At 66.5% G+C, this 57082-nt stretch carries 58 protein-coding genes, 1 tRNA gene and 1 other RNA gene (2 of these 60 running past the window's edge); 27 read left to right on the plus strand and 33 right to left on the minus strand.

What is annotated here, in order from left to right:
- From ACFWVD_RS03455 to ACFWVD_RS03510, 12 genes are all read right to left on the minus strand, one after another.
- On the minus strand, positions 1–989 hold the 5' portion of the coding sequence (locus tag ACFWVD_RS03455; RefSeq protein ID WP_379240317.1) for a diguanylate cyclase. The gene continues 514 nt to the left of window position 1, outside the view; 989 of the gene's 1503 nt are visible here — the first part of the coding sequence; its start codon is at positions 987–989; the stop codon falls past the left edge of the window.
- Between the two features lie 252 nt (positions 990–1241).
- Positions 1242–2810: an alkaline phosphatase D family protein gene (locus ACFWVD_RS03460; protein ID WP_379240318.1), complete on the minus strand. Its 1569-nt coding sequence runs from the start codon at positions 2808–2810 to the stop codon at positions 1242–1244.
- 98 nt (positions 2811–2908) lie between these two features.
- Complete coding sequence (locus ACFWVD_RS03465) at positions 2909–4336, minus strand: PepSY-associated TM helix domain-containing protein (RefSeq protein ID WP_379240319.1); 1428 nt, start codon at positions 4334–4336, stop codon at positions 2909–2911.
- Between the two features lie 162 nt (positions 4337–4498).
- On the minus strand, positions 4499–5059 hold the full coding sequence (locus tag ACFWVD_RS03470) for a hypothetical protein (protein WP_379240320.1): 561 nt from the start codon (positions 5057–5059) through the stop codon (positions 4499–4501).
- A 54-nt stretch (positions 5060–5113) separates the two neighbouring features.
- Positions 5114–6778: an acyl-CoA synthetase gene (locus ACFWVD_RS03475; RefSeq protein ID WP_379240321.1), complete on the minus strand. Its 1665-nt coding sequence runs from the start codon at positions 6776–6778 to the stop codon at positions 5114–5116.
- A 129-nt stretch (positions 6779–6907) separates the two neighbouring features.
- Positions 6908–8533: an acyl-CoA synthetase gene (locus ACFWVD_RS03480; RefSeq protein WP_379240323.1), complete on the minus strand. Its 1626-nt coding sequence runs from the start codon at positions 8531–8533 to the stop codon at positions 6908–6910.
- Positions 8534–8630: 97 nt separating this feature from the next.
- Positions 8631–9122, minus strand: a complete 492-nt coding sequence (locus tag ACFWVD_RS03485; protein ID WP_379240324.1) for an ArsR/SmtB family transcription factor — start codon at positions 9120–9122, stop codon at positions 8631–8633.
- A gap of 78 nt (positions 9123–9200) precedes the next feature.
- On the minus strand, positions 9201–10133 hold the full coding sequence (gene sph / locus ACFWVD_RS03490; protein WP_379240325.1) for a sphingomyelin phosphodiesterase: 933 nt from the start codon (positions 10131–10133) through the stop codon (positions 9201–9203).
- Positions 10134–10313: 180 nt separating this feature from the next.
- Positions 10314–10946 (minus strand): hypothetical protein, encoded by a 633-nt coding sequence (locus ACFWVD_RS03495; RefSeq protein WP_379240326.1) that lies wholly within the window; start codon positions 10944–10946, stop codon positions 10314–10316.
- A gap of 122 nt (positions 10947–11068) precedes the next feature.
- Positions 11069–11446, minus strand: coding sequence for a hypothetical protein (locus ACFWVD_RS03500; RefSeq protein ID WP_379240327.1), 378 nt, complete (start codon positions 11444–11446; stop codon positions 11069–11071).
- On the minus strand, positions 11443–11745 hold the full coding sequence (locus tag ACFWVD_RS03505; protein WP_379240328.1) for a type II toxin-antitoxin system Phd/YefM family antitoxin: 303 nt from the start codon (positions 11743–11745) through the stop codon (positions 11443–11445). The genes ACFWVD_RS03500 and ACFWVD_RS03505 overlap by 4 nt, the downstream gene beginning before the upstream one ends.
- Positions 11746–11785: 40 nt before the next feature.
- Positions 11786–12769 (minus strand): diiron oxygenase, encoded by a 984-nt coding sequence (locus ACFWVD_RS03510; RefSeq protein WP_379240329.1) that lies wholly within the window; start codon positions 12767–12769, stop codon positions 11786–11788.
- A gap of 125 nt (positions 12770–12894) precedes the next feature.
- Here ACFWVD_RS03510 and ACFWVD_RS03515 point away from each other — a divergent pair, with 125 nt between their 5' ends.
- Complete coding sequence (locus tag ACFWVD_RS03515) at positions 12895–13863, plus strand: DUF5996 family protein (RefSeq protein ID WP_379240330.1); 969 nt, start codon at positions 12895–12897, stop codon at positions 13861–13863.
- Positions 13864–14097: 234 nt separating this feature from the next.
- On the opposite strand, the gene ACFWVD_RS03520 is transcribed toward ACFWVD_RS03515, so the two are convergent.
- The 3 genes from ACFWVD_RS03520 to ACFWVD_RS03530 form a co-directional block, all read right to left on the minus strand.
- Positions 14098–14403: a hypothetical protein gene (locus ACFWVD_RS03520; RefSeq protein ID WP_379240331.1), complete on the minus strand. Its 306-nt coding sequence runs from the start codon at positions 14401–14403 to the stop codon at positions 14098–14100.
- A 318-nt stretch (positions 14404–14721) separates the two neighbouring features.
- A complete protein-coding gene (locus tag ACFWVD_RS03525; protein WP_379240332.1) occupies positions 14722–15936 on the minus strand; it encodes an acyl-CoA dehydrogenase family protein in 1215 nt (404 codons plus the stop codon).
- Between the two features lie 30 nt (positions 15937–15966).
- Positions 15967–17361: an acyl-CoA dehydrogenase family protein gene (locus tag ACFWVD_RS03530; RefSeq protein WP_379240333.1), complete on the minus strand. Its 1395-nt coding sequence runs from the start codon at positions 17359–17361 to the stop codon at positions 15967–15969.
- 131 nt (positions 17362–17492) lie between these two features.
- Here ACFWVD_RS03530 and ACFWVD_RS03535 point away from each other — a divergent pair, with 131 nt between their 5' ends.
- The gene (locus tag ACFWVD_RS03535; protein WP_379240334.1) at positions 17493–18905 is read left to right on the plus strand and encodes a glycosyltransferase family 39 protein; all 1413 of its coding nucleotides are present in this window, start codon (positions 17493–17495) and stop codon (positions 18903–18905) included.
- A gap of 1 nt (position 18906) precedes the next feature.
- Here ACFWVD_RS03535 and ftsX read toward each other — a convergent pair whose 3' ends face one another.
- From ftsX to prfB, 5 genes are all read right to left on the minus strand, one after another.
- Positions 18907–19809, minus strand: coding sequence for a permease-like cell division protein FtsX (gene ftsX / locus ACFWVD_RS03540; protein ID WP_379240335.1), 903 nt, complete (start codon positions 19807–19809; stop codon positions 18907–18909).
- Positions 19809–20489, minus strand: a complete 681-nt coding sequence (gene ftsE / locus ACFWVD_RS03545; RefSeq protein ID WP_379240965.1) for a cell division ATP-binding protein FtsE — start codon at positions 20487–20489, stop codon at positions 19809–19811. Before ftsE ends, ftsX begins: the two co-directional genes overlap by 1 nt.
- Before the next feature lie 63 nt (positions 20490–20552).
- A complete protein-coding gene (locus ACFWVD_RS03550; RefSeq protein WP_379240336.1) occupies positions 20553–20708 on the minus strand; it encodes a hypothetical protein in 156 nt (51 codons plus the stop codon).
- Positions 20695–21552 carry a mechanosensitive ion channel family protein gene (locus tag ACFWVD_RS03555; protein WP_379240337.1) on the minus strand — a complete coding sequence of 286 codons (858 nt, stop codon included), beginning with the start codon at positions 21550–21552 and terminating at the stop codon, positions 20695–20697. Before ACFWVD_RS03555 ends, ACFWVD_RS03550 begins: the two co-directional genes overlap by 14 nt.
- A 129-nt stretch (positions 21553–21681) precedes the next feature.
- The gene (prfB, locus tag ACFWVD_RS03560) at positions 21682–22800 is read right to left on the minus strand and encodes a peptide chain release factor 2 (RefSeq protein WP_379240338.1); all 1119 of its coding nucleotides are present in this window, start codon (positions 22798–22800) and stop codon (positions 21682–21684) included.
- Positions 22801–22873: 73 nt separating this feature from the next.
- Between prfB and hisN the strand changes: the two genes are divergently transcribed.
- From hisN to ACFWVD_RS03595, 7 genes are all read left to right on the plus strand, one after another.
- Positions 22874–23659, plus strand: a complete 786-nt coding sequence (hisN, locus tag ACFWVD_RS03565; RefSeq protein ID WP_379240339.1) for a histidinol-phosphatase — start codon at positions 22874–22876, stop codon at positions 23657–23659.
- 94 nt (positions 23660–23753) lie between these two features.
- Entirely contained in the window at positions 23754–25754 is a 2001-nt protein-coding gene (gene recQ / locus ACFWVD_RS03570) for a DNA helicase RecQ (RefSeq protein ID WP_379240340.1), read from the plus strand.
- A gap of 113 nt (positions 25755–25867) precedes the next feature.
- Complete coding sequence (locus ACFWVD_RS03575) at positions 25868–26101, plus strand: hypothetical protein (RefSeq protein ID WP_379240341.1); 234 nt, start codon at positions 25868–25870, stop codon at positions 26099–26101.
- A gap of 288 nt (positions 26102–26389) precedes the next feature.
- On the plus strand, positions 26390–27004 hold the full coding sequence (locus ACFWVD_RS03580; RefSeq protein WP_379240342.1) for a YdcF family protein: 615 nt from the start codon (positions 26390–26392) through the stop codon (positions 27002–27004).
- A 107-nt stretch (positions 27005–27111) separates the two neighbouring features.
- The gene (locus ACFWVD_RS03585) at positions 27112–28053 is read left to right on the plus strand and encodes an acyl-ACP desaturase (protein WP_379240344.1); all 942 of its coding nucleotides are present in this window, start codon (positions 27112–27114) and stop codon (positions 28051–28053) included.
- Between the two features lie 49 nt (positions 28054–28102).
- On the plus strand, positions 28103–28576 hold the full coding sequence (gene smpB / locus ACFWVD_RS03590) for an SsrA-binding protein SmpB (protein ID WP_379240345.1): 474 nt from the start codon (positions 28103–28105) through the stop codon (positions 28574–28576).
- Positions 28573–29436: an EamA family transporter gene (locus tag ACFWVD_RS03595; protein WP_379240346.1), complete on the plus strand. Its 864-nt coding sequence runs from the start codon at positions 28573–28575 to the stop codon at positions 29434–29436. The genes smpB and ACFWVD_RS03595 overlap by 4 nt, the downstream gene beginning before the upstream one ends.
- 3 nt (positions 29437–29439) lie before the next feature.
- Here ACFWVD_RS03595 and ACFWVD_RS03600 read toward each other — a convergent pair whose 3' ends face one another.
- Positions 29440–30738 (minus strand): ABC transporter substrate-binding protein, encoded by a 1299-nt coding sequence (locus tag ACFWVD_RS03600; RefSeq protein WP_379240348.1) that lies wholly within the window; start codon positions 30736–30738, stop codon positions 29440–29442.
- A 224-nt stretch (positions 30739–30962) separates the two neighbouring features.
- Between ACFWVD_RS03600 and ssrA the strand changes: the two genes are divergently transcribed.
- From ssrA to ACFWVD_RS03615, 3 genes are all read left to right on the plus strand, one after another.
- Positions 30963–31335: a transfer-messenger RNA gene (ssrA, locus tag ACFWVD_RS03605) on the plus strand.
- Positions 31336–31499: 164 nt separating this feature from the next.
- Positions 31500–32867 (plus strand): PQQ-binding-like beta-propeller repeat protein, encoded by a 1368-nt coding sequence (locus tag ACFWVD_RS03610; protein ID WP_379240349.1) that lies wholly within the window; start codon positions 31500–31502, stop codon positions 32865–32867.
- A gap of 61 nt (positions 32868–32928) precedes the next feature.
- Positions 32929–33975 (plus strand): hypothetical protein, encoded by a 1047-nt coding sequence (locus ACFWVD_RS03615; RefSeq protein ID WP_379240351.1) that lies wholly within the window; start codon positions 32929–32931, stop codon positions 33973–33975.
- A 1-nt stretch (position 33976) separates the two neighbouring features.
- Here the strand turns inward: ACFWVD_RS03615 and ACFWVD_RS03620 are convergent, their stop codons facing one another.
- Positions 33977–34174, minus strand: a complete 198-nt coding sequence (locus tag ACFWVD_RS03620; protein ID WP_379240352.1) for a DUF5302 domain-containing protein — start codon at positions 34172–34174, stop codon at positions 33977–33979.
- Between the two features lie 109 nt (positions 34175–34283).
- On the opposite strand from ACFWVD_RS03620, the gene ACFWVD_RS03625 reads away from it, so the two are divergent.
- Entirely contained in the window at positions 34284–35150 is an 867-nt protein-coding gene (locus ACFWVD_RS03625; RefSeq protein WP_379240354.1) for a hypothetical protein, read from the plus strand.
- Here the strand turns inward: ACFWVD_RS03625 and ACFWVD_RS03630 are convergent.
- Complete coding sequence (locus ACFWVD_RS03630; protein WP_379240356.1) at positions 35128–35991, minus strand: DUF1266 domain-containing protein; 864 nt, start codon at positions 35989–35991, stop codon at positions 35128–35130. The genes ACFWVD_RS03625 and ACFWVD_RS03630 overlap by 23 nt on opposite strands.
- 86 nt (positions 35992–36077) lie before the next feature.
- Here ACFWVD_RS03630 and ACFWVD_RS03635 point away from each other — a divergent pair, with 86 nt between their 5' ends.
- Both ACFWVD_RS03635 and ACFWVD_RS03640 read left to right on the plus strand, forming a co-directional pair.
- Entirely contained in the window at positions 36078–36797 is a 720-nt protein-coding gene (locus ACFWVD_RS03635) for a DUF6597 domain-containing transcriptional factor (RefSeq protein WP_379240357.1), read from the plus strand.
- Between the two features lie 124 nt (positions 36798–36921).
- The gene (locus ACFWVD_RS03640; protein ID WP_379240359.1) at positions 36922–37410 is read left to right on the plus strand and encodes an NUDIX hydrolase; all 489 of its coding nucleotides are present in this window, start codon (positions 36922–36924) and stop codon (positions 37408–37410) included.
- Here ACFWVD_RS03640 and ACFWVD_RS03645 read toward each other — a convergent pair.
- The 3 genes from ACFWVD_RS03645 to ACFWVD_RS03655 are packed head-to-tail and all read right to left on the minus strand — an operon-like array spanning position 37386 to position 39868.
- A complete protein-coding gene (locus tag ACFWVD_RS03645) occupies positions 37386–37781 on the minus strand; it encodes a VOC family protein (protein WP_379240360.1) in 396 nt (131 codons plus the stop codon). The two genes, ACFWVD_RS03640 and ACFWVD_RS03645, sit on opposite strands and share 25 nt — an antisense overlap.
- Positions 37782–37831: 50 nt before the next feature.
- Entirely contained in the window at positions 37832–39133 is a 1302-nt protein-coding gene (locus ACFWVD_RS03650) for a D-arabinono-1,4-lactone oxidase (RefSeq protein ID WP_379240362.1), read from the minus strand.
- Between the two features lie 57 nt (positions 39134–39190).
- Positions 39191–39868: a TetR/AcrR family transcriptional regulator gene (locus ACFWVD_RS03655; protein WP_379240364.1), complete on the minus strand. Its 678-nt coding sequence runs from the start codon at positions 39866–39868 to the stop codon at positions 39191–39193.
- A gap of 130 nt (positions 39869–39998) precedes the next feature.
- Here ACFWVD_RS03655 and ACFWVD_RS03660 point away from each other — a divergent pair, with 130 nt between their 5' ends.
- The 8 genes from ACFWVD_RS03660 (at position 39999) to ACFWVD_RS03695 (ending at position 47539) form a co-directional block, all read left to right on the plus strand.
- Positions 39999–41492 (plus strand): MFS transporter, encoded by a 1494-nt coding sequence (locus tag ACFWVD_RS03660; protein ID WP_379240366.1) that lies wholly within the window; start codon positions 39999–40001, stop codon positions 41490–41492.
- A 169-nt stretch (positions 41493–41661) separates the two neighbouring features.
- Positions 41662–42081, plus strand: coding sequence for a fluoride efflux transporter CrcB (gene crcB, locus ACFWVD_RS03665; protein WP_379240367.1), 420 nt, complete (start codon positions 41662–41664; stop codon positions 42079–42081).
- Between the two features lie 40 nt (positions 42082–42121).
- Positions 42122–42484 (plus strand): fluoride efflux transporter CrcB, encoded by a 363-nt coding sequence (crcB, locus tag ACFWVD_RS03670; protein WP_379240368.1) that lies wholly within the window; start codon positions 42122–42124, stop codon positions 42482–42484.
- A 47-nt stretch (positions 42485–42531) separates the two neighbouring features.
- Positions 42532–44169: a phosphoglucomutase (alpha-D-glucose-1,6-bisphosphate-dependent) gene (pgm, locus tag ACFWVD_RS03675; RefSeq protein WP_379240370.1), complete on the plus strand. Its 1638-nt coding sequence runs from the start codon at positions 42532–42534 to the stop codon at positions 44167–44169.
- Entirely contained in the window at positions 44166–45497 is a 1332-nt protein-coding gene (locus ACFWVD_RS03680) for an MFS transporter (RefSeq protein WP_379240372.1), read from the plus strand. Before pgm ends, ACFWVD_RS03680 begins: the two co-directional genes overlap by 4 nt.
- Positions 45498–45570: 73 nt before the next feature.
- Positions 45571–46311 carry a DsbA family protein gene (locus ACFWVD_RS03685; protein WP_379240374.1) on the plus strand — a complete coding sequence of 247 codons (741 nt, stop codon included), beginning with the start codon at positions 45571–45573 and terminating at the stop codon, positions 46309–46311.
- A gap of 169 nt (positions 46312–46480) precedes the next feature.
- Positions 46481–46553, plus strand: a tRNA-Ala gene (locus tag ACFWVD_RS03690).
- A gap of 65 nt (positions 46554–46618) precedes the next feature.
- Positions 46619–47539 (plus strand): hypothetical protein, encoded by a 921-nt coding sequence (locus ACFWVD_RS03695; protein WP_379240375.1) that lies wholly within the window; start codon positions 46619–46621, stop codon positions 47537–47539.
- Between the two features lie 82 nt (positions 47540–47621).
- Here the strand turns inward: ACFWVD_RS03695 and ACFWVD_RS03700 are convergent, their stop codons facing one another.
- The 4 genes from ACFWVD_RS03700 to ACFWVD_RS03715 all read right to left on the minus strand — a co-directional run bounded on the left by ACFWVD_RS03700 (position 47622) and on the right by ACFWVD_RS03715 (position 50318).
- Positions 47622–48038, minus strand: coding sequence for a hypothetical protein (locus tag ACFWVD_RS03700; protein ID WP_379240377.1), 417 nt, complete (start codon positions 48036–48038; stop codon positions 47622–47624).
- Between the two features lie 311 nt (positions 48039–48349).
- On the minus strand, positions 48350–48733 hold the full coding sequence (locus tag ACFWVD_RS03705; protein WP_379240378.1) for a hypothetical protein: 384 nt from the start codon (positions 48731–48733) through the stop codon (positions 48350–48352).
- A 143-nt stretch (positions 48734–48876) separates the two neighbouring features.
- Positions 48877–49491: a hypothetical protein gene (locus ACFWVD_RS03710; protein WP_379240380.1), complete on the minus strand. Its 615-nt coding sequence runs from the start codon at positions 49489–49491 to the stop codon at positions 48877–48879.
- Positions 49492–49610: 119 nt separating this feature from the next.
- Positions 49611–50318 carry a DUF4352 domain-containing protein gene (locus ACFWVD_RS03715; RefSeq protein WP_379240381.1) on the minus strand — a complete coding sequence of 236 codons (708 nt, stop codon included), beginning with the start codon at positions 50316–50318 and terminating at the stop codon, positions 49611–49613.
- Between the two features lie 485 nt (positions 50319–50803).
- Between ACFWVD_RS03715 and ACFWVD_RS03720 the strand changes: the two genes are divergently transcribed.
- Complete coding sequence (locus ACFWVD_RS03720) at positions 50804–51226, plus strand: hypothetical protein (RefSeq protein ID WP_379240382.1); 423 nt, start codon at positions 50804–50806, stop codon at positions 51224–51226.
- A gap of 39 nt (positions 51227–51265) precedes the next feature.
- Here the strand turns inward: ACFWVD_RS03720 and ACFWVD_RS03725 are convergent, their stop codons facing one another.
- Entirely contained in the window at positions 51266–53038 is a 1773-nt protein-coding gene (locus tag ACFWVD_RS03725; RefSeq protein ID WP_379240384.1) for a lipase family protein, read from the minus strand.
- 158 nt (positions 53039–53196) lie between these two features.
- Between ACFWVD_RS03725 and ACFWVD_RS03730 the strand changes: the two genes are divergently transcribed.
- Entirely contained in the window at positions 53197–53691 is a 495-nt protein-coding gene (locus tag ACFWVD_RS03730; protein WP_379240385.1) for a hypothetical protein, read from the plus strand.
- 122 nt (positions 53692–53813) lie between these two features.
- Complete coding sequence (locus ACFWVD_RS03735) at positions 53814–54830, plus strand: fatty acid desaturase family protein (protein WP_379240387.1); 1017 nt, start codon at positions 53814–53816, stop codon at positions 54828–54830.
- On the opposite strand, the gene ACFWVD_RS03740 is transcribed toward ACFWVD_RS03735, so the two are convergent.
- On the minus strand, positions 54799–55335 hold the full coding sequence (locus ACFWVD_RS03740; RefSeq protein WP_379240388.1) for a winged helix-turn-helix transcriptional regulator: 537 nt from the start codon (positions 55333–55335) through the stop codon (positions 54799–54801). The genes ACFWVD_RS03735 and ACFWVD_RS03740 overlap by 32 nt on opposite strands.
- Before the next feature lie 60 nt (positions 55336–55395).
- Between ACFWVD_RS03740 and ACFWVD_RS03745 the strand changes: the two genes are divergently transcribed.
- Entirely contained in the window at positions 55396–56040 is a 645-nt protein-coding gene (locus tag ACFWVD_RS03745; RefSeq protein ID WP_379240389.1) for a dihydrofolate reductase family protein, read from the plus strand.
- 22 nt (positions 56041–56062) lie between these two features.
- Here the strand turns inward: ACFWVD_RS03745 and ACFWVD_RS03750 are convergent, their stop codons facing one another.
- Positions 56063–57082: the 3' portion of a polynucleotide kinase-phosphatase gene (locus ACFWVD_RS03750; RefSeq protein ID WP_379240390.1), read on the minus strand. The gene runs 1497 nt beyond the window's last position; only the last 1020 of its 2517 coding nucleotides appear in the window; the start codon falls outside the window, past its right edge; the stop codon is at positions 56063–56065.

Here is a 57082-nt window from a genome sequence, read left to right on the forward strand (position 1 = left end):
CGGTTGAACAGTCCGGTGAGCAGGTCGTGGTCGGCCTGATATTGCGCGCGACGTTCGCTGCGCATACTGCGGGCGATGGCGCGTTCGCTGCGCACCAGCACGCCCACCAGCAGCAGGGTGAGCAGCGAACAGATCACCACGCGGTCGACCACGCCCAGGTCGGCACCCACGACACTGATCAGCGAAGCCGCCACCAGCGCGACCGCGATCATCCCGGCCCGCTGCCGCGACCGATGCGGATGGAGCTCGTCGGCATCGTGGAGCACGCCCATCGTCGGATGTATTGCGGCCAGCCCCGCCAGCAGGTACGCCCACTGCTGCGGCACCAAAGCGAATTCGGGGTCGACCGCAATAGTGTCTGCGGCAGTGAGGCTTTCGATCAGGCCGCCCACCAACACCGCGATCAGCGCCGCCTGCAACAACCGCAGCGAAGTCTCCGACCGCACGACGGTGGTCAGCGAATGCGCGAGCACGGTGACCAGCAGGGCGTGGATCACCGGGTAGCTCGCGGCGAGCACGGTGTCGAACCCGTTGTCGTGCCGCAGGATCGGCGAGATCAGGAAGGTCCACGATGCCAGCAGTGCGCTGAGGCCGATCAGTGTCGAGTCCAGCCACAGGTCACGGGCGTTGGTGACGCGGCGCGGCTGCAACCAGCCGACCGCGGCCAGGCCCAGACACAGGTAGGCGGCCAGGGTGCACAGGTCGTCGGCCGGGTGCCAGGTCGGGTGCAGGCCCAGCGCGCGGATCGCGGCGCCGGTGGCGAACAACGGGACCGAGGCGGCCAGCAGGTACCAGGGCAGTCGGTGGGCGGGACGATGCCTGTACAGGCCGAACCCGATCATCGCCAACGACCCGGCCACAATCACGATGAGCAACAGAAACGGTAGCGCGCGCCCACCGACCAGCGGCGCGATCGACACGGCCCCCGCGAACCCGGCCAGCAGCGCGCACCAGCGCAGAGTCCCGTGGCGAATCACGCTGATGCTCATCAGGCCCCCTCGATCTTGCTGCGCACGCGACGGCGCCGATCGAATGAGGCCGGTGAATCACTCGAAGTATCGGCCGAGAGCACCGAGTGTTGCTGTCCGAGCACTATCCCCAGCCGGCACCGCCGACGCTCAAAACCTTTACAACTCAGTCGATCATGACACGTCCACGGGCTCGCTGTCGATGCGTTGCGCGCATTGCCGGATACCGATTTCGCACCCGTGTCGCGGGTTTGCTGGTTGCGGTGTTCTCGCTCAGGCTTGCACGGCACCGGGAGTGCCGTCTTCGACGACGAAACTCGCGCGCGTGCTGATCGGTGCGCCCGGACGGCTGACGTACGGGACGACGCGGAAGTCGTTGCGCCACTGGCGATGATCCAGGTCTACGCGCACGTAGCCGCGCTGCCGGTTGTAGAACTTCATGTCCGGATTGGCGGCCAACAGGCTGCGGCCCGCGTCGGTGATGTCGGCGCCGTCGCTGCCGGTACTGATCGAGGTACCGGTGAATTCGGTTGCCACCACCGGTGATTCAGGGTGGGCGTAGTCGCGGCGTAGGTCGGCGACGTAGTTCTCGTGGCGGTCGCCGGTGATCACCACCAGGTTGTCCACCGCGTGATCGGTGGCGGCGCCGAGCACGGTGTTGCGGTCGGCGATGTAGCCGTCCCACGCGTCGGTGCCCAGCAGCAGGCCGGGGCCGGGGTCGTAGTCGGATTGCGCCATGGCGACCTGGTTGCCCAGGATCTGCCAGCGGGCCTGCGAGGTGGCGAAGCCGTTCACCAGCCAATCGCGTTGGGCCGCACCGAGAATGGTGCGGTCGGTGGCGAAGCGGTCGGTGCAGCCGATGACCGCGGAGCCGTCGCCGCAGGCCTGGGGTGTGCGGTACTGCCTGGTGTCGATCATGGTGAATTCGGCCAGGTCGCCGAAACTGTACCGGCGGTGCAGGTGCATCGAGGGGCCCGCGGGGAGTTGGGCCAGGCGCATCGGTTGGTGCTCGTACATGGCTTGGAAGGCGGCGGCTTTGCGGCGGCGGTACAGGGGTGGCAGGCGGTAGACGTCCACCCCCAAGCCGGGGCGTTCACCGGCCCAGTTGTTGTCGAGTTCGTGGTCGTCGAGGGTGACCAGCCAGGGGAACGCGGCGTGCGCATTCTGCAGTGGCACTTCGGCTTTGGCTTGGGCGTAGCGCAACCGGTAACCGGTCAGGTCCACGGCTTCGTCGGCGAGTTGTGGTGGCATGTGCGCGCCGCGCCGGGCCAGGACCCACGAGGATTCGTAGATGTAGTCGCCCAGATGCACGACCAGGTCGAGGTCTTCGGCGCTGAGGTGTTCATAGGCGGTGTAGTAGCCCGAACTCCACGATTGGCACGACGCGAACGCGAATCGCAGCCGCTGCGTCGGGCTGTTCGGCAGCGGCGCGGTACGGGTGCGGCCGACCGGTGAGATCGCCGAGCCAGCGCGAAATCGGTAGTAGTACCAGCGATCTGGTGCCAGACCGAAGACCTCGGGATGCACACTGTGCCCGAGCGCACGAGTGGCCACCGCCGACCCACGTGCCACGACCTTCGTGAACAGTTCGTCATCGGCGACCTCGTAATCCACGGTCACCGGTTCGACAGTCATGCCGCCGTACCCATCGGGCGCGAGCGGATCGGGAGCCAGGCGCGTCCACAACACGACCCCGTCGGACGTCGGTTCACCGGACGCGACCCCGAGGGAGAACGGTTCACCGAGCCGTCGCGGCGCAGCGAACCGCGCGCTGCTCGCCGCGCCCACCCCCACCAGCGCCGCGACCGAACCGGTACGCAGAAGTTGGCGACGCGACAGCATCGTCAGATCCTATTCGCCACGAAAGGGAACCGCGCAGATGCGACGATTCCCTTTCGCGAACTCGGAGTCGGCGAACCGCCCGCACTGTCAGCCCAGCTTTACGCCTGCTCGGTGCGCGCGGCGAGTCCCGACGCGACGTCGATGAGCAGAAACGCCAGCAGACTCAACCCGATCAGGGGGATGAACCAGCCGATCGCGACGGCTGCGGCGACCAACGGGACGGTGATCCACCGGGACGTGCGCCGTAGGGCACCGCGCCGTGGTGGGACGGGGAGCGCGGTTCTGCGGGTGGGGCGGCGTTGCCACCACATGCGGTAGCCGAGCACGATCACGGTGATCAGGCCGGCCATGATCGTGAGCAACAGGAGTTGGTTGAGCAGGCCGAACAACAGGCCCATGTGGAAGGCGATGCCCCAGTTGGTGAGTTTGGCCAGCAGGGGCCACTGCGCGAACGGCAGCTTGTCGGTGACCGTGCCGGTAGTGCCGTCGATCGCGATGGCGTCGATCGTGTAGGTGCCCGGAAGTCTGAGTTCCTTGACGGTGAAGGCCTTTTCGGGTGTTGCGGGAATGGTGATCTCGGCGCCCTGGGTGACTCCGTTGGCGCGGGCTGCTTCGTACACGCGGTCCAGTTGTGCGATGCGGGCGGCCGGATCGGCAGGGGCAGCAGCGGTGTGACCTGCGCTGTGGTGGTCACCGCCCGCCGGCTGGGCGGGCCCGGTCAGCGCGACGCTGACCGCGGGCGTGGTCCAGCTCATTTCCTCGCGCAGCTTCGTGACGTTCTCGCCGGCGTAGGTCGACCAGGTCATGCCGGTGGCCGACAGCATCAGCACCACCGGCAGGATCCAGATGCCGATTGTGCCGTGCCAGTTCATCTTTCGACGCCTCGGTGCCGACAGGTCCGGCGTGAGCAGCCAGCGGGCGGAATTGCGTGCCCGCCGTGTGCGCACGCGATGCACCCACAGCACCAGGCCGAACAGTGCGATCACCCACAGCCACGACGCGGCCAATTCGCTGTAGAGCCTGCCGAATTCGCCCAGATGCAGGCTGCGATGGAACTCGCTGAGCCATGTGCGCAGGGGTAGCGAACCGCCGCTGCCGTAGACGACGGACTCGCCGACCGGTTGGGCGGTGTGCGGGTCGACGAACACCGAAAGTCGTTCGGAATCACCGAGAGTGGGGTCGTTGAACAGCACGCGGGTGGTGTCGCCGTCGTTGGGGGCGGGGGCCACGGCCACCAGGGTCAGGTCGGGACGGGCCGCGACGGCCGCGCCGACCTGGGTCGACAGCGGTTGCGCGGGGCCTGCCGTGTCGACCTGGAGTAGGTCACGCGAGACGAAACCTTCGATCGTCGGCGCGATCGCGTACAGGGCGCCGGTGAGCGCGGCGATCAGGATGAACGGGGCCACGAAGATCCCCGCGTAGAAGTGCAGGCGCAGCGCCAGTGGATAGAGGCGAGAGCCGCGGCGCGGGCCGGTGACCGGTGGCGCGACGTCTCTCGCGGGCGGACGAGTGTCTGTGATGCTCATGATGATTCGCTTCTGGAGTATCGGAACCCGGCGAGCACGGACGTGACACATCCAGTCGCGTCGACACGGTGACCAGCGCAGCCTCGCGAGAGCAGTCGACAGCTCGTCGCGATGCGCGCAGACAGCGCACAGGCGTAAGTCCGTGCGCCGGGTGAGGGAGGTTCAGAAAACGATCGCGAGCGGGGGAGCGCGGGTGCGCAGGGACGGCGTGGCGAAGATTCGCAGGATGACGCGGTCACGGTGGACCAGGCGCAATGGGGCCGGGTCAGGGATGCGGGGACTGCGGTAGCGCAGGGGCAGGATGCGCGCGAGGACGGCGCTGCCGATGCGGTACGCGGCTTCGGTGCCGATGATCACCGCAGCCGCAAGCAGCGCGGCCAAGCTGTGGGCGGTGAGCATGGCCAGGCCGAGCGAGTCGTCGGCGGCATGACCGTGCCCGGACCACTTCATCGTGGTGTGGCCGATCACCTGACCGCCCAGCAGCACCGCCGCCAACCCGACCGCGCCGTCACGCAACGGCCCGACCCCGGCAACCAGCGCACCGACCACCGCCGACACCGCCGCCAACAACACGATCGTCGTGCTCCCCGGCAACGCACCCCCGCCGGCCAACCCGTGCGCCGCCAACGACAACGCCCCCGACATCGAGCCCGCGCAGGCGCCACGCAGCCGCGCGCTGACCGCACGCGACGGCGCGCACGCCCGCTCGAACCCGATGATCACGCGCCGATACTAGACGACCGGCATCGACCGCCCAGGTCAGACCGCCGATTGGGCTCAGTCCGCCTCGACCGCCATGTCGATCATCGGCTTGCGCAGCAGCTTGCCCGTGGCGTTGCGGGGCAGCTCGTCGACGAAGATCACCTCGCGCGGCACCTTGTAGCGGGCCAGGTTCTCGCGGACGTAGTCCTTGATCTCTTTGGCGTCGCGCTTGGATTCCGGGCCGGGCACCACGATCGCGCGCAGGCGTTTGCCGAAGTCGCGGTCGTCGACGCCGACCACCGCCGCTTCGAACACGTCGGCGCGACCGGCGATCAGGTTCTCCACTTCCAGCGGGAAGACGTTCTCGCCGCCCGACACGATCATGTCGTCGTCGCGGCCGTCGATGTACAGCAGGCCGTCGGCATCGAAATGGCCGACGTCGCCGCTGGACATCATCCCGTCGACCATCTCCTTGGTCCGGCCGTCGGTGTAGCCCACGAAGGCGAAACCGTTGTCCACGAAGATCGTCCCCGGGGTGTTCGGCTCGGTGACCGGCTTGCGGTTCTCGTCGAGCAACACGACCCTGATCCCGACCGGCGGCTTGCCCGCGGTGCTCGGTGCCTTCCGCAGGTCCTGCGGGGTTGCCACGGTCATCACCGCGCATTCGGTGGAACCGTAGAGGCTGTACAGGGAATCATCGAAGTAGTCGAGGGTGCGGGTCACCACGTCCGGCGGGATGGCCGAGCCCGAGGAGAAGATCACCTTCATCGTCGACGGGTCGTACTTCGCCAGGATCTGCTCGTCCAGATCCATGATGCGCTGCAGCATCGTCGGCACCACCACCAGCGAATCAGCCTGGTACTTCACCACATTGGCCAGTGTCTGCTCCGGATCGAACCGGCGCTGCTGGAAGATCACCCGGTTGCCCAGCGCCAGGCCGAGGGTGAACTGCGACAGGCCCGTGCCGTGAAAGATCGGCGCGGCCATGATCATGGTGCCGTTGTTGGGCAGCGGCACCCGGTCGATGAACTGCGCGGAAGCGAACGGGCTGACCTTGTCACGCGGGGCGCCCTTGGGCGTGCCGGTGGTGCCGCTGGTCAGGATGATCATGCCGCCCGGCTTGCTCGGCGGGGTGACCGGCGCGGTCGAACGATCGGCCGACAGCGACGCCACGGTCGGGATCGACGGATCCACCTCGTCGGCTTCGTCGACCCAGGTGAGCACGCGCGGAATATCGGCCGGGATCGCGCTCATCAGGTCGAAGAACTCGCTGTCGTGCAGCACCGCCTTGACCTTCTCGCGCGCGGCCACATCGGCGAACTGTGGTTTGGCGAAGCCGGTGTTCATCAGCACCGCCCGCACACCGAGTTTGCCCGCCGCGAGCAGGCTCAACACCATGCCGCGGTGGTCGCGGGCCAGCACGGCGATCACATCGCCTTCGCTGATCCCGTTCGCGCGCAGCCCGCGAGCGAACGCGCTGGACTGGGCGTCGAGTTCGCCGAAGGTGATCTCACCCAGTTCGTCCACGATCGCGCCCGCGGTGGGCCTGCTCTGCGCGGCGTGCATGACCACACCGGCGAACGGGCCGAACTTCGATACATTGCGAAACGATCGAGCGGCGTGGTCGGGGCGCAGCGGGTTGAACAGCTTGCGGTCCATCATGACCTTGACGCCGAGAGCCAAATCACCAGCGCGTCGGGCAGTAGTGCCTAGAGCGGTGGTGCCTAGAGACAGAGACATCGAACAGCCTTCCGGCAGACCGATCCCACGAAAGACGCAGGGACGGACCGCGTCTTCGAGATCCAGTGCTGGTGCTAACACTAGCAAGCGGTCTGACCAGATTGTGGCCTCGGTCTCAGGCAGCACTCATCATTGGGAGACCTCATAGTCGATCAGCGCCCGGCGCAGGATCTTGCCGGTGGCGTTGCGGGGCAGTTCGTCGAGGAACACCACCTCGCGCGGCACCTTGAAGCGGGCCAGGTTCTCCTTCACGTGCGCCTGCAGCTCGGCTGCCTCCACGCTGTGGCCTTCTTCGAGAACGACGAAGGCGCGCAAGCGTTTTCCGAACTCGGCGTCGTCGATGCCGATGACCGCCACGTCGTTGATCTCGGGCCGCTCGACCAGCAGGTTCTCCACCTCCTGCGGGTACACGTTCTCGCCGCCGCACACGACCATGTCGTCGTCGCGCCCGTCGACCATGAGCAGCCCGGTGTCGGTGAAGTGCCCCATGTCGCCGCTGGACATGAAGCCGTCGATGATCTGCTTGTGCCTGCCGTCGGTGTAGCCCTCGAAGGGCGCGCCGCTGCGCACGAAGATGCGGCCCTTGGCACCGGGCGTGGTGACCGGTTGGTCCTGCTCGTCGAACAGGCGGACCTCGCAGGTGATCGGCGAACGGCCGACCGTGCCCGGCGCTTCCGCCAGTTCGGCGGGGGTGGCAATGGTCGCGATGGCGACTTCGGTGGAGCCGTACAGGTTGTAGAGCACCGGTCCGAAGACCTCGGTAGCGCGGATGCACAGCTCCGGAGAGAGCGCGGAACCGGCGAACAGGATGACCTTCAGCGACGACAGGTCGTACTTCGCGCGGACTTCCGCGGGCAGTTCGGTCATCCGGTGCAGCATGGTCGGCACGCAGACCAGCATCTCGACCTGGTGTTCCGCGATCGCGGCCAGGGTCTTCTCGGCGTCGAAACGGCGCCGCATCACGATCTTGTTCGACAGGATCGAGTTGACCAACCAGGTGCCGACGCCGGTGCTGTGGAAGATCGGCGACACGATCATCGCGGTGCCCTGCTTGGGGAACGGCACCCGGTCCACGAACTGGGCGGTGGCCATCGGCGTGACCCTGGTGCGCGGTGCCCCCTTGGGCAGGCCGGTGGTGCCGCTGGTGAGAATGATGAAGCCGCCGGGCTTTTTCGGCGTGGGCAGGTCGTCGGTGGCATTGTTCGCGATGAGGTCATCGAAAGTTGTTGAGCCCGCGGGGAGTTCGGTGCCTTCGTCGACCCAGGTGAGGTAGCGCGGCAGGTCGGCGGGCAGGGCGTCTAGCAGGCCGAGGAACTCGCTGTCGTGCAGGACCGCGACCACCTTCTCGCGCGCACAGACCTCAGCGAACTGCGGTTTGGCGAAGCCGGTGTTCATCAACGCGATCCGCGCGCCCAACTTGCCCGCCGCGACCATCGACATGATCAGGCCGCGGTGATCGCGCGCCAGCACCGCGATCACGGTGCCCTCGCCGATGCCCGCCTCGCGCAGACCGCGCGCGATCGCGGTGGACTGCTGGTCGAGTTCGCGGTAGGTCAGTTCGCCACGCTCGTCGGCCAGGGCCACCTGATCGGGGAACACACGCGCCGAATGGCGGACCAGTGCGGCCTGCGGGCCGTAGACCCGGGATTCCTTGATCGTGCGCAGGGTCTCGAGCGGCTTCTTCGGATCGGAGACGCCGCGCGCACGCAGCACCCCGATCGCTTTCACGCTTTCGACCAGGTGGGACACGTTCACTGGACTACCTCCGCAGCATCGCTCTAGATGATCACGGTAGCAGTCGATGTGCCCTGCATCACAGTATTCCAGTCGGGCAATCAGGACATTTCTGTTGTCAGCGCTGCGCGGCGGCCAACACGGCCAGCAACGGCACGAGCCGACCCTCCGGCACCTCGAAACGGCCAAGGCCCGCGGTCTGCAACCAGCCGACCGCGGCCAGTTGACGCAGGTGCTGGTAGATCTCGGGTGAAGTGCCCAATTCCGCGATGGCGGCCAGGTCGGCGGCGGTGCGACGACCGTAGACGATCTCCTGCAGCAGTCGCAGCCGCACCGGATCAGCAAGGGCGGCAAGACAATTGGCGGCCTCGATCGTCCACACGTCGCCGACGATCGCATCGGTGGGGTACTGGGCCTGCCAGTCGAACCGCTCGCCGGTGGGCAACTGCAGCGCTCCGGCCAGCAGCACACCGCCGGTGCGTTGCCCGGCGTCGGCGAACTCCTGCCGCAACCGCGCCACGGCCCACGGCAGCTGCGCCACTTCGGGATTCGCGCTTTCGAGGGCGGCTACGCGCCGTTCCAATTCTTCGAGTCGGTCGACCAGATCCACGCCGTCAACCTACTGCGTCGGTCGATGATTCGGGCCCGCACCGCCGCAGGTGGGTCACACCCGCGGCGGTGAACGAGGTCAGCCCGCGTACCCGAAGACCGGGTAGTGGTCGCTGTAATCGGTGTAGGTGTGGGTCTGGCCGCCGGCGTCCACGCTCCACGCGGGGCTCTTCACCCGTCGCGTCTCGTTGACGAACCGGTTCGGCACGGCGTGACCGGCGATCGGCAGCACGTAGTCCAGGTGCTCGGAGGCGTACTCGGGGCCGTACTGGTCCGAGCACACCGAGTTGTCCGCGCAATCCCAGGAATGCCGGTGGCCGGTGTGCGTGGGGGCCGCGGCGCCCAGCTGCGAGAGCATGGCCGGGTATTCGGCGCTGGACTCGATGACGTTCATATCACCCGCCACATACACCGGCTGACCGGCGGGAATGCGTCGACTGTCGAGGAAGCGGCGGATCTCCGCGCGCTGCTGCGCCCGCTTCTGGCCCGGCTGGCCCGCGCTGCACCCGTCGTCCTCGGACTGCATGTGGGTGCCGATCACGTGCACCGGACCGCCGGGCGAGGCCAGCTCCACGTAGACGAAGCCCTTGTTGGAGAACCAGTCACCGCCACATGCGTCGGCGTACACGTACTGGATCTTGCGGCTGATCGGCCAGCGGCTGACGATGGCCACGCCGCCGTCTTCGGGGGTGGTCGCGGAGTACGAGCCCTGGGTGGCGTCCCAGCCGCTGCGGGATCGGCCCAGTACGGGGGTCTGGTTGGGGTAGGTCTGGCGCAGGTTGGCCAGCATGCGGTCGCCCGCGGAGTTGTGGAACAGCTCCTGCAGCACCACCACGTCCTGGTCGGCGAGGACGTTCTGGGCGGCGATCAGGTCGGCGCGCTGTTCCTGTCCCCAGTTGGGGTACAGGGCGCCGGCCAGCATGAACACGTTGTACGACGCGATGCGGGTCGGGGCGGGCGCGGGAGCGGCCGCGGCGGGGACGACGGGCAGGGTGGCTGCCGCAATACACAAGGCGGACAAGACTATTCGTTTGAACATGATCTATTTTGATCACGCGTCCAGTTCGAAGGGGAGGAACGGACGAGAAGTTCATCGGGCCGCCGGTAGCCGGTCGTTCAGGTTACAGCTCGGGATCGTTTGTAACGCAGACCAAAACGGCCGCGCACCACTGTGCGCGGCCGTTAAGGTGAACTACCTGGTCACAGCGCCGAACGACGGCTGCTGAATGGTGCCGCGCTGGTACGCGAAACCATCCGGGTGCGCCTCGTCGACCGGCACGGACCAGCGGTGCCACAGGCTGCCGAAGACCGCGGCCACGATCAGCCCGCCGCCGGTGTTCAGCGGTGCGGTGCGGATGGTGGTGTCCACCGGCACGTCCATGTGCTCGGTGAGCACCGCGGTGCCGCTCTGCCCGTTGGACAGGTTCAGCCACATGACCTCGAGCTTGGCCCCGGCCTGATTGGGCGAGATGGTGCCCGGTCCGCCGAAGAAACCGAAGCGGAAACCGTCGATATCCAGGGCGATACCCGAGCCGTACACGCCCGGTCCGGCGCCGTTCTGGCCGATATCGGAGGTCGCGGGGATCTGGAACGGCTGCGCGGGCAACGCGACGTCGACCGTGCCGTTGGCCGTGAGCTGATCCAACGCGGCCAGTGCGCCCGGATTGTCCGCCACCGACGTGCGCAGCTGCGACACGGCCGAGGCCACATCCACAGTCTGTGCGGTCGGGTCCGCGACCGCGGGACCGGCGAAGGCGAGGGTGACCGCGGCCGACGTAGCGGCGACCGCGACAGTGATTCGACGCATGAAACTCAGATGATGCATAACCAGCTCTCCTCGAGTGTTCCTGGTGCAGCTTTTCTGGTAGATCGTCCGTGGTGCACGGTACCCACAACCGCTGTGGGCGCGATCACTACCCCCGGGGAAAAGCCGAGCTCAGAACCTCGCTACGGCATATGCGCGATCTGTACTTTGTAGCCGCGATACAGCTCGGGTTTGGCGGTGAGTACCGGCATGTCCAGGTGTTGGGCGGTGAACACCACCGGCGCGATCAGCGGCCAGTCGGTGTGATCGTCGACCATCGGAACCGTGGTGCCGATCCGGATCGCGGTGGGCGCGTCGAGTTCGGCCCAGCGCACGGCCACGCGATTGTCGAGCAGGCGCCCGAGTTCGTCGATGTTGTCCACCGCGCGCATCGCGGCCATCAGACTCACGGTGGGCACCACCAGGATTCGACGCTGCTGGGTGAACTGGCGCATGATCACCTGCCCGAACAGCGGCGACATCGCCAGCGACGTGAGGGCGGTGTGATCGGCGACGCTCACAGTCGACTGTCCAGCGCGCCCATCAGCTTGCTCAGTTTGGCTTCGGCCTCGGCGATATCGGCCGCGGAATGCGTGGTGATTCTGGCGTCGAGACCGCCCAGGATCTGTTCGCGCAGATCATCATTGAAGTACGCCGGGGGTAATGCCCCGTGCCGCAACACTTCCGCCGGTACCACCGCGACCAATTCCTTGCCCTCCCGAGTCACGATCACGGGCCGCCCGCTCGCGGACACCCCGTCGAAAACACTGCCGAGCTGACCTCGTAACTCGGTCAGCGGCACACTGTCGTAATCGGCCATACCCCACTGTACAGCGCTGTGTACAGCGGGGAAGCCCTGTTCAGGCGGCTTTACGCGCCGGTTCGCTGCGGTAGCGGGTCACCGGGCCGTCGATGCCGAGCAGACGCCAGGTGAGCTTGGCGACCGGGTTCATGATGCCGCTGTTGGTGGCCAGCGCGCGTACATCGCCGAAGATGTTGCGCATCATCGACGCCGATTCCGGGTTACCCCAGTACGCCTCGCGCATCACGTCGGCGGGGATGTCGAACTTCTCGACGAACTCCTTGGGCGGGGTCATGATCATGTCCAGCATCACCCGCATCGCGATCGGAAACAGCACCGACAGCGCGGATTTGGTGACGATGTTCATGCCGGGCACATTGCGGCGCAGGTACTCGTGCGCGAACGAGATGTGCCGGGCCTCCTCGGCCACATGGATCTGCATCACCCGGTGCACCATCGGATGCAGGTCCACACCGCCGCGCAACAGCGACTTCTGCAGGTGATCGATCGGCTCCTCGCCGCCCAGCACCAGGGTGAAGAACAGTTCGGGGAAGTACTTCACCGCGGGCCAGATCACCATCGTGAGCTTGCGGTCGATGGTGCCCATGCCGACCACATCGCGGTAGCCGATGCGATTGATCAGTTCCTGGAACATCATCGTGTGGTTGCACTCTTCGGCGGCCTCGTGCGTGACGTACCGGAACTCCGGGTCACCGTTGGGTACCGAGATCAGGTATTGCATCAGCCCGCGGATCAGCAACTGCTCGAAGTCCAGGCCCACCTTGACGATGCCCGCCTGGCGCCACATGCCGATGGCGATCTGCTTGTCGACCGGCTGGGCTTTGTACCAGGGGTGACGGCCCAGTGGGTCCTCGTCGGGCATGATCCAGCGCGGATCGTCTGAGTGCACGGCGAATTCCGGTGCGTCCCAGTCGATGTCGACGTAGGGGTCGAAGTGTCGGTTGACCGACCCTTCGGACAGGTTGCGCAGGATCTCGTGGTATTCGGGATCGGTGGCGGTGTTGCGTGTCTTGGACAGCATCGGCGGTGTCCTCCATTCAGTGTGGCGCAGATCCCAGTTTATATGAGACCTAGAGTCTCACACAATGGTGCCGACGTAGACTGAGATGTCACGAGACAGTCCCGCGAGAGTGAGGAATGTTCGCCATGACCCAACCCTTGACCCCGGCCGGTGCCGTGTGGCCGCCGCTGCTCGTGGATTCCTGGACCGATACCCGCGAGACGTTGCACATGATGACGCAGATCGTCGGGAAGGTACAGATGGCGTGTACGCCGCTGGTGAACCAGTGGTGGAACGTGGCATTCGAGTTGAGTGCGCGCGGGATTCGCACGAATACGATGTCGGCCGAGGGCAGGGCCTTCGACGCCGAATTCGATTTCGTCGCAGAGGAATTGGTGTTGCGCACCAGTGACGGCCTGCGTGCCGCGGTGGCTCTGCGTCCACGTCCGATTGCGGAGTTCTATGCCGAATTCCGCAGTGCACTAGTTCACATGGAGATCTACGTCGACATTCAGGCCGCACCGAACGAAGTCGAAAACCCGATCCCCTTCGCCGAAGACACCACCCACCGCGCCTACGACGCCGACGCGGTGCGCACCTTCTGGCAACAACTGGTCCAAGCCGACCGCGTCTTGAACCTGTGGCGAGCCGGTTTCGCCGGCAAAGGCAGCCCCGTCCAGATCTGGTGGGGCGGCCTCGACATGGCCTGCACCCTGTTCTCCGGCCGCGAAGCCCCACCCCACCCCGGCGGCGCCCCCCACTGCCCGAAATGGGTCAACCTCGAGGCCTACAACCGCCAATGCGCCAGCGGCGGCTTCTGGCCCGGCGGCTCCGGCGAAGGCGTCTTCTACGCCTACTGCTACCCCCAACCCGACGGCTACTCCGACCGCCCCGCAGGCCCCGACGGCGCCCACTGGGACAAATCCCTCGGCGAATTCGTCCTCCCCTACGAAGTGGTCACCCAATCCCAAGACCCCGACGCCACCGTCCTGCACTTCCTCCAATCCACCTACGAAGCCGCCGCCGACCTCGCCAACTGGGACCGCAGACTCTTCGACGTCAACCCAGCCCGCCTCGACCCCGAAATAAAGGCCGCAAACCGCAACCGAATCTGAGCGTAGACTCGATCGGTGTGGCGCACGTCACGTATTTGCTCGTGGGGGTTCGTCCCGAACGAGGAGTCGGCGATGGCGGCACGTGGGCGGCGATCTCCGGCGTATTTGTGCTGGTCGGGTGCGGAAATAACACCGACGTGCCACCGCCGTCGACATCATCAACGGTTCCCCCAACACCCAACGATTACTCGACCGTATCGAAGTCAGACCTTGGGCCATGAGGAGGCTGGGTGGCTATGGTTCCTCGACGCTGACTATGACGTCGCCAGGCTCGAAGTCCGAAATTTGAAGCTCTCGGAAGACGATGCCCACCTGTGCAGGCTGCCCTGGCTGCGCGTCGCGGCGGGTAAACCCGTCGATGGCCAGACATACGGCTGACGGGCCTTCCTGACCGTTGGCTCGGACCACCTGGAGCTGATCGCCAGCGGTTACCTCGCCGGACTCGATGTACCCAGCGGCCACGGTCCCTCGACCGGTCACGGTGAAGACCGCGTCGACGTGAAACCGGAACTGCTCGCCAACCGGCGCCTGGCTGACCATGCGACGATCATGTACCCCGGCTCGGCTATCGCGACGGCGACACTCCTGTGCCCATGACCGAGGGACGGTGTCCCTGCTGATCACCAACAGCAAGGGGGGCGACGATGAGCGGCGATCTGTTCGGCAAGATCGTGTGGAAGCCCGGGTTCGGCAAAGCTGGTCTCGAGTACGTGAGTCGGCCCACATCTGGGAGCTTCCCTCCGAGAACGGCCTGGAAGCAGCCTGAGAGACCATGAGCCGATTCGGAAGGCTTCCGAAAACAAGAAATCCGGTGCGAGTCAGAAAATCGACTCGCACCGGATTTCGTTGTCTACCAGCTCACTTCAGTTCGGAGCTGGTCTTTCCGAGGACGCGGCGGGCCACGATCAGCTGTTGGATTTGCTGGGTGCCTTCGAAGATGTCGAGGATCTTCGAGTCGCGGGCCCACTTTTCGAGCAGGGTGCGCTGGGAGTAGCCGATGGTGCCGGCCAGTTCCACTGCCTTGAGGGTGACGTCGGTGCCGGTGCGGCCTGCTTTGGCCTTGGACATCGAGGCCTCGAGCGAGTTGGGCTTCTTGTTGTCGGCCATCCAGGCGGCGCGCAGCGACAGCAGGTAGGCCGCTTCGTAGTCGGCTTCCATGCGCAGGAATTCCGCGGCGGCGGCGGACTGGTTCATCGCGGGGGTGTCGTAGGAGATCTCGACGCCGGCCTCGGTGAGGACGGTGCGCAGTTCCTCGAGCGCGGCGCGGGTGACGCCCACGGCCATGGCCGCGACGAGGGGGCGGGTGTTGTCGAAGGTCTGCATGACCCCGGCAAAACCCTTCTCCACGTTGACTTCCGGCGAACCGAGGATGTTGTCGGCGGGGATCCGGCAGTCCTGCAGCAGCAGCACCGCGGTGTCGGAGGCCTTGATGCCGAGCTTGTGCTCGAGCCGCGCCACCGACAGACCCGGAGCGTCACGCGGGACGACGAAGGACTTGATCGCGGCGCGACCCAGGCTCTTGTCGACCGACGCCCACACCACGATGTGGGTGGCGCGCTGACCGCAGGTGACGAAGATCTTCTCGCCGTTGAGAACCCACTCGTCGCCGTCGAGCACGGCGGTGGTGGTGACGGCGGCGGAGTCGGAGCCGAACGACGGCTCGGTGATGGCCATCGCGGCCCACACCTTGCCGAACCGCGCGAGCTGTTCGTCGGTGGCCACCGCGGCGATCGCGGCATTGCCCAGTCCCTGGTAGGGGATGGTCAGCATCAGGCCGACGTCGCCCCACGAGGTCTCGAGGGAGTTCAGCAGCGCGGACATGTTGCCGCCGTTGGCATTGGCGGTCAGGTCCGCGTCGGCCTCGTCGTTGCGACCACCCGCGGCGCCACCGATCTTCTGGGTGCCGGAGTCGGCCAGGCCCTCGATCATGGCGGCCATGGTGTCGAGCTCGACCGGGTACTCGTGCTCGGCGAGGTCGTACTTGCGGGAGATGGGGCGGAAGATCTGCGCGGCGACCTGGTGCGCCTGGTTGGCGCTGGCCTTCAGCTTCCTGGGGAGTTCGAGATTGATCATGGAAGGACTCCTACGAAGTGAGAAACGGGCCTAGACCAGCACGATGCCTTCGGCGACACCGACGGAACGAAGGTCGCGGTACCACCGCTCGACCGGGTGTTCCTTGGTGAAGCCGTGACCGCCCAGCAGCTGCACGCCGTCCAGACCGATCTGCATGCCCTTGTCGGTGGCGAACTTGCGCGCCAGCGCCGCCTCGCGAGCGAACGACAGACCCTGCTCCGCACGCGACGCACCACGCAGGGTGATCAGGCGAAGGCCGTCGAGCTCGATCGCCATGTTGGCGACCATGAAAGCCACCGCCTGACGGTGCGAAATGGGCTCACCGAACGCTTCACGTTCGTTCACATACGGGATCACGTAGTCGAGCACGGCCTGTCCGGTGCCGATGGCCAGCGACGCCCAACCCAGTCGCGCCAGCTGCACGGCGTCGCCGTATTCGGCGGCGCGGGTCTTGGCGTCACCGTCGCCGAGGATGGCGTCGGTGCCGACGGCCACGTTGTCCAGGATCAGGCGGCCAAGGCCCGCGGCGCGCAGACCCATGCTCGGGTCGGCTTCCACGGACAGTCCGGCGGTGTCGGATTCGACGATGAACAGCGCCGGGCGCCCGTCGAGTTCGGCTGCCACGATGAACAATTCGGCATCCGCGGCCGCGGGGACCAGGCTCTTGACGCCGGTGAGCTTGTAACCGCTGGGGGAGCGAACGGCCTTGGTCTGCAGGGCGAACGGATCGAACAGCGCGCGCGGCTCGTTGATCACGACCGAGGCCTGCGGCACGGCGTCGCCGGTGAAGGCGGGCAGGTAGGTCTGCTGCTGCGCGTCGGTGCCCCACTGGGACAGCGCCACGGTGACACCGCTGGGCGCCAGAATCGGCAGCGCCAAACCCATATCGCCGTGCGCAAGGGCTTCGGCGACAAGGGAATTGGTGACCGCGCCACGCTCGGAGGCCGCGCCTTCCAGCTCCTCGGGCACATTGATCAAGGTGATGCCCAGTTCGGCGGCGCGCTCGAGCAGATCGCGCGGGGCCTTGGCGGCATTGTCGGCGTCGTACGCGGCGGGGCGCAGGATCTCGCCCGCGAAGTCGCGCACCGTTTCGACGATCATCTGCTGCTCGTCGGACGGGGTGAGGTCGAAGTAGTCCTTGGTCTTGGACTCGTTGTCCACCAGGCGTTTCGGTTCCCCGCCGCCGGTGACCTTGGCGAAGGTGCGCGTGGCCGCGCCCAGGGTGCGGAACCCGGTCTTCGTGCCCTCGTAGGTGACCCGCTCGATCGGCTTGCGCAGGTTGTACTTCTCGGCGAGCTCCGACCCGGTAATGGTCGTCAAAGCGCGCATCGCGGCGCCCATCCAGTCCCGCTTGGGCTGGCTGAGACCGACCGCGGACGTGTCGTTCGGACGTCGCTTCGTCGCGCTGTCTCGAGTGCTCATCATCACCTGATTTCCTCGACTGTCGGGGCGCCTTGTGACCCCGCCCATCTTACTCCTCGGTAAGACTATCTTACTCCGGAGTAAGAAGCGCGATGATCCGCTGTGGATTCACCGGTTTCTGTCACCCTGGACAGGTGCCCGTCATAGCGTCGGTTTTCGCGCTCGTCCTGTTGGCCTACTCCGGGCGCTACGGCTATCACCGCGATGAGCTGTACTTCCTGGCCGCGGGACGGCGCCTGGACTGGTCTTACCCTGATCAACCGCCGCTGTCGCCACTGTTGGCCAGACTCACCACCGCCATCGACCCCGACTCGTTATGGGTCATGAGGTTGCCCGCGGTCGCCGCCGCCACGTTCGTCGTGGTGTGCGCCGGGTGGATGGCGGGGGAGTTGGGCGGCGGCCGCGGGGCGCGGGCAGTGGCCGCGGCGTCGGTGGCCAGCTCGGCGCTGATGATGGGCGCGGGTCACCTGTTCGGGACGACGGTGTTCGATCTGGCGGCGTGGTCGTTGATCTGTGTGCTGGTGTTGAAGCTGGCGCGCGATCCCCGGTGGTGGTTGGTGATCGGGGTGGTCGTCGGCGTCGGGTTGCAGAACAAGGTGTTGTTGATCGTTCCCGTTGTCGCGCTCGCGGCGGCGTTGGCGGTGACAGGTCAGCGGAAGCTGTTCGCTACCAGGTATTTCGGGTTGGCGGTGGGTATCGCGTTGGTGATGTCGCTGCCGTATCTGTGGTGGCAGGCGGGCAACGGGTGGCCGCAGTGGGCGATGAGCAGGGCTATCGCCGGGGGTTCCTCGGGGACCTCGGATTCGCCGATCACGTTCGTGCTCTTACAGTTCGGGCTGTTCGGGACGTTGTTCGTGCCGCTGTGGGGGTATGGGTTGTGGCGGCTGTGGCATTCGCGGTGGCGGGCGTTTCCGGTCGCTTACGCCGGGCTGTTCGTGCTGTTCCTGGCGACCGGCGGCAAGGCGTACTACCTGGGCGGGATGTATCCGGTGTTGCTCGCGGCGGGCTCGGTCGGGGCGGCGGCGTGGCTGGGTACGTCTGGGAAGCGTTGGGCCGCAGTGGGTTCGGCCGCCGTAGTCACCGCGCTGATGTCGGCGGTGGTGTTCCTGCCGGTGCTGCCTGTCGAGGCGCTGCCGGCCTCGCCCGTGTTGGCGATCAACTATGACGCGGGCGAAACCATCGGTTGGCCGCGCTATGTCGAGCAGATCGCGGCCGCCCGCCCCGCCGGTGCGGCGATTCTCACCGCCGACTCCGGCGAGGCGGGCGCGATCGAACGATTCGGAGGCGAATTCGACCTGCCCACACCGCATTCCGGCCACAACGCGTACTGGTGGTGGGGGCCACCGCCCGACAGTGCGACCGTGGTGCTCACCGTCGGGATCGACCGCGAGCGAGTGGCCGCACTCTGTTCGATCGTCGAGCCCGCAGGGGTGCTGGACAACGGGTTCGACATCGACAACGACGTGCAGGGTGAGCCGATGTTCGTGTGCCGCAACCCGATTCGGCCCTGGTCGCAGGTGTGGCCGCAACTGCGCGTGCTCGGCTGAGCTATTCGCGCACGTAGTAGCGCAGGGTGAGATAGGCCGTGACCGCGGCGAAGATGATGCCGATCGGCGCGATCGTCAACGCGACCACCGCGATGTCGTCACCGGTGATGCGCGGGAACACATTGCTGTCGAACAGCGGACCCAGCGCCCGGTCGATCACCAGCGGACGGGCGATCACCAGGCCGAGTACCGCCAGCACCGAGCCGACGAACGCGGCCGCGACCGCTTCGAGCAGGAACGGCAGCTGGGTGTACCAGCGCGTGGCGCCCACCAGGCGCATGATGCCGACCTCGGTGCGGCGGGTGAACGCGGCGATCTGCACCATGTTCAACACCAGCAGCATCGCGGCCAGCGCCATCACCAACGCCAAACCGAAAGCGGCATTGCGCAATCCGTCGAACAGGCTGGTCAACCGGTCGACGAACTCCTTGTCATTGGCCACGATCCGCACACCCGGCCTGGTGGCGAAGCTGTCGTAGATGTGCTGATACTGATCGGCATCGGTCATCTTCACCCGCAACGAAGCGGGCAGCGGTGAGTCGGAGATGTACTGCACCATCTCCGGCTGATCGGCGAACAGCTTCTTCGCCTCCTCCAGCGCGTCGGCGCGGTTGAGGAACTGCACGCTCTCCACGCCCGAGGTCTGCTTGAGGTCGGCCAGCAGCACCTTGCACGGGTCGGCGGCGCAGTCGGGATCGGTCTCGGAGACATTGTCGTCGAGGTAGAAACGCACCTCGAGGCGGCCGACGAAGAAATTCTCGGTCTTGTCGGCCATCCGCACCGACAGCAGGCCACCGCCCAACATCATCAGCGACACCGCGGTGGTCAGGATCATCGCGATGGTCATCGTGAGATTGCGGCGCAGGCCGTCGACGACCTCGGTGAACAGGAAACTCAGTCGCATTATCGACCCACCCCGTAGACGCCGGTCGCTTCGTCGCGCACGACTCTGCCGTGGTCCAGTTCGACCACCCGCCTTCGCATCGCGTCGACGATGTGGTTGTCGTGGGTCGACATCAGCACCGTGGTGCCCACGCGGTTGATCCGTTCCAGCAGCGCCATGATGTCGGCGCTGGTGTCGGGGTCCAGGTTGCCGGTCGGTTCGTCGGCCAGCAGCACCAGCGGCCGGTTGACGAACGCGCGCGCGATCGCCACCCGCTGCTGTTCACCACCGGACAACTCCGACGGCAACCGCTGCCCCTTACCGCCCAGCCCGACCATGTCCAGCACCTCGGGCACCGTCCGTTCGATGAACTGACGTCGCTTGCCGATCACCTCCAGCGCGAAGGCCACGTTCTGTTCCACGGTCTTCTGCTGCAGCAGCCGGAAGTCCTGGAACACGCAGCCGATCCGCTGCCGCAACTTGGGCACCTTCCGGGCGGGCAACCGGTCGACCCGAAAGTCGGCGACCGAGATCTGCCCCGACGTGGGTGCTTCTTCCTTGAGCAGCAGTCGCATGAACGTCGACTTGCCCGAACCGGACGGGCCGATGATGAAGACGAACTCGCCCTTGGTCACATCGACGGAAACGTTGTCCAGCGCTGGTCGCGTGGAGGTCGGGTACGACTTGCTCACGTTGCGCATGGTGATCACGGGGAGCCAGTGTAGCCAGGGGGCGGGGCTGTTCCGGTGGGCGCGACGCGCCGATCAGGGCTGGGATTCGGCATTCACCCAGGTCGGAACGGCATTGAGGAACGACGAGGAGCCGTCGGGTGCCGGTTCGGTCGGTTTGACGAAAACGTAGACGACGAACGTCGACAGCCACGCCGCCATCAGGATCGCTGTGGACTTACGTGGTTTCACTGATTCCCTCCTTACGCAGGGCCGCGGCCACGCGCACGCGCAGTTCGCGACCCACTTCGAATTGTTTGCCGGGCAATGTGCGGGCAACCATCCGGATATTCATCACATCGAGCGAGAGATCTTCCACACCCATCACCGAAGGCTCGTCCAGCAGCAACGGTTTGAGGCGGCGATCCTCGTAGGCCTTGGTGCACACCGCGTGCAGGATCTCGTTGATCTTGGTGATGTCGGCCTGTGCCGACACCGGCACGTCGATCGCGGCGCGCGCCCAGTCCTTGGACAGGTTGGTGACCTTCACGATCTGCCCGTTGGGCACGATGATCACCTCGCCGTCGGAGTTGCGCAGCGTGGTGATGCGCAACGTGACGTCTTCGACGGTGCCCTCGGCGGGATCGGCCGAACCGGTGACCGCGATCTGCACCACGTCACCGAAGCCGTACTGGCGTTCGGTGATCAGGAAGAACCCGGCCAGGATGTCCTGCACGATGCGCTGCGCACCGAAACCCAGTGCCGCACCGAGCACGGCCGCGGGCGCGACCAAACCGGTTACCGAAAAGCCCAGTCGCCGAAGCACTTCCATGCCGACCAGCACGTACACGATCGTCAGCACGACCCACGTGACCACCTGGGCCAGCGCGTGGCGGTGCTTGGCCGCCTCGGTGCGCACCAGGGCGTCGCTGGTCTGGAAACCGGAGTCGATCTTGGTGGTGACGCGGTCGCGTAGGAACGCGGCGAACCGGCCGAACAGCATCGCGCCCACGATCAGCAGCACGATCTCGAGCCCGCTGGACCGCATCCAGTCGGAGATTTCGGGTCCGCTGTTGGCGGCGAGGACCATGGTCATCGCGCCTCCTTCAGTGACCTGTATCGGCACAGTTTCGGTTCGGTCGAACACACACAAGAAAGGTTACAGGTCGGTCACGGTGTGCGGTCAAACGTGGTGCAGCACACGGTATCTCCAGCGAACAGCTGGTTACGCGTCGGTCTGATCGCGCATCCGCCAGCGGATGCCGGACTCGATGAAACCGTCGATGTCACCGTCGAGCACCGCGGTCGGATTGTTGACCTCGTGATTGGTGCGCAGGTCCTTGACCATCTGGTACGGGTGCAGCACGTAGGAGCGCATCTGGTTGCCCCACGACGCGCCCTCGTTGGTCTTGAGCGCGTCCATCGTGGCGCGCTCCTCCTGACGCTTGCGTTCCAGCAGCTTGGCCTGCAGCACGCGCATGGCCGAGATCTTGTTCTGCAGCTGCGACTTCTCGTTCTGGCAGGTGACCACGATGCCGGTGGGAATGTGGGTCAGGCGCACCGCGGAGTCGGTGGTGTTCACCGACTGGCCGCCGGGGCCCGACGAGCGGTACACGTCCACCCGGATCTCGCCCTCGGGGATCTCGATGTGGTCGGTGGTCTCCACCACGGGCAGCACCTCGACCTCGGCGAAGGAGGTCTGGCGGCGGCCCTGGTTGTCGAACGGGCTGATCCGCACCAGGCGGTGCGTGCCCATCTCCACCGACAGCGTGCCGTAGGCGTAGGGCGCCTTCACCGCGAAGGTGGCGCTCTTGAGACCGGCCTCTTCGGCGTAGGAGGTGTCGTAGACCTCGACGGAGAACTTGTGCCGTTCGGCCCAGCGGATGTACATGCGCATCAGCATCATCGCCCAGTCGGCGGCGTCGACACCACCGGCCCCGGAACGGATGCTGACCAGCGCGTCACGCTTGTCGTACTCGCCCGACAGCAGCGTGCGCACCTCCATGGCCTCGACATCCACGCGCAGTGCTGCGCGCTCGGCATCGGCATCGGCGGTGGCCTCGGCGGCCGCGGCGTCTTCTTCGGCCTCGGCCAGTTCGTACAGCACCGGCAGGTCCTCGAGCCGCTGGCGCAGCTCTTCCACGCGGCGAAGTTCGCTCTGCGCGTGCGACAGCTCGCTGGTCACCTGCTGGGCGTGGTCCTGGTTGTTCCACAGCTCGGGATCGGCGGCCTGGTGCTCGAGTTCGTCGATGCGGCGGCGCAGCTCCTCGACATCGAGGACCGACTCGACCGTCTTGAGCGTGGTGTCGAGTTCGGCGAGGTCGGCGATAACGTCAGGATGCACGATGTCCTAGGTTACCGGTCGCCTCCGACACCTGGGCTGTCGGTCAGCTCGACTGCCCAAATACACTGACCCCGTGTCGACCTACTCCGCTGACCTGGACCTTGCCCTGCGACTGGCTGACGAGGCCGACGCGATCTCGAGCGTGCGCTTCGGTGCGGTGGATCTGAAGGTCGACTCCAAACCTGATCTGACGCCGGTCTCGGACGCCGACCTGGCCGTGGAGCAGATGATCCGGCGGATCCTGGCCACCGAACGCCCCGGCGACGCGGTGCTCGGCGAGGAATTCGGTGGTGACGCCGAGTTCGCCGGCAGGCAGTGGGTGGTCGATCCGATCGACGGCACCAAGAACTTCGTGCGTGGCGTGCCGGTGTGGGCCAGTCTGATCTCGCTGCTCGAAGACGGTGTTCCGGTGGTCGGCGTGGTCAGCGCGCCCGCGTTGGGCAGGCGCTGGTGGGCTGCGGCCGGGTCGGGTGCGTGGGTGCAGGTGCACCCCGGTGCGCCCAAGCCGATCTCGGTGTCGGCGGTCGGCGACCTCGATAACGCGAGCCTGGCCTTTTCCAGCCTGTCCGGCTGGCACGAACGTGGCCTGCGCGACAAGCTCATCGACCTCACCGATGCCGTCTGGCGAGTGCGTGGTTACGGCGATTTCTTCAACTATTGCCTGGTCGCGGAGGGTGCGGTCGACATCGCCGCCGAGCCGGAGGTCTCCCTGTGGGATCTGGCGGCCCTGGACATCCTGGTCCGCGAAGCGGGTGGTGCGTTCACCTCCCTGGACGGGCGTCCCGGCCCGCACGGTGGCGACGCCGTGGCGACGAACGGCCTGCTCCAGGACGTGGTGCTGTCCCGTTTGGGCGGATAAATCGAGTTATCCACATGTGAGCAACTTTCGCATCGGCCGCCGTCGGCGTCCCTGCGCAGGCGGCGGCACCGGCGCTCGCTCGTAGGATGGCCCGGTGAGCAATTCCGGCGCCACAGCCCCCGATGTCGAAGACTTCCCCTACGAAGACTTCCCACCTGACGACGCGTATCCGTCCGACGGCGGTTACGTCTCCGAGCACGACTTCGCCGACACCGGCGACGTCCACTTCGACGATCTGGCCCCGGCCACCCCCGGCCGGGTCGCGGCACCCGATCGCGGCGAGACCGCCGACGAGGTCCTGCGCCGCGTCTTCGGTTACGACAGCTTCCGTGGCGACCAGGCGGCCATCGTCGAACAGGTCGTCGGGGGCGGCGACGCGCTGGTGTTGATGCCCACCGGTGGCGGTAAATCCCTGTGCTACCAGGTCCCTTCGCTGGTTCGCGAGGGTGTCGGCGTGGTCGTCTCGCCGCTGATCGCGCTCATGCAGGACCAGGTCGACGCACTGAGCGCGCTGGGTGTGCGTGCCGGATTCCTCAACTCCACCCAGTCGCCCGATCAGCGGCGCACCGTCGAGGCGCAGTTCGTCTCCGGTGATCTGGACCTGCTCTACCTGGCGCCGGAACGCCTGCGACTGGAAGCCACGCTGCGGCTGCTCGACCGCGGCAAGATCGCCCTGTTCGCCATCGACGAAGCGCACTGCGTGTCGCAGTGGGGCCACGACTTCCGGCCCGACTACCTCGCGCTGTCGCTGGTGCACGAGCGCTGGCCCGATGTCCCGCGCATCGCGCTCACCGCGACCGCCACCGAGAAGACCGCCGCCGAGATCGTCGAACGCCTGGACCTGCGCGCCGCGAAACAGTACATCTCCAGCTTCGACCGCCCCAATATCCAGTACCGGATCGAATCGAAGAACCGCGCCGACCGACAACTGCTGGACTTCATCCGCGCCGAACACCCCGGCGACGCGGGCATCGTCTACTGCCTGTCGCGCAATTCGGTGGAGAAGACCGCCGCCATGCTCAACGAGAACGGCATCCGCGCGGTGCCCTATCACGCGGGCCTGGACTTCCGGACCCGTGCCGAGAACCAGTCCAGATTCCTGCGCGAGGACGGCCTGATCGTGGTGGCCACCATCGCCTTCGGCATGGGCATCGACAAACCCGACGTGCGTTTCGTGGCCCACCTCGACCTGCCCAAATCGGTGGAGGGCTATTACCAGGAGACCGGCCGCGCGGGCCGCGACGGCCTGCCGTCCACCGCCTGGATGGTGTACGGCCTCAATGATGTTGTGCAACAACGCAAGATGATCGACTCCAGCGAAGGCGACGCCGCGCACCGCAGGCAGTTGCAACTGCACCTGGACGCGATGCTGGCCCTGTGCGAAACGGTCGGCTGCCGTCGCGCGCGCCTGCTGAACTACTTCGGCCAGACCGGAACCACCTGCGGCAACTGCGATGTCTGCCTGAACCCGCCCGAAACGTGGGACGGGACGGTGCCCGCGCAGAAGCTGCTGTCCACGGTGCTGCGGCTCAAACGTGAACGGGGACAGTCGTTCGGCGCGGGCCACCTGGTCGACATCCTGCTGGGCAAGACCAACCAGAAGATCACCCAGCATCGACACAACGAGCTGTCGGTGTTCGGCATCGGCACCGACCTGCGCGACACCGAATGGCGCGGCGTGGTCCGGCAACTGCTGGCCGGTGGGCTGCTCGCCGTGCAGGGTGAGTACGGCGTGCTCGCGCTCACCGAGGAGAGCAACGAGGTGCTGTTCGAGGGCCGAAAGGTGTTGATGCGTCGCGAACCCGAACGCGCCGAACGCGCTCCTCGCCCCGCGCGCACAGGCAAGTCCGGCAAGGCCGCCGTCGACCTGCCGGCCGCGGATGTCCCGGTGTTCGAGCGCCTGCGCACCTGGCGCGCGGCCACCGCCAAGGAGCAGGGCGTGCCCGCCTACGTGGTGTTCCACGACGCCACCCTGCGCGAAATCGCCGCTCGCAAGCCTGCCGACCTCGCCGCACTGGGCACCGTGGCAGGCGTGGGCGAGAACAAGCTGGCCCGCTACGGGGAAGGAGTGCTCACCGCGCTGGCGCAGGAGTAGTCGCGAACAAACCGTCGCCGTCGGGCACGCACAGCGGCGAGGTGGTGCGCGCGCACACGCGCGGCGGCAGGGAACCCGCGACGAATCGGGGAACCCCGGGTTACTGTCGAGTCATGGCCAACGATGAGGGCTCCGACGGCGATTCGTCGGGCAGCAGCCCGGCTGCGGGCGGCGATTCCCCGCGCCCCCCGATGCCACACCGCCCCATCGACCCCGTCGTCGCGCCCACCCTGCTCGGCTCGCACCACACCGTCATCCACCGCGGCCGACCACGCTGGTCCACCCTGGCCCTGATCGCGATCTTCACCGCGGCCCTGGTGCTCTACCTCATCCTCACTCCCGGCTGACATCGCCGTCGCGCCTGTCGGCGATCGCTTGCGCCACCCGGTATCCCGCTTTCGCTCGCGCCGCCCCGGCATCCGCTGGCACGCTGTGCTCCGCCCTGGTGGCGGGCGCATCCTCGCCGAACATCGGATTCCGGAAATTTTGCGATGCCACGCACCAGCGACAGCCGAGTCGCGCATGTGAGAAATCAAAACCGCAGGTCATAGCGTTGCCGCGCGCCCTTTCACCGCGCACCGTTGCCGCACGGGATCGATCACCGAGATCGACCCGGGCACGAGGAGGCGACGACGATGTTGCGGTGGAATTGGCGAAACACAGTGGTGTGCGCGGCAATAGCGGCAACCGGCCTGGCCCCGGCCCCGGCCCCGGCCGCCGCCCAGCACCTGTCCCCACCGGGCATGGACTTCGCCCGCGTCCTGGGAACCCCGGCCCTGCCCGGCATCTACGGCCCCGAGACCGCGGTGGTCGTGCTCGGCTACGGACTCACCCCGGAGGGCACGATGCGCGACGAGTTGGTCGCCCGGTTGCGCGCGGGCCTGACCCAAGCCGTGTTCGCGCCGTTGTCGCCGATCATCGTCACCGGCGGCAACCCGCAAGCCGGCCTGTCCGAAGCCGACGCGATGGCCGACTGGCTGACCGCCGCCGGCATCGATCCGACCCGAATCCTGCGCGAACCCGAAGCCGATTCGACCGTGGCCAACGCCCGCAACACCGCGGCCATGCTGTCGGAACGAGGCCTGCGCTCCGTCGTGCTTGTCACCTCCGACGACCACATCGACCGAGCCAGAAGCACTTTCGCCGCCGCGGGCATCACCGTGGTCGGCGACCTGACCCCCGGCCGCGCGCTGTGGTCGTCGGTGCCGCTGCACATCGGCGGCTTCGGCCCCGCACGACCCGCCCTGTGACCTCCGCTGTGAACGATCATCGCCGCCGGTCGCACCGCATCATGACTAGTCGAGAAAATCCACCCGTTCGCCGCGACAACCGCCCCCGCACCTCGTAGCGTCGACCCATGATGCTCCACCTGTCCGATCGCGACATCCTCAACGAGCTAGAGCCCATCGCCGAAGCGAACCTCAACGACCACCTGGCCAAGGCCAAGATGTGGCACCCGCACGACTACGTGCCGTGGGACGAGGGCCGCAATTTCGCGGCGATGGGCGGCGACGACTGGGATCCCGAACAGTCGCGGTTGAGCGAGGTCGCCAAGGCGGCGATGATCACCAACCTGCTCACCGAGGACAACCTGCCCTCCTACCACCGCGAACTCGCCGACACCTTCGGCTTCGACAACGCCTGGGGCACGTGGGTGGGCCGGTGGACCGCCGAGGAGAACCGGCACGGCATCGTGTTGCGCGACTACCTCGTGGTGACCCGCGCGGTGGACCCGGTCGCCCTGGAAGAGGCCCGGATGTCGCACATGACCGCGGGCATCGCCAAGCCGGAGAAGGGTTCGCAGTTCCTCAAGGGCGTCGCGTACGTCACCCTCCAGGAGTTGGCGACCCGGATCAGTCACCGCAACACCGGCGCCCTGTGCAACGACGCGGTCGCCGATCGGATGCTGGCCCGCATCGCCGCCGACGAGAACCTGCACATGATCTTCTACCGCAAGCTGTGCGCGGCGGCGCTGGATCTGACCCCCGATGCCGCGATGCGAGCCATCACCGACGTGATCCTGCAGTTCCAGATGCCGGGCCTGAACCAGCCCAACTTCCGCCGCAACGCGGTCCTGCTGGCCAAGCACGGCGTCTACGACCTGCGCCAACACCTCGACGTGGTGCTGCGCCCGACCCTGCGCACCTGGCGGGTCTTCGAGCGCACCGACTTCGGCGCCGAGGGCGAGATCGCCCGCGAGGAGCTGAACGCCTACATCCTCGACCTCGAGGTGAAGGCGGCCCGTTTCGAGGAGCAGCGCGACCGCGCGCTGGCCAGGGCGGCCGCGCGCGCGTCCTGAATCAGACCACGGCAAAAACCGCTGGCGGCGTCACATACAGTTGACCGTTATGAGGGAGAAAGGCCGGAAGGTCATCGCGACCAACCGCAAGGCCCGCCACAACTACACGATCCTGGACACCTATGAGGCCGGGATCGCGCTGGTGGGCACCGAGGTGAAGAGCCTGCGCGAAGGCAAGGCCTCCCTGGTCGACGCCTTCGCCACGGTCGACCACGGCGAGGTCTGGTTGCGTGGGCTGCACATCCCGGAGTTCAGCCACGGCACCTGGACCAACCACTCGCCGCGCCGCACCCGCAAGCTGCTGCTGCACAAGCGCGAGATCGAGCACCTGGTCGGTAAGTCGCGCGAGGGCAACCAGACGCTGGTGCCGCTGTCGATGTACTTCTCCGACGGCAAGGTGAAGGTCGAGCTGGCGCTGGCCAAGGGCAAGCAGGATTACGACAAGCGTCAGGACCTGGCTCGCAAGCAGGCCGAGCGTGAGGTCACCCGAGAGGTCGGTCGGCGGGTCAAAGGCATGCGTTGATCTCCGTAGTGCTCGCCCTGGTCGCAGCGGCGGGCTACGGAGTCAGCGACTTCTTCGGCGGGATCGCCGCGCGCAGGGTCACCGCGTTGCGCGTGGTGGTGGTGTCGTATCCGTTCTCGGTGCTGTTGGTTTTGCTGATCGCGCCGTTGGTAGGCGGGCACGCGGACACCGCGTCGATGCTGTGGGGGCTGGCGGCCGGGGTCGCGGCGGGGTTGGCGGTGTGGTGGTTCTACGCGGCGCTGGCCGACGGGCCGATGTCGGTGGTGTCGCCGGTCACCGCGGTGTTGGTCGCGGGGATCCCGGTCATCGCGGGGCTGTTCCTCGGCGAACGGCCGGGCTCGCTGGCGATCGCCGGCATCGCATTAGCGCTGGTCGCGGTCGTTTTGGTCAGTCGCGAGGCACCCGACGAGACCACCGAGGAGATCACCGGCGGCCGACCGCTGCGCTTCACCCGTCGCGTCGCGCTGCTCACCGTCGGCTCGGGTGTGGCCTTCGGCTTCACGTTCTTCTTCCTGCACGAAACCAGCGCGAGCGCGGGTCTGTGGCCACTGCTGGCCCAACGCACCGCGGCCACCGCCGTCGTGTGGACCTGCGCGCTGGCAGCCGGACAATTCCGCGGCCTGCACGGCGAACCCTTGCGGCTGGCACTGGCGGTCGGCGTGCTGGACGTGATCGCCAACGCCGCCCTGCTCTACGCCTTCCACGGCGCGATGCTGTCGGTGGTCAGCGTGATCGGCTCGCTCTATCCCGCCGCGACGGTGCTGCTGGCGATGGTTCTGCTCGGCGAACGCATCAGCAACATCCAGAAGGCGGGCATGGTCCTGGCATTGGGCGCGGTCGCCATGATCGCCGCGAGCTGACCGCTAGAGCCGAGTGCAGGGCTCGTGCAGTCCCAGCCTGCCCAGCGTGGTCCCGCGATACCCGACCTCGACCGCCCTGGCACCCATCGGCGCCTGCGCGTCCGGTTCGAAAACCGCCGACCACTCCCTGCCGAGGTCTGGCGCGTCGGCACCGGACGGATGGATGGCGACCATGCCCTCACCGTCGGGAGTCAGACCGTCTGCCGCGCGCCGCAGTCCCGGCCGGGTGAGATCGCCGTTCTCGGCGGCGGCGGTGAGCAGGGCTTTGAGTGGGTAGGAGATCGCCCAGCCCAGCGAGTAGCCGAAATTGGCGGGTTCGCCGGTGGTCGCCTCGCGGGCATGTTTGGCGCCGATGCTGTCGCCGGCCCAGCTGTCCACCGGGGTCATGTAGTTGTAGAGCGCGGTGAGCGCGGGCGCGGCGGGGGTCTTCAGCAGCGCCGCGTTCCAGGTGGGCACCGAGCCGAGGAAGCGGCCGGTGAAACCCGAACCCACCAGTTTGCCCACGATTTCAGCGGTTTCGACCGGGCCGGTGGCCAGCAGCACCAGTTCGGGTGCCGCGGTGAGGATCTCCTTGACCGGCCCGTCCTGATTGCCGACCTCCCCGTTGGGGCCGGTATCGATGCGGGCCGTGATCGTCGCCCCGTTGGCCGCGGCCCACTTCGACGCCCCGGCCGCGTAGTCGCTGCCGTAGTTGCCGCGATTGGCCACCACAGCGATATCGCGGGGCGCATAGTGATGCTCGGCGAACCAATCGAGGCCGGTCACCGCCTCGGTGCAGTAGGAATAGCCCGCGCTGAGCACCAGGTTGTGGTCGACGCTGCGATAGTTCCAGCCCGACCACTGGGTGGCCGCGGTGGCGACCATATCGTCGGCATCCATCCGGTTGAGCGTCGCGATGGTCTGCGAGGTCCCGAAACTCATCGCCAAGGCCAGCACGTGCGGCTCGATCGCCTCGTACTCGGCGCGATGTAGGCGCGGATCCTGCGATGTATTGCGGGTATAGGACGTGATATCGACGTCATAGCCGCCGATCCCGCCCGCTTGGTTCACCCTGTTCCAGAACGCCCGCTGACCCTCGTGCATCGAGGTGCCCAGCGCGCTGAAAGGCCCGTTCTCCAGATCCGAGAGCACGCCGAGATAGATGCACCCGCGATCGGTGTGCGCCGAACCCGGACACGGCGTGCTGGTGACGCCCGGCACGGCGGTGGGCTCGCTCGACGAGCAGGCCGCGGCGAGCACGAGGCTCGCGACCGCCGGGATCGCCGCGAACCGGCGCAGTCGACGCCGACTGGTGAATGCCATGGGATAACTCCTTGCTCCAGTCGCCCAGGACATTTGACGGTTCCGGGACGGCCGAACGGGAACAGTACCCGCCCGCACCCGCGCTCCCACCCGGTTTCGCCCACGCGGCCGCACGGGGTTCGCCACAAGATCACTTCACCGACAGCGCGAGCTGGCAAAATAATGGGATGATCCGCGGGCTTCGCAGTGTTAATATGACTAGCCCGCACGGTGCGGGCACGTACGGGGCTGAACGGTTTCGACTGCGTACGTAGATTCAGGGGAAGCGTGTCGGTGCAGGCAAGAGACCACCGTAAGCGTCGCTGCAACCAATTAAGCGCCGATTCCAATCAGCGCGAGTACGCCCTCGCTGCCTAAGTAGCCAGGTCGTCTCTGCCAGTCCGGGTTCGTCCCTCGACCCGGGGACTGGCATCAGCTAGAGGGAATTACCGTTCGGCTCGGTCGCGGAGTCGGATGGGACATCTCACAGCGACTGGGATCGTCATCCAGGCTTGTTCGCGAGACTTGGAGATCCAAGCAGAGACATAGCGAACTGCACACGGAGAAGCCCTGAAGACGCGGCGGAGGACCCGGGTTCGATTCCCGGCAGCTCCACTGGAAGCCCCTCACCTGACACACAGGTGAGGGGCTTTTTCATACCCTGACTGGCCGGACGCGATGCTGGCGACGGAACGTGTGAGTCTTGGGTCGAAGAACCCTGTGGCGCTTGGACTATCGTTTCGGCATAAAGGTCAGCCGGTGATCGAGGTTCTGGGGGAAACGTGCGGAAGTTGATCGCGGTCGGTGTGGTTGCCGTCTGTCTGGCGTTGACGGCGTGTGGTGCTGGATCGGGCGATCCGGAAAGCCCGGTGACGACCATGCAGACCACCTCGGCGCCTGTCACGACCACTGCCGAGCCGGCGAAAAGTCCCGCTGCGTGGTCGGTGTCGGACTACAGCAGCGACTCCTCGATGGTGGCGGTGGTCGGGGATGTCGTGCTGACGCCGCGAGAGACAGCGATGGTGGCGCTGAATCGCAAGTCCGGCAAGGAGTTGTGGCATGGCGAGCGCAGTGGCGGCGACTACAACACCTATTGGATCAGCGGGCCCCTGGTCGTGCTCGTCGATAAGCCGCAGAACAATTCCGGGCCGTACTTGTTCGAGGTCATCGACATCGCAAGTGGGTCGACCCGCTGGCAAGCCAGCGCCGACGAGGTGTCGGTCTTCGACAAGGCCGTCTACACCTCCGATTGCCAGCAGGCGAGTGGCCGCAAGGAAAAATGCGCGACCATGCGACGCGACCTTCGCGACGGGAAGTCGACCTGGACGGCACCGGCGACAGGGAAAGTCAGCGAGGCCGAAATCGGACTGGGCAGCCAGCAGGCCACCATCGAACGACCCTATGTCGCATTCTCGGTGCCATCCCCGCCGTCGGATATTCAGTGGGCTCTGCTGGAGACAGCGACTGGCACAGTGCTCCCGGTCCGCGCGAAAAATCGTGCATGGTACGAAATCGCGGTCGAGAATTCGCTGATCGTCACCGATAACAGCGATGTCCGTGGCGAGGGCGCGTGCCCGGTATCGGTCGAGGCGTTCGACGGTCACAGCGGAACCACGAAGTACTCCACGACCGTGAACAGTGGTCGCCGCAAGGACGGGGAGTGCGAGCATTCCCTCGGCCCGACGCCTGGCGATGGATTCACCGGCAGCGGGTCACGCGTCGCGGCGGTCAGCGATGACGGGTCGGTTCAGCTCCTCGATCTCGTCACGGGAAACGTGGTGTGGACTTCCGAGATCAAGGGCACCGCGCTCGACGCTGACGACCGATCACTGCTGATCTCCGAGCACGCGGACCAGGGTTCGCTCACCCTCGTCGACATGACCACCGGTCAGCGGAAATGGACGGTCGCCGATCCGGGCTTCATCGGATACCCGTCCGAGCGAACAACTTTCGTCGTCGGCGACCGGGTAGTGGTCGGCGGGCGGGTTCTTGTCGGCGAGTACAGCGCGCCGCCGGTCACGCTCGTCTACGACCGCGAAACCGGCAGGGAACTGTCCAGGTATGACGCAGACCTGGCAGGCGCGGGTGCCGACTGGGTCGCCATCGGTCGCAGCGTCGCGGAAAAGTACGTTCTCGAGTTCCACGGCTAGATCAGAGCTCTAGGCAGACCTGGTGCGGGGTCGCGCGGGTGGGCCACGTCAAACTGGGTGAATGACGCGGTATGCATACGACTCGGGGGCGGGGACGCTGGTCGCTACCTGGGGGACCGGTCGGGGGGATGTCGCGCAGACTGTCGCGGCGGTGTCGGGGGTGGCGCGGGGGGTGGAGTTGGCGGCGGCGTTGGCTAGTTTGGCTCGGTGTCAGTGGCGCACGTATACGCATCCGGCCACGGCGGCGGGCGATCCCGATGTGGAGGACGGGGAGGCGTGGCGGCGGGCGCAGGAGCGGGGGCGCTTCGAGAAGGTCGAAGAGGCGTTGCGTGCGCCGAACCTGCCCGATGAGGACGGGTGCATGCTCGTGTTCTACAGCCCGATCGAGGAATCCGCGCACCATGTCGGCCGGGTGCTGCACGCGATCGGTGACCCGGATCTGGTGGACCGGGTGGTGGCCGAGGTGCGCACCGAACAGGCCGCGATCACCGCCGCTGAGCTGGGGGATCTGGCGGGTCGGGCGCGCCAGGCCGTGGAACTCACGCGACCGGAGATCTCCCCGGTCCAGGTCCACGCCGCCGACCGCCTCCTGCGCGACAACCCCCTCGGCACGATCGACCTGTTCACCGAACTCGACCCCGCCGCCGCCTCGGTCGCCGCGGCGCACTGGCTGCGAGCCGCGGCCAAAGTGGCAGGCGACGTCGCGGGCATCGACCCGGTGGACGTGGTCGCCGAAGCCGACGACATCGAAGCGCTCCAAGTAGAAACGCCCACCGTGGTTTTGGAGCGACTGGACGCCGGAGAGACCCCCACGCAGGTGGTCATCGACCTGATCGCCGACGCCATCGCCGTATCCGAGGGCAAGGTCCGCGACCTGGACGGCATCATCGACGCCGCCCAACACCTCGAGGAAAGCGACGACAACGACTGGACCGACGGCATTCGCATCTGCCGCCTCGACCCCACCCGCCCCGCGATCGACCTGCTCGAAGACCTACTGGGCGGCATCCGAGGCTGCTGGCTGGTGTTCAGCGAACAGGACCGCGACGCCGGCTTCGAAACCGCGGTGCGCACCGAAGCCGACGCCGAGACCTACCCGCTGCAGTGACTTAACCGCCCGCGCGACGACGGAAGGTCCGCTTCCCGCCTGCTTGCGCGTGCGTGCCACGCACCTTGGCGTCGTTCTGGGCGGTGCCACCCGCGGTGGAGTGGCCGTTCTTGCGATCGAGCGCCTCGCGGAACTTCCGCTTGGTCGCCTGCTCCGGGGTTTCGTTCACGTCACCGGATTGCTGCTGTTCATCGGGCATGGGTACAGCCTGCCACCTCGCCGCGCCTTCGCGTACCACGGCCATGGCCGTACCTGGATGGCCGCGAGTAGGATCCACCGATGCGGGGCTGGCCAGGAGGGATGTGGCTGTGATCGAAGTATGGGGTGAGCGGGTCGCGGTCCGGTACGCGGACGGGCGGCTGGTGACCACGCCGTTGCGCGCGGACAACGACATCGCGCTGGACGTCGGGGTCGCGGAGTTGGGCCGGATCGCCTTGGCTACCACCGAGGACGGGCAGATGGCGTTGCTGCTGTTCTTCCGGTCTGCGCAGTTCGTGGTCAATGGCGCGTCGACGCAACGTCATCCGGTGCCGGTGTATTTGGAAACCGGCTTGCGTGAACAGGCGCAGGCACTGATCAGGGCTGTCGAACGTGACTTGACCAGTCTGCGAAGGGTTTTCCCGCCTCGTCCGAATCTGGTTCCCCCGCAGAGATCCGATGACGCGCAACGCCCCGACATTTCAGCCGCAGCGCACCGAATGCGTCAGCAGGGCAACTGTTTACGCGAAATCGACATCCTGCACAACATCGCCCGCCCCGACGAGTACATCCTCGAACTGGCCCAAGCAGGCCACGAAGGCGCACCGGGACTGGTCGCGATCACCACACTGCGACTGCTGTTCGTGTCCGAGTGGGCGGTCTACGAGTTCCCGGTCTCGGTTCTGACCGGCGCCCAAGTGCTGACGGGAAGAGTTGCGACACTGCGCATTTCGGGCGCGGGCACCGACCTGGACTTCGTGGACTGGGAACCGACCGACTTCACCCGCATCACCGAAGCCGTGCGCCTGGCGTGCGAAATCGAACACGTCGACGGTTCGATCGCCCAGTCTCTGCCGTCCTCGGCGGACCTGTTCGCCGAATGGCAACTGCTGGTGGAACGCCGCAAACTCGGCATGGTCGACGACGACCCGTTCCGCCGCGAAGCCGTCGGCATCATGCTGACGATGCCGGGCTGAACACCGGCGCACCCGGATGCAGGGCCACCCGCCGCCACGGACTCGACGGCCGCAGGTGCAGCCCCGCGATCATCCTTCTGCGTTCTGCCACTTGGCTTTTCGCGGCCGAAAGATCCTGCGTGGCCGCCCAGAAGATCGCGCCCGTGAGGAACCCGTCGCCGAACTGCCGCCAGTTGCGATAGTGCTGCCGCGCCCGGTCCAGCCCCGTCAGCATGTGCTCCCACGCTTCGTCCTCGGTGAGATAACCCGCCGTGCACGCGGCACGAGCGATGAACACCAGCCGCGCCAAATCCCATGCGGTGGCGTCGATTTGCAGCGGCGTGGGCAAGCTGTCGGTGATGCCGAGCTTGATGGCCTGCAACCACGCGTCGTAGTCGCGGTCGATCCCCGCCGGTCCGCGATAACCGCGGAAACCCGACAGTGTGTGCAGGAATTCGCGATGCTCATCGGCCAAACCGGACCGGTCGACGCGCCCCGTGTCGGTCGCGGCGGCAACGGCCAGCGGATGCACCAGTTCGAACAGCGGCGCGTGCATCCCTGCCAGCAGTCGGCGCACGGTGTCGTGCGCGTCCTCGGCATTGTCGACACCCCAGGATTCGTGCAGTCCCTCGATCGTGGTCTCCCGCCGAGTCGACGAACTGTCGGGTTCCTCGGGCAGGAACGCGACGCCATCGCACTGCGCGCCCCAACTGCGCCCGTAGTACGCGCCGACGGCCAACGCCGTGATCCGGTCGTCGTCGATCGAATTCCCCGACCACACATCGGGCTCGACATCGATGTCGGCGCCCGGAAATCCCGCCACGCGCGGCCGCCCACCCTGCACGGAAGCTGTCGGTTGCACTGGCACCCCTCTTTGCGCCGAACTGTCGAGCCGAACGTCGTGCCGCCAGATCCTAGTCGGCGAACATACCTACGAGGAACTTGTCGGTGGGCAGGACTACCGTCGAGAACGTGGCCGAATACCGGGAACGCGCATCGCGACTGGACGCAGCAGTGGTCTGGTCGCGAACCATGCCCGCGCACCCGGCTCCGGTCACGGTGTTGCCCGATGGGTGCATGGACCTGATCTGGACGGAGGGCGCCCTGATGGTCGCGGGCCCGGACAGTCGCGCGTTCGTGGCGCCGAGCGCGCGATCCACCGAATTCGTCGGCATCCGATTCGCGCCGGGCACCGCGCCCACGTTGCTCGGCATTCCGGCGGTGGAACTGCTGAACCAGCGCGTCGATCTGACCGCGCTCGCACCGCCGCGTTTCACCCGCGAACTGATCGACCGCATCGACAACGCGCCCGACCGCGTTGCGGCCATGGAGGCGATCGCATTACGATTCGCCGCCGAAAACGGCCCGACAGACCCCGTGCTCACCGCCGTCGTCGACACCCTGTCGGCAGGCGCGACGGTCGCTCACACCGCCGCGAGCACGGGCATGTCACCACGGATGTTGCACCGTCGCTCGCTGTTCGCCTTCGGCTACGGACCCAAGATGTTGGCCCGTATTCTGCGTTTTCAACGCGCATTGACAGCAATTCGCACCGGCATCCCACCTGCGCGAATCGCCGCGACGACCGGTTTCGCCGACCAAGCGCACCTGTCACGGGAGGTCCGTTACCTGGCCGGATGCTCGATCAACACCCTGAAAACCCGCTGATCGGGCGAACCACTGCCCGGAAAGTCTCATTCGGCACAGCACGGCGGAAGGTTTAGGCTCGACTGTGCACGCCCCGTCGCAAGTGCTTAGGCAAGTCCGAACACCGACGAGAGGATGTGACCCGATGATCGATGAATCCGTGTACTCCACGCTCCGTATCGAGGCCGAACGAGACGAAATCCGTCGGCTTGTCGTGGGCGCTGTCGTCGTCCGCCACCATCGCGTGCTCATCCTGCGCCGTCGACGATCGGATTTCCTCGGTGACCGGTGGGAGTTGCCCAGTGGGGTGGTCGAGCCGGGTGAGGCACTCGATGAGGCGGTGACTCGCGAAGTCGCGCAGGTGACCGGGCTCGAGGTCACCGGAATCAGCGACTACCTCGGCGATTTCGACTATCTGACCGGCGACGGCGCCCGCACCAGACAGTTCACCTTCGTGGTCGACGTGGCCGCGACCGGACCGCTGACGCTGACCGACCACGACGCGCACCTGTGGACCCGCCTGACCGGAGAACCCCCGGTCAGCGACGAGGTCCGCGACATGCTCGGCGTGTATCAGCAGCGCCAGCGCGACCCGCACGGGTGGTCGGCCTACTCGCTGGGCAACGGCGCGTAGAGGTCGATGCCGTGTCCGTCGGGGTCGGCCACGCACGCGTACCGCTGACCCCAGAAGGCGTCCCACGGCGGAGTTTCCCCGTGGTGGCCGGCGTCGACGAGCTCGCCGTAGAGCTTGTCGACCTCGGCCGGGTCGGCGCACCGAAACGCCAGACTGCTGCGTCCGGGCCCGGTCGGCGGTTGCCAGCCGGGGGTGAACGAGGCGACCGTGGCCTCGGTGTCCAGAAGCAGCCGCATACCGCCGATCGCGGCCTCGGCATGCCCTTCGGACTCGGCACCCTCGGGGAATTCCAGCCCCAACCGGCGGTAGAAGGCCACCGAGGCGGCCATATCGGACACGATGACGGAGATGGCATCAAGCTGTGGAGTCATCTTCGCAGCGTAAACAGCCGACCCCGGTGCCGTCTTGAAGAAATCGGACGTCAGTCGAGAGTGCCCAGCACCCGGTTCACGTAGTCGTTGGCGAAGACGCCGGTGGGGTCGAAGCGGCGGCGCACCGCGGTGAAGCGATCCCAGTCCGGGTAGCGCGCGCTCAGCGTCTGCGCGGTCTGGAAGTGCCGCTTGCCCCAGTGCGGCCTGCCGTTGTAGGTGTCGAACACGGCCTCGCACGCACGGAAGTACGGCTCCCACACCATGCCCTGATACTGGTGCACCGCGATGTAGCAGGTCTCGCGACCGCTCGCGGGGGACAGGAAGGCGTCGTCGGGTGCCACCCACCGCACCTCGATCGGCATCGGCGTGCCGAATTGCCTGCCCAGTTCCAGGATTTCACGAATCGCGGCGGACGCGTGTTCGCGCGGGATCGCGTATTCCATCTCGTTGAACTTCACCAGCCGCGGCGTGGAGAACACCCGGTACGACCGGTCGACCTGCCGGTTGTTGCTGCCGGCCAGGGTGGCCGCGCGGTGAATCATGGGGATAGTGGCCGGAATTCGACGTCCCAGCTTGCACATGCCGTTGTAGAGGTGGTTGGCGACCAGGATGTCGTTGATCCACTCGTTCACCTTGCCGCGCGGCTTCTCCGGCGCGGCGGTGCGATTGATGGCCTTGGTCATCGTGGTTTGGCTGTGCGGGAAGGCGAAGAACTCGAAATGCGCACTGCCGTCGGCGTATTCGTCGATGTTGTCGAGAAGGTCGTCCAGTGGGACCGGCTTCTCCACGCACTCGAGCACGAACGACGGCTCGAGCTGCAGTGTGGCCGCGGTGACGATGCCCAGCGCACCGATGCTCACGCGCGCGGCCTTCCAGCCGTCGGGATCGGTCTGCTCGTTGAGCTCCACGCGGGTGCCGTCGGCGCGCAGGACTTCCACCGAGTGCAGTGCCGCGGAGATATTGCGCAGTCGGGAACCGGTGCCGTGCGTGGCGGTGGCGGTGGCACCGGCCAGCGTCTGGGTGTCGATGTCGCCGAGGTTGGGAAACGCCAGCCCGTGGTCGTGCAGCAGCGGGCTCGCCGCGTGCAGCGAGATTCCGGCTTCCACGCGCACCTGGCCGGTGGCGGCGTCGACGTCGAGAATCTTGTTCAAACCACCCAGATCGAGCAGGGTGCCGTCGGTGAGCACGGCGTCGGTGAACGAGTGTCCCGACCCGGCGACGCGCACGGTACGCCCGGCGGCGGCCGATTCGGCCACGATCGCGGTGAGTTCTTCCACGTCACGGGGCGCGGCGACGACGGCGGGTGTGCAGCGCTGCTCGCCTGCCCAGTTCACCCAGGTGCTCTTGGTCATGTGACCAACATTAGAGGATGTGGTGTGACGCGCGCTACTGCTGGGCGGTAGTTCGGCTCAGCGACGACGGCCGAGGCAGCCCGCGGCCTTGGCCTGCTCGACCTGTTCGTCGGTCATCGGCGGGATCAGCAACGGGCGGCGCGGCACCACATCGGTGCGAACGCCGTTGAGCGCGATGGCCATATACCGTTGCCACACTTCGGGATTCACCGGCGCCGCGAACTCGGCCAGGGAATTGACCATGTGGATCAACGCGAAGAAGTCGGTGGTGGCGATGTCGGCGTCCACCGCGCCCGCGTCGCGCGCACGATCCACGATCGCGGCCACAGACGGATGGATCCGGTCGCGCAACTCCGCGAATCGGGCCGGATCTTCCTCGAGCTCGAGCATCACCTCGCCGAAACCGCGGTTGGTCGCCAGGTGTTTGCACGCGCTTTCGAAGAACTCGACCAACCCCTGCCACGGATCGGGATTGCGCAGCGCCTCCTCGGCGGCGTCGGCGAAATCCTTCACATGCTGATCGAAGACCTCGGCGATGAGCTCCTTCTTGTTCGCGAAGCGCCGATACACCGTGCCCACGCCGACGCCCGCGCGCTCGGCGACATCGTCGAGGGTGATCTCGAGGCCGTGATCGGCGAACAGTTCGCGGGCGGCCGCGACGATGCGTTGCTGATTGCGCGCGGCGTCGGCGCGCAGTCGGCGGGGTGGTGCGGCAGTCGTCGTGGCGTGATTCACAAGTACATCCTATCAATCCGAGGATTAAGTGGAGGTGGTTTCTCCGTTACTCTGGTAGCTTCGAATGAAGCGGAGGCGATATCTCCGATTATGCCACCGCAAACCACCACCCAGCCTTCCAAGGGGAGTTATGACCACCACACTCGACACCGGGCCGACCAGCCCCACCGACACCGGTCGCCGTGGCTCACACGCCCTGCGCTGGTGGGTCCTGGCCGTGCTCGGCATCGCCCAGCTGATGGTCGTGCTCGACGCCACCATCGTGAACATCGCCCTGCCCGCCGCCCAGGCCGACCTGGGCTTCGGCGACGGCGACCGCCAATGGGTCATCACCGGCTACGCGCTGGCCTTCGGCAGCCTGCTGCTGCTGGGCGGACGCCTGAGCGACCTGTTCGGCCGTCGCAACACCTTCATCGTCGGCCTGGTCGGCTTCGCGGTGGCCTCGGCCATCGGCGGCGCGGCAGGCAGCTTCGAGATGCTCGTCGCCGCGCGCGTGGGCCAGGGCGTGTTCGGCGCACTGCTCGCGCCCGCCGCCCTGTCGCTGCTCACGGTCACCTTCACCGAACCCGGCGAACGCGCCAAGGCCTTCGGCATCTTCGGCGCGGTCGCCGGTGCCGGTGGCGCGATCGGCCTGCTGCTGGGTGGCGTGCTCACCGAATGGGCGTCGTGGCGCTGGGCCATGTACGTGAACCTGGTCTTCGCCGCCGTCGCGCTCGTGGGCGCGGTGCTACTGCTGGCCAAGCACACCGCGACCTCGCGGCCCAAGCTCGACTGGACCGGCACCGTGGCCGTCACCGTCGCGCTGTTCGGCATCGTCTACGGCTTCTCGCACGCCGAATCCCACGGCTGGAGCGACCCGGTCACCCTGGCCTTCCTGCTCGGTGGCGCGGTGTTGCTGGCGGCCTTCGTGTGGATCGAGACCAAGGTCGCGCACCCGTTGCTGCCGCTGCGCATCGTCGCCGACCGCACCCGTGGCGCGTCGTACCTGACGGTGTTCATCATGGGCATCGGCATGTTCGCGATCTTCTTGTTCCTGACCTTCTACATGCAGCTGACCCTGCAGTACACGCCGATCGTGACCGGCCTGGCGTTCCTGCCGATGGTGGCGGGCATGGTCGTTTCCTCGACCACCGCACCCTCGCTGCTGCTGCCGCGGTTCGGGCCCAAGATCGTGATCAGCGGCGGGTTCCTGGTCGCCGCGGCCGGCATGTTGTGGCTGACTCGGATCGGTCTGGACACCGGCTATGTCACCCACATCCTGCCCGCGCTGGTGCTGCTCGGCCTCGGCCTCGGCGGAGCGATGTCGGTGGCGTTCCAGGGTTCGACCGCGGGCGTGCAGCACGAGGACGCGGGCGTGGCCTCGGCGATGGTCAACACCAGCCAGCAGGTCGGCGGTTCCATCGGCACCGCGCTGCTGAGCACGATCGCGGCCTCGGCGATGACCGATTACGTGTCATCGAACCAGCCCGGCCCGCTCACCATGGCGCAGGGCGCGATCCAGAGTTACACCACCAGTTTCTGGTGGGCCACGGCTACTTTCGTGCTCGGCGCGATCGTGATCGCGGTGCTCATGCCCAACACCGTGCCCGAGCCGGCCGAAGGTGAACCGGTGCTCGCGCACTGATCCGACCCCGCCGACACGATGGCCCGAACCGACAATCGGTTCGGGCCATCGTCATTCACCTACTCGGTCTGCTGAAAGTTTGCCGCGACCGCACCGCTGCGCTTAGTGTCGGTGGGGCTGGATACCATGAGCATCGACCATCATTCGGATCGGCCGCAGGGGAGGGCGCATGACATCGCAACCCCCAGTGCTGGACGCATCCGTGCTCGCGGCGGTCTCGCTGGGCGGCGGACTCGGTGCCACCGCGCGGTACGCAGTAGGCCACTTCTGGCCGGTGCCCGCAGGCCGGTTCCCGTGGTCGACGCTGACAGTGAATGTGCTGGGCTGCTTCGCGATCGGCGTGCTGATGGTCATGATCACCGAAGTGTTCGAAGCGCCGAAACTGGTGCGCCCGTTCCTCGGCATCGGCGTGCTCGGCGGCTTCACCACCTTTTCCACCTACAGTCTCGAGATTCGTGGACTCCTCGACAGCGGTGCGATCGGCACGGCCGTCGCCTATATCGGTGTGACGGTGTTCGCGGCGTTGGGCGCGGTAGCTGCGGGCATGAGCGCGACCCGGTGGATGTCGACGCGACGGGCAGCGTCATGAATTCGACAACGCACAGGGACTCGGCACGGGGAGTCGCGGCATGACAGTGGTTCTCGTGCTGGCAGGCGGGATGCTCGGCGCACCCGCGCGCTACCTGATCGATCGGGCGATGGCGGCCCGGTTCTCGACTGGGCTGCCGTGGGGCACGCTAACCGTTAACATTGTCGGTTCGGCGTTGCTCGGGGGTTTGATCGGCGCGAGTGCGGGCAGTTCGCTGTTGGCATTCGCGGCAACCGGCTTCTGTGGTGCGCTGACCACGTTCAGCACGTTCGGGTACGAGACGGTCCGTCTGGTAACCGAAGGGGCCTACGTGTATGCCGTGGGCAATGTCGTGATCAGCGTCGCGGCGAGCCTGGCCGCGGTGTACGCCGCCGCGTCCCTGACCCAGTGGTTGTGCGCATGATCCTCATGACCAGCCGCGCGCAGCCGACACGGAAGGGAACACCCACCATGGCCCACGATCGCGCCGGACGGCCGGCCCGCCCGACCGACCTGGTGGACATCGCTCACCTGGTCACCGCGTACTACAGCCTCGTCCCCGATCCGGACGAGCCCAGCCATCAGGTGGTGTTCGGCACCTCGGGGCACCGTGGGTCCAGCGAGGACAGCGCGTTCAACGAGGCGCACATCATGGCCATGACGCAGGCGATCGTGGAATACCGTGCCACCCGCGGCATCACCGGCCCGGTCTACCTCGCGCGCGACACCCACGCCCTGTCCGAACCCGCCTGGACCACCGCACTCGAGGTCCTGGCAGGCAACGGCGTCACCGCCGTGATCGACGCCCGCGGCCGCTACACCCCCACTCCCGCACTGAGTCATGCTGTGCTGCGCCATAACAGGGGCGGCACCAAGCACCAGGCCGACGGTATCGTGGTCACCCCCTCGCACAACCCCCCGCGCGACGGCGGCTTCAAATACAACCCACCGCACGGCGGCCCCGCCGACACCACCGCCACCGACGCCATCGCCGCGCGCGCCAACGAGTTACTGCGCGGCGGCCTCGCCGACGTCAAGCGGGTGTCGCTGGATCAAGCGATGAACTCCTATGTCGAACGCTACGACTACCTCGACAAGTACGTGTCCGACCTGCCGAACGCGTTGAACCTGGACGCGATTCGCGGCGCGGGCATCCGCATGGGCGCCGACCCGATGGGTGGCGCGAGCGTGGACTACTGGGAGGAGATCGGGCAGCGTTTCGATCTCGAACTCGAAGTGGTCAACCCGTTCGTCGACCCGACCTGGCGTTTCATGACCCTCGACAGCGACGGCCAGATCCGCATGGACCCGTCCTCACGGCACGCCATGGCCGCGCTGGTCGGCATCAAGGACGACTACGACATCTCCACCGGCAACGACGCCGACGCCGACCGGCACGGCATCGTCACCCCCGACGGTGGCCTGATGAACCCCAACCACTTCCTGGCCGTGGCCATCGAATACCTGGTCGCGAACCGGATGTGGTGGGACGCGCTGACCAAGATCGGCAAGACCGTGGTCACCTCGTCCATGGTCGACCGCGTGGTCGGTGTGCTCGGCCGTGACGTGCACGAGGTGCCGGTCGGGTTCAAATGGTTCGTTCCCGGATTGTTCAGTGGCAGTTTGGCTTTCGGCGGTGAGGAAAGCGCGGGCGCGTCGTTCCTTCGCATGGACGGCACCGTGTGGACCACCGACAAGGACGGCATCCTGCTGTCGCTGCTGGCCGCCGAGATCGCCGCGGTCACCGGCCAAACCCCGTCGGCCCGCTACGGCGAACTCGAACGCCAATACGGCAGCCCGGCTTACGCGCGCATCGACGCCGCCGCCACCAGCGAGCAGAAGACCAAGCTCGCCCGCCTGACCCCCGACGCCGTCACCGGCACCGAGATCGCGGGCGAGGAGATCACCGGCATCCTCACCACCGCACGCGGCAACGGCGCACCCCTCGGTGGCCTGAAGGTGACCACCGAGAACGCCTGGTTCGCCGCGCGCCCCTCGGGCACCGAGGACAAATACAAGATCTACGCCGAATCGTTCCTCGGCCCCGAACACCTCACGCAGGTGCAGGCCGCGGCCGAGGAGATGGTGAACCAGGCGTTGCAGCAGTGAGCTCGTCGACCAAAGTTCGGCTACCCGCGGAGATCTGGGTACTGATCGCGGCGGCGTTCGTGATCGCACTGGGCTTCGGCCTGGTCGCCCCGGTCCTGCCGCAATACGCGCGCGAATTCGGGGTCGGGATCGCGGCCGCGTCGGCGATCGTGAGCGCGTTCGCGTTGATGCGGTTGCTGTTCGCGCCCGCCAGCGGACGTCTGGTGCAGAAGCTGGGGGAGCGGCGGGTCTATCTGGCCGGCATCGCGATCGTCGCGCTGTCCACCGGTGCGTGCGCGCTGGCGCAGACGTATTGGCAACTGCTGGTGTTGCGTTCGCTGGGCGGCATCGGGTCCACGATGTTCACGGTGTCGTCGATGGCGTTGATCATCCGGGTGTCACCGCCCGCCGCGCGCGGTCGAGTGTCGGGGGTGTACTCGACGAGTTTTCTGATCGGGTCGCTGTTCGGGCCCCTGGTCGGCAGTAGTTTGGCCGGGTTCGGGCTGCGCGCGCCGTTCGTGATCTATATGGCCGCGCTGCTCGTGGTGTGTGTGATCGTGTTCGCGGGGTTGCGGGAGTCGCCGGTGCTCGCGCCCGAAAACGGTGTCGCGCCGGTGGAATTCAGCTTCCGGCAAGCGTGGGCCGAACCTGCGTATCGCGCTGTGCTGCTGTCGAGTTTCGCCGGTGGCATCGCGGTCTTCGGTGTGCGGATGGCGTTCGTGCCGTTGCTCGTGGTGGAAACGCTGCATCAGGAAGTCGGCATGGCGGGCGTCGCGCTGACCGTGTTCGCGGCAGGCAACGCGGCGGTGCTGTTCCTGTCGGGACGATTATCGGACCGCTTCGGTCGAAAACCGTTCCTGATCGCCGGGTCGGTCATCTGCGCGATCGGCACGGGCGTGCTCGGCTTCGCGCCCAACCTGCTGTGGTTCCTGATCGCCTCCTTCGTCGCGGGCCTGGGTTCGGGGATGTTCAGTCCCGTGCAACAGGCCGCGTTGGCCGACGTGATCGGGTCGCGGGCGCGCGGTGGGCCGGTGCTGGCGGCGTTCCAGATGGCAGCCGATTTCGGCACGGTGCTGGGCCCGATCGTCATCGGCTGGCTGGCCGAACGCACCTCCTTCGGCGTCGGCATGGCGGTGACCGGTGCGGTGCTCGCGGTGTCGGCGGCGGTGTGGGTGGTCACGCCCGAGCCGTCGACGATCGTGCATCCCGACGATCCCGAGCACCCCGATCACGCGGGCGACGGCATCGACCCGCAGTGCAGTTGCGACGGCAGCCCCGACGGTGTTCCGGTGGTGCGCGACGGCATGGTCCGTACCGGCCTGCGCAAGGATTACGGCGAATCACAGTAATCAATCCGCTGGTCAGCGCTGTTTCGGTATGCCCGGACGGCGAGCGGGTACCGCCTCGAGGCAGAGTGGACGGGTGAGCACAGCCGGTTCTTCGCACAATCCGCGCCCCGTTTCCAGCAACACCACCTACGCGCTGGCCGCGGTGGCGGTCGTCCTGATCGGACTGATCGTGTTCGCGGCCTACAAATGGAGCGCCGAACCGCCGCCCGCCGTCCGCAACGACGGCTACGGCCCCGTCCGCGAGGCCGCCGTGCAGGTCGCCACCACCCCCGACGGCGCCATCCGTCTCGGCCGCCCCGACGCCCGCGCCACCGTCGACATCTTCGAAGACCCCCTCTGCCCCGCCTGCGGCGCGATGGAAACAGCCTTCGGCCAGGAACTGGCCCAAAAGATCGACGAAGGCAAGCTCGCGGTCAACTACCGCCTGGTCACCTTCCTGGACCCCCAGTCCAAGAGCAAGGACTACTCCACCCGCGCGGTAGCCGCCAATCTCTGTGTCGCCCAAACAGGTTCGGGCCCGATCTACAGCAAATTCCACGAGGCCCTGTTCACCACGAAACAGCCCGACGAAGGCGCCTCCGACCTGAGCAACCCAGCCCTGGCCACCCTCGCCACCGAATCCGGCACCCCCGAATCGGTAGCCGCGTGCATCACCAACGGCACCCAAGCCGAGGCCGCCAAGGTGATCGCCGCGAAGAACCTCACCGACCTCGACGCCCGCACCGGCAACGAAGCCGCCACCCCCTCCATCTACAACGGCACCACCAAGATCAACTGGCAAGACGACAACTGGGTAGTGACCGCAGCCCCCTGATCTTCGCGTGAGCTTGCCCACATCCCACCCCTGACCGGCCGATCCTTCCCGCCCCGCACAGCATCAAAACCCCCACATTTCCCCCATCTACCAGCCGATTTGTTGTCTCTCAGACGCATGGTGTAACTTCATTCAGGCAGCAGCGAGAGCCGCTGAAACAACTGAACACGGGGCTATGGCGCAGCTGGTAGCGCACCACACTGGCAGTGTGGGGGTCAGGGGTTCGAATCCCCTTAGCTCCACCCGAGAAATCCTCCGCAGAGATGCGGGGGATTTTTTGTTCGGCTCGATAGAGAAGACGAGAAGTGTGACCAGGTCGTTGGCTGATCTCGCGGTGGGCGACGTATTTCGCACGCGCCACCCACTCGGCTTCCGTCCCCTTGTCGAGGTGACAGCGATCCGCGATGACGTGATCGAAGCTGTGTTGATGGGAACCGAACGCCCACTGAGCTTTTCGCGGATCACCGGCGAGGCGATCGGTGACAAGCCCGAGGACGAGTCGACGGTGATCGAGTCGGTAGTTCTGTTGGCGCCTGCAGTCGTCCAACAGCTGTCGGAGCGCGATCGCCGGGTGCAGGCGTGGGCGGCGGAACAGAAGGAGCGCGGATTCGATTCGCAGTTCACGCTGACCGAAGCGGAGAAGTCCGCAGTGGCCGAGGCGGAGGCGACGTTCGATGCGAACCCCCTCAACCCGCAGCCTCCCGAGGCCGTCGGCGTATTGACGGCACAAGTTCTCGACACCGGTGCGCCGCTGGCAGCGCGGGCGCGAGCTGCCAGGGCGCTCGGCCGATACGAATACCCTGAAGTCGTCGCCATCCTTGTCGACATCGCGTCGTCGCCCGAGTCACCCGACTCGTTGGTCGAATCCGCCGCCACCGGACTGGCTGGGCTCTGGTACTCACGGGACGGTGTGGATGAAGCCGTGAAGAACAGGCTCCTGCCTGCGGCCATGGCGGACATTCGGCGCCGGATCCCGTGGCTCGACGTGGGTTTCTCTCGCCTTTGGTGTTGTCGGTCCTGTGGATTCGATACGCGCGACGAGTACTACTGGGTCGAGGACGACATCTGGCAGCAGGTCGCCGCCGCTACGGACCATTTCCTGTGCATCGGTTGTGTCGAGAATCGCCTGGGTCGGATGCTGTCCGCGAACGATTTCCCCGACGTGCCGATGAACACGCGACCCGGCTGGCACCGAACCGAGAGGCTGAAGGACCGTCTCGCGCGGTGACGGCAGTGCACACCGACAGCCACATGCGTGAGTGAGCTCGATGGCGACTGAACTGGCGGGGCGAGGCGTGGGTGGCGTCTGGTCAGGAGAATGCGAATCCGAATGCCGCGATCCATGTCCCCATCAGGATCGTCGCGCCGATGACGGCGACTGGGAGATGGGGCCAACGCAACCGTAGGCACAGGCCCGTGCCGACAAGTCCGACGACGACTGCGGTGGCTGTGCCGAGCGCAAGCTCTTGAAGAATGTCGTAGGGCTCCATACAAGTTGCTGGATACGCTTCGCAGTCCTGTGATCCCGCGACGATAATCCATGTGCCGGGAAACACCAGGGTCGCCGCGATGAAGGCCAACGGCAGCGACCACAGGGTTGCGGATAGGCCCACGTCGAGCGCGAGCCACCGGCTGTTCCGCCGATTCTGCGCCTGGCGGTCTCGGAAATTCGGGTTGTGCGGTGAATTCATGTTCGGGTGGTAGGTCGCCGGTGCGTGGTCGGTCATGTCGGCGACAGTAGAGGCCGCGGGGCGTCGCGGGATGAGGGACCGTGCGTGGTCGAGCCGGGTAGATCTACTCAGCGGGTGACGGACGGCAGACCGAGCGCCGTCATCACCCGTCCGCCCTGACCCCAGTTCGGCCCAGCGTGTGCCCGCGCCCGTCGCGCTGTTCAGCCGCGGCTCGACTGGTCGGGCCGACGCTATCGAGCGCACACGGTTCACCGCCGAGTGCTGCTGCTCGATGACCCGGTCGAGGTGACCATCCCCTTCGACAGCCTGGAACGGGCTTAGGACCGAGCTGTCGAAGGGGCCGGGTATCAGGCTGCGGCGTGCTGGAGGTTGCCCGAGTTCTGGGCGCCGATGATGTCACCGAGCGAGTTGATGCGACGCTGCAGGTACCGCTGGTGGGAGAAGAACCAGGCCGGTGCCACCAACCAGGCGACCACGGGGGACACGCTCACCGACGACCCGCGCGCCGCGTGGGCTTCGTTGACCCGCACCGCGGTGCGGTAGATGCCGATGATGCCCCAGATCGGGATGATCTGGTTCCACCATTTGCCCCAAGCAGCGTGTTGCTGGCCGGTGGCCGCCGCGAGTTCCGCGTTGACCTTGTGAAACCAGACGAAGTAGTAGATCCCCGCAGTGATGACGATGAGCCACCATCCGCCCCACGGACTGCGCTGCTTGATCGGGTTGCTCATTCAGTTTGCTCCTGGATACGTGCCGTTCTGCCCGGAGTTCCGGGCGGTGAAAGCGTACGTAGACTGGGTGGTCTTGTCTTGAAACCAACCCCGTATTGCTATGTGGCACAAAGATATTGACGTTTGTGGTTATCCGTCACAGATCAGCGCGGCGACGCCCCGGTGAACGGGGGCAGGGCGGCGAAGTCGGTGTTCAATCGGCCGCTGGCCAGGGTTCGGTCGAGCCAGTTGCGAGCGCGGGTCAGGGGGTGGTCAGGAAAGTCGACGTCGTAGCGCCGATCGTCGGCGGCGTTGAACGGCAGCTTGCATCGCAGACCCGGATCGAACGGGTGCGGCGGATAGAAGTTCGCGAACCCGATGCGCACGGTCAGCATCGCTTCCCGCATACCCGTGGTGCCCGTTTCGGGGCACATGATCTGGACGACGGCGCTGCAGTTCGCTTTCGGCACGACGATCGAGGCGCCGAACAGCACGCCTCTGGGCTGGCCGGGCAGCGGGAATTTCTCCAGGCGGACAAGGCATTCCTGCCCGTCCAGCGTTGTGACCCAGGCGTCGATGAGACAGCCGTCGACGCTTCTGCCCTGGGCGAGCGCGCGAAACAGCGCGGGCCCGGCGTGCAGTGGCGCCGGCAGGTCGGGCACCAGATCGTAGTAGGTGAGCACGACGATGTCACTGGTCCCCGGCATGTTCCATGCCGCCTGCCCGGGTGGGGGATCCGAAAGCGACTCGAATCCGGTGACATCAAACGAAATAGGCACGCAGCCAACGCTACTCGCGCACCGCCCAGGTTTCGCGCCGATCGACAGATGGGTGCCCGAGCTGCGGTGCTTGGTTGAATCGGCATTCGCAGGGATTGCGTCCTTGCACCGGACCCCGGTCAGCGCAGCGAAACTCGTGCACCGTTGGAGAACGCCGAGTCGTGGAGTTCGAGCGCGGCCGGTGTTGTGCCCACCGGTACGTCGAATACGACGACAACCTGAATCTTGTTGCCGGGGTTGATATCTGATCCCCAGACGGATTCGTCGTTGGCGTACATCCCGGCCACGGCGTCGTTGGCGAATTGACGATCTTTGTCGTCGATCAATTCTTGATTGTCGGCCCAATACGACTGCGGCTTGTTGCTCGTGTTGGTGACGGTGAGGTGCACCAAGATGTACTCGCCCTGTGCTGTTTTCTGCATGTAGGGGTTGTCGCCGACAACCTGAATCGGCGGGTCGACGCCGGTGACGGTGAACTCGAACTTCCCGTCGCGAACCGTCGCTCCACCCTCGTCATCGGCAGGCGGCGCGGCGGTCGGCGCAGGTGCACCGGGCGCGGCAGGCCCATCGGCTCCCGGTGCCCCAGCCGGCACGGACGTGACCACTGCCGTGGTGAACGTGGCCCCGGCGGAATCCTCGTCGGAGTTGTCGCTCATCGCGACGATGCAGCTGCCGAATCCGCACAGCACCACGAACGAGCCGAGAACGGCCAGGATGATGATCAGCGCGTTGTTGTTCTTTTTGGGCGGCCGCGGGGGATAGCCGGGCGGTTGTGAACCGTAAGGCTGTTGTGGATAGGGCTGCCCTGGATATTGCGGTGTACTCATGCGAGGATCCGTCATTTCGGTGAGCTTGGCCCCCCGCACTGTGTCCGACCTCTCGATATGTAACGCAAATCACAATATTAGAGGTTTAAACTTCAATCTCCCGGAATGTGATCGACCTGAGCTCGAGTAGGTGCCCATATTGACTCGCCCGCTGGCTACCGGCCGTCGCAGCCGCGCACCGGCGATCGTTTACAGCTCGGGGATTGTCAGCTCCACCTGGACCGGAGTCGGCTCGAATTCGAGATCGTCGTCCATGCTCAGCCGGGCAACAAGACCATGGGCGCTGACCCTCTTTGACGACTTTTCAGTCGCAGTGTTGACGTCGTCGGTGAGCCCCGACCTACTCTCCGAAGGCATTGAAACGCCCCTTTCGCAGGCTTGTGGACATGGAATGAGGCCGCGGCTGACAACCACCGACAAGGCCGCTGGCATACCGCGCCACCTGATCGTTCGCCTCGACCAAGAAGAACGCAATGATGGGCGGCATGAGCTCTTCTGATCGGCACGGCGACCCGCGTCTGACTACCGAATACAGCCGGTTCCCCGTCAAGGACGAAATCCAGCGCCCAGTCCCCGGCGTATGGCGGCCCGTCCTTCATTCGATCGCTGGAGCGCTAGCGCGCAACGACTTCCCGCTCATCGGTGAAATCGATTCCGTCGAGCCGATCTCGGACGACCTGGAGGCGCACATTCGAGGCAACATCGAATCCTACGGAGCGACCCTGGTCGAGCTCTCCGACCAAACATGGGAAAGCTCGTGCACCATGTGGCGGGGTGACAAGCGCTGGGACGTTCTTGTCGATCTATGGACAGCCGAAGAAGGCCGTAGCGACTTGTGCCTGCAGGTGGACGTGCACGAGACGGACCTCGGCTTCAGATTCGAGGTGTACATGGTCTACGTGCCTTAGCTCCGCTCGAGTGGGTGCCCGAACTGACTCGGCCGCTGATTACCCGGTGTCGCAGGTCGGGGTCGGGGCGGCATTGTTCCAGCGGTCGAGCGTCCACCCGACGATCTGCGGGGTGAGTGGGGAGTCGGCGGCGACCAGGCTCATGTGGCTCAGGCCGGGGAAGGTGCGGTAGTCGATCGGTATACCCGCGGTGCAGCGCGCGTCGACCCAATTCTGCTGTAGCGGTGGTTTCACGAGCGGGTCGGCGAGACCTTGGGCGACCAGTACCGGGGCGGGGAAGGGGCCGACGGGGGTCTGGCGTTTCAGTAGCGTGCCGAACTCACCGTCGAGCAGTCGATCCGGGAAGACCTGGTTCGGGATTTGTGAGCCGCGCAGGATCGCGGGCAGCGCGTCTTTGCCGTTGAAGCACAGGTCGCGGATCTTCTCGACGCCGTGTTTCGAACCGGGAGTCAGGTGGTCGGCGAGCTGGAGTTCGGGGTAGAGGGTGTTCCAGGTGTTCGCGATGTAGGCGGAGATGGTTTTGCCGCCGACCTCGGACTTGTCCGCTTCCGCGAGGCCGAACAGGTCGGCGGCCGGTGCGAAGGCGGCGACACCTTTGATGCGGAGTTCGGGGGCGTAACTGTGGGCGAGCTGCCCGGTCCACAGCGCCGCTTGGCCGCCTTGCGAATGCCCCCACACCACGGTGTCGGTGGTCGTGGAGATCTCGTCGAACTGCTGCGCCGCCCGCGACGCGTCGAGAACATTGCGCGCCTCGGCGTCCCCGACCAGGTACGGGTGGGTGCCCTGGGTTCCGAGCCCGATGTAGTCCGATGTCACCGCGACCCAGCCGTGTTGGGTCACCATCTGCTGCATCGCGGTCCCCGCACCGTCGGCGAACGGCTCCGCACCGAGCGACGGCGCGCACTTGGGCGCGATTCCGGTGGTGCCGTGGGCGACGGTCAGGAGTGGGAACGGGTCGGCAGCGGTGTTCTCGGGGGCGAGGATCGTGCCACTGGAAATGGCGGCGGAGCCGTCGGGATGTGTTGTGGTGTAAAGGATTCGCCATCCGCGCGCACCCTCTGGCACGCCCTCGTCCAACGGTTCCGTCCGGAGCAGTCGGCCGGGTTCGGCGGGCACGTTGTCAGGGGCGGTATAGAAAGCTCCCGGCTGGGGGAGTGGGACGCCGGAGAAGATCCGAATGGTTCCGTAGGCGAGCAGCACCGCGATCACGAATGCCGCTGCGGCAGTGAGAGTTCGGGGCCACCCGCGCGCCGCGTGCCTGCGATGACCGAGCAGCGCGTCGACAATCAACTGCAACCCGAGGAAAACGAACCACGCCGCCACCCCGAACCGGAACACCACGAGCGTGAGAACCGGCCACGAGAACGCGACCACGCCAACGGTGACACTCGCAATTGCCACCAACCCCAACGTAATTCGCTGATCGACACCCCCATCCCCGCGCACCGCCTGCCACCCGGCGAGCAGCCCGTGAATGATGAGCGCCGCACCGATCAGAAACGCAAGACCCGGCGCACCAGCGCTCGGCCACACCGCCATCGCCACACCGAGCAGGACAAGAACGCCACCGAGCACCCGCGCACGAACCGGAACGCGTCCGGACGCGTGCGGGATCAACACCGTCGCAATACCCACCAGCACGAAGCCGACGCCGGTAACGAGCGCAACCATCTGCAACCGCATCGGCGCGAGAAACAGCAGCACACCCACCGCGACGGCCGCGATCCCGATCACAACGCGCAGCGGAGTCGACAACCCACGCCCGCGAATCGAGACGCGTTCAGCCTCATCGTTCAACGAATCGTCGCTCAACTCAACCTCTTTCGCCGTGGGTTCAGCCAGCACCCTCGACACCTGATCATCAGCCGAGCAGCGCATCGAGGTGCTCGAAGAGTATCGCCTGACCTGGTCAGCAAGGCGCCGCCGAGCCCGGAACCGCAATTGTCGGCAGGCGTGCCACAGTGATGGTTATGCCGTACGACTTCCGGTGGCTCGATGACCGCCTGGTGTGGACCTTCCGCGTGCTCGCCGGCGGACCCGAGTTCTGTGATATCCCAGGTCCGGGGATCGACGCACCACGCCCGTGGGTGGATGCGGTGGTCGCGGTGGCCCGTGACCTGCGCTACCTGCGTCACGGCCGCGAGATCGACCTCGACCGTCTGACGTGGGAGTTGTCCATCGGGGCCGAGTACCACGTCGGAATCGGTTTCAGTGAGAGGTCCACATCGGGTATCGGCGGTTTCTCGGGAGGAATGTCGATGGACGCCGACTTCTGCGACGCGGCAGTGTGGGTCGCGGACCTCACGCAGACCGAACTGGCCGGATACGAGTTCGTCCAGTGGCCTTCCCGCGGCCACAACCTGCTCAGGCCCCGTGGCATCGACGGTCAACCGGTATGGGCCGACCCCAACACCGACCGCGCTGTCTGTGCGATCGGCGAACTTCGTCGTAACGTGACGTGGTAAGCGAGCGACGGCCGGATTCGCGCACCCTTCCGCTGGGCGGTTCCGACCCCCGATAACGATCGGTCGTCACCGATCTGCAACCCGTTCACCCGCGCGTGGCATCGATGCGCCATGCTTGTGCCGTGGTTATTGCGTCTGATGTCGTCCCCGTGCGTGGCAGTGAGTTCTCGGTCCTGTTGCGCCGTATCCGGGAGGCGGACCTTTTGGACCGGCGGTTGCGGTATTACGGGTGGAAGAGCGCGCTGACCGCGGGTGCTTTCGTGGCTGGTTGGGCGGCGTTCTTCGCGCTCGGCGACTCGTGGTGGACGCTGGCGGTCGGGGTGTTCCTGGCCGCGGTGTTCTCGCAGATCGCGTTTCTCGGGCACGACGCCGGGCACAAGCAGATCTTCGCCGGTCGCAAGGCCAACTATGTGTACGGCTTGATCGCGGGCAACCTCATGATCGGGCTGAGTATCGGTTGGTGGACCAGCAATCACAACCGGCATCACGCGCACCCCAACACCGAGGGCATGGACCCGGATGCGATGGGTGTGCTCGCGTTCTCCGGCGAGCGGGCGAAGGCCGGAAAGGGTTGGCGGCGTTTCATCTTCCGCTACCAGGCGTGGTTGTTCTTCCCGCTGTTGCTGCTCGAGGGCGGCAGCCTGCACTGGTCGAGCATTCGTGCGGTGTTCCGCTGGCCGATCCCGAACCGGGTGTGGGAGGGCGCGCTGCTGGCCGCTCATTTCCTCGGATACGCGGCAGCGGTGTTCCTGGTGCTCTCGCCCGGAAAAGCGTTGCTGTTCATCGCAGTTCAGCAGGGCCTGTTCGGTTTGTACATGGGCTCCACCTTCGCCCCCAACCACAAGGGCATGGAAGTACTGCCCGACGGCGACAACACCGACTTCCTGCGTCGCCAGGTCCTGACCTCACGCAACGTGCGTGGCAGCTTCCTGGTCGACACCGCGATGGGCGGCCTGAACTATCAGATCGAACACCACCTGTTCCCGTCGATGCCGCGCGCGAACCTGCGCCACGCGCAACCGATGGTCGCGCAGTTCTGTGCCGAGATCGGCGTGCCCTATTGCGAGACAGGCATTGTCGAGTCCTACCGCCAGGCGATGACCCACCTCAACGAAGTGGGTCGCCAGGCAGCTCGGTAGCTGCTCGGTGGTAGGCGGCGGTGAGTTCCGCGAGGACCCCGTTGCTGGTGGGCGTGCCGTGCAGATGGTCGGCGCGCAGTTCCTCCATGAACCGCTCCCACATCGGCGGCCCGCCCGCGGCCAGCAACTGCGCGCGCACGGTCAACTCCGGCGCGGTTTCCAGCCACCGCGCGCCCCATGCGCCCAGCGCGGCCAACACCGGGACGAGTTGAATCGCGGCCTCGGTGAGGTGGTATTCGACCTTCTGGCGATGGCTCGGGTCGTCGTCGCGGGTGAGTAGCCCGGCGGCGACGAGCTTGGCCAGCCGCGCGGCGAGCATGTTTGAGGCGATGCCCTCGATGGACCCGGTGAGTAGTTCCCGGAAGTGCGTGTGACCGCCGAACATGATGTCGCGCAAGATGATCAGGCTCCACCGGTCACCGAGGAGTTCGACTGTCAGATTGATCGGACAGCCGGATTTGCCCGGCGGCACGGGCAGCTTTTCCTGAGAAACTGGTTGCAACACAGGATCAGTCTAGGATACGTTCGTTACTGCTTGCAGATCGCAATCAGAAAGGGCACACCGATGGCTCAGATGGTCCGCGTTCAGAACTTCACCATTTCCAGTGACGGGTACGGCGCGGGGGAGGGGCAGAGTTTCGAGCGCCCCTTCGGCCACGCCAACCCTGCCGACCTCATGTTCTGGGCGGGCGCCACCGCGCACTGGCCCAACCGCACCGACCCCGGCGGCACCTACGGCCTCGACGACTACATCACCCGCGACTTCACCTTCAATATCGGCGCGGAGATCATGGGCCGCAACAAGTTCGGCCCGCAGCGCGGCCCGTGGGAGAACTACGACTGGCAGGGTTGGTGGGGCGACAACCCGCCGTTCCACACCCCGGTGTTCGTCCTCACCCACCACGTGCGCCCGTCGTTCGCCCTGAGCGACACCACCTTTCACTTCATCGACGCCACCCCCAAGGAGGCGCTCGCCCAAGCTTTCGACGCCGCCGACGGCAAGGATGTTCGCATCGGCGGCGGCGTCGCCACGGTCCGCGAGTTCCTCGCCGCCGACCTCATCGACGCGATGCACATCGCCGTAGCACCGGTGGAAATCGGTGCGGGCGAACGACTTTGGGAAAGTCCTGACGAATACGACGACCGCTTCCACCACGAACAGATCCCCAGCCCCAGCGGCGTGACACACCACTTCTTCTGGCGTCGATAAGTAGCGCCCAGACTTACCGCATTCAGAGCCGAGGGTCGGTCGGCACGGATTCCATTGCCAGGACGGCGAACACGAGTTCGTGTACTCGCCACAGCGGTTCGCCCGTCGCGACCGCATCCAGGGCTGCCAGGCCGAGGGTGTGTTCGCGGAGGGCGAGAGTTCTTTTGCGACTGAGGGTTCGGTCGCGCAGCCGGGTGAGGTGTTCGGGTGAGGTGTAGTCGGGGCCGTAGATTATGCGCAGGTATTCACGGCCCCGGCATTTGATGCCTGGTTGGGTGAGTTTGCCCTTGGCGCGGTGGGCCAGGCCGGCGTAGGGCTTGATGACCATGCCTTCGCCGCCCGCTGCGGTCAGGTCGAGCCACCAGTTCGTAGCTTCGGCTTCGGTGCTGGGGTCGGACAGGTCGACGATGCGGCGGCCGGTGGGGCGGAAGGTTTCGGGGTCGGCGGCGACCAGGCGGTCGCTGATGGTGAGGTGCCAGCCGTGGTCGCGGTCGGCGTAGGTGGCGCCTTCGGAAGCTAGGAGGGCGAACGGTGCGATCTGGACGCCTTCCAGACCTGTTGTCGGCCAGCAGTATTGGCGGTACGCCTGCGTGAAGGCGGTGGCGTTCTCGGCACGGGCTGCTGTGCGGTCGCGCAGTGCGCCGAGGTCCAGTCCGCGAGCCAGGCCGGCTTCGAGTGCGGAGACAGCGGACGGCAGTGCGGAGCGAGCGGCGGCACCGGCGGCGGCGTACTGCGTGCGGATCAGGCCCGCTGCCTTGGCGGACCACGGCAGCAGTTCACAATCCAGCAGCAGCCAGTCGGTGTCGAGCTCGTCGAAAAGTGGTGCGGCAGCGGCGCGTACGCGGGCAAGCAGCGTTTCGGTCAGTGTGGAGTCGTTGAAGAACGAACGTCCGGTGCGGGTGTAGATCGCGCCGGTGCACCCGTCGCCGACGCCGAAACGAGCTTCCGCCTCTTCGCGGCACACGAGCACCACGGCCCGTGAACCCATGTGCTTCTCCTCGCACACGACCTTGTCGACCCCGGCCGCGCGATAGTCGGCGAA

This window comes from Nocardia sp. NPDC058666 (assembly GCF_042714895.1).
Taxonomy (GTDB): domain Bacteria; phylum Actinomycetota; class Actinomycetes; order Mycobacteriales; family Mycobacteriaceae; genus Nocardia.

Bases quoted from the DNA above. Each gene is read 5' to 3' on its own strand.
- ACFWVD_RS03460 (WP_379240318.1), bottom strand. From the start codon at position 2,810: ATGCTGTCGCGTCGCCAACTTCTGCGTACCGGTTCGGTCGCGGCGCTG.
- ACFWVD_RS03465 (WP_379240319.1), bottom strand. From the start codon at position 4,336: ATGAGCATCACAGACACTCGTCCGCCCGCGAGAGACGTCGCGCCACCG.
- ACFWVD_RS03475 (WP_379240321.1), bottom strand. From the start codon at position 6,778: ATGTCTCTGTCTCTAGGCACCACCGCTCTAGGCACTACTGCCCGACGC.
- ACFWVD_RS03495 (WP_379240326.1), bottom strand. From the start codon at position 10,946: ATGCATCATCTGAGTTTCATGCGTCGAATCACTGTCGCGGTCGCCGCT.
- ACFWVD_RS03505 (WP_379240328.1), bottom strand. From the start codon at position 11,745: ATGGCCGATTACGACAGTGTGCCGCTGACCGAGTTACGAGGTCAGCTC.
- ACFWVD_RS03510 (WP_379240329.1), bottom strand. From the start codon at position 12,769: ATGCTGTCCAAGACACGCAACACCGCCACCGATCCCGAATACCACGAG.
- ACFWVD_RS03515 (WP_379240330.1), top strand. From the start codon at position 12,895: ATGACCCAACCCTTGACCCCGGCCGGTGCCGTGTGGCCGCCGCTGCTC.
- ACFWVD_RS03520 (WP_379240331.1), bottom strand. From the start codon at position 14,403: ATGGTCAGCCAGGCGCCGGTTGGCGAGCAGTTCCGGTTTCACGTCGAC.
- ACFWVD_RS03525 (WP_379240332.1), bottom strand. From the start codon at position 15,936: ATGATCAATCTCGAACTCCCCAGGAAGCTGAAGGCCAGCGCCAACCAG.
- ACFWVD_RS03530 (WP_379240333.1), bottom strand. From the start codon at position 17,361: ATGATGAGCACTCGAGACAGCGCGACGAAGCGACGTCCGAACGACACG.
- ftsX (WP_379240335.1), bottom strand. From the start codon at position 19,809: ATGCGACTGAGTTTCCTGTTCACCGAGGTCGTCGACGGCCTGCGCCGC.
- ftsE (WP_379240965.1), bottom strand. From the start codon at position 20,489: ATGCGCAACGTGAGCAAGTCGTACCCGACCTCCACGCGACCAGCGCTG.
- ACFWVD_RS03555 (WP_379240337.1), bottom strand. From the start codon at position 21,552: ATGACCATGGTCCTCGCCGCCAACAGCGGACCCGAAATCTCCGACTGG.
- ACFWVD_RS03575 (WP_379240341.1), top strand. From the start codon at position 25,868: ATGGCCAACGATGAGGGCTCCGACGGCGATTCGTCGGGCAGCAGCCCG.
- ACFWVD_RS03580 (WP_379240342.1), top strand. From the start codon at position 26,390: ATGTTGCGGTGGAATTGGCGAAACACAGTGGTGTGCGCGGCAATAGCG.
- ACFWVD_RS03585 (WP_379240344.1), top strand. From the start codon at position 27,112: ATGATGCTCCACCTGTCCGATCGCGACATCCTCAACGAGCTAGAGCCC.
- smpB (WP_379240345.1), top strand. From the start codon at position 28,103: ATGAGGGAGAAAGGCCGGAAGGTCATCGCGACCAACCGCAAGGCCCGC.
- ACFWVD_RS03600 (WP_379240348.1), bottom strand. From the start codon at position 30,738: ATGGCATTCACCAGTCGGCGTCGACTGCGCCGGTTCGCGGCGATCCCG.
- ACFWVD_RS03615 (WP_379240351.1), top strand. From the start codon at position 32,929: ATGACGCGGTATGCATACGACTCGGGGGCGGGGACGCTGGTCGCTACC.
- ACFWVD_RS03620 (WP_379240352.1), bottom strand. From the start codon at position 34,174: ATGCCCGATGAACAGCAGCAATCCGGTGACGTGAACGAAACCCCGGAG.
- ACFWVD_RS03640 (WP_379240359.1), top strand. From the start codon at position 36,922: ATGATCGATGAATCCGTGTACTCCACGCTCCGTATCGAGGCCGAACGA.
- ACFWVD_RS03645 (WP_379240360.1), bottom strand. From the start codon at position 37,781: ATGACTCCACAGCTTGATGCCATCTCCGTCATCGTGTCCGATATGGCC.
- ACFWVD_RS03650 (WP_379240362.1), bottom strand. From the start codon at position 39,133: ATGACCAAGAGCACCTGGGTGAACTGGGCAGGCGAGCAGCGCTGCACA.
- ACFWVD_RS03660 (WP_379240366.1), top strand. From the start codon at position 39,999: ATGACCACCACACTCGACACCGGGCCGACCAGCCCCACCGACACCGGT.
- crcB (WP_379240367.1), top strand. From the start codon at position 41,662: ATGACATCGCAACCCCCAGTGCTGGACGCATCCGTGCTCGCGGCGGTC.
- crcB (WP_379240368.1), top strand. From the start codon at position 42,122: ATGACAGTGGTTCTCGTGCTGGCAGGCGGGATGCTCGGCGCACCCGCG.
- pgm (WP_379240370.1), top strand. From the start codon at position 42,532: ATGGCCCACGATCGCGCCGGACGGCCGGCCCGCCCGACCGACCTGGTG.
- ACFWVD_RS03700 (WP_379240377.1), bottom strand. From the start codon at position 48,038: ATGACCGACCACGCACCGGCGACCTACCACCCGAACATGAATTCACCG.
- ACFWVD_RS03705 (WP_379240378.1), bottom strand. From the start codon at position 48,733: ATGAGCAACCCGATCAAGCAGCGCAGTCCGTGGGGCGGATGGTGGCTC.
- ACFWVD_RS03715 (WP_379240381.1), bottom strand. From the start codon at position 50,318: ATGAGTACACCGCAATATCCAGGGCAGCCCTATCCACAACAGCCTTAC.
- ACFWVD_RS03720 (WP_379240382.1), top strand. From the start codon at position 50,804: ATGAGCTCTTCTGATCGGCACGGCGACCCGCGTCTGACTACCGAATAC.
- ACFWVD_RS03730 (WP_379240385.1), top strand. From the start codon at position 53,197: ATGCCGTACGACTTCCGGTGGCTCGATGACCGCCTGGTGTGGACCTTC.
- ACFWVD_RS03745 (WP_379240389.1), top strand. From the start codon at position 55,396: ATGGCTCAGATGGTCCGCGTTCAGAACTTCACCATTTCCAGTGACGGG.